This window comes from Rosistilla oblonga (genome assembly GCF_007751715.1).
GTDB lineage: Bacteria > Planctomycetota > Planctomycetia > Pirellulales > Pirellulaceae > Rosistilla > Rosistilla oblonga.
In genome coordinates, this window is record NZ_CP036292.1 from 980,413 (window position 1) to 1,038,083 (window position 57,671).

Sequence of the window (57,671 nt, forward strand, 5' to 3'; positions counted from 1 at the left end):
GACAAAACTGCAAGCGGGATGATCACTGCGATCGCTGTCGATTCTTTGGTTCTCGTCCAAATCGCCAACGTGCCGACGACCAATCCGATCATCATGCTTCCCGAGTCGCCGAGGAAAATCGACGCTGGAGGACGGTTAAATGCTAGGAATGCCAACAGTCCGCCGGCTAGCGCGATCGAGACAACGCCTTCGATAACCTCGCCTCGGGAAAATGCGATCACTGCAAGGCCCACGCAGATGATGGAACCAATTGTCGAAGCGACTCCATCGGCACCGTCGACCAAATTCAGTGCGTTGATCGCACCCAGCAGCCAAAGCATCGTTAGCGGGAGTGCAAAAATCCCCAATTCGATCGAAAGCCCCAGCAGGTCTGCGTGTCTGATGACAGTTCCTTCACCGACCAAACCGCCGCCGACAAGCAACGCTACGATCATGATCTGACCTAGCAGTTTCTGCCGCCCGCGAAGCGTTAACCAATCGTCGACCAATCCGAGGATTACGATCAACAAGGCACACAAGAGCAACGTCGCCCAGCCGGAACTGATATGCACGTCTGTGCCGAGCAGCGCCGGGACAAGTGTGTGTAGCGTGAAGATGATGGCACTTAGCGAAGCCGCAAAAACAGCCAGTCCGCCACCGAGAGCAATTGCTCCCGCGTGAAGTTTGCGTGTCGGATCGGGCCGATCCACAAGACCAACGCGGCGGGCCGAAGCTCTCACCACGGGAACCAACAACAGACCTGCAAAAAGGGCGATCGTTCCGCAAAGGGAAGCGAGAGTTAACATGAGTTGCTATTGTCCGTGTGATTTTGTGAATCGAACAGCATTCGATGCCCCGATGCCAGAATAGTCGAAAGCGGCCTAGAGTGTCACAAACTGGCCTTGGAACTTGCCCCGATGCGATCGAGCGAATTCGAAAATCCGTACTTTCGGAACAATCGTTCGCACTGGTAATCGCTGTCGTTTCGATCGAGTGATCGACATTCGATCCTATCGAATGCCGCCAGATGTGACAATGAATTATGAGCGATATTCCTCAAATCGTGACCTTTGGAGGACGCTGTGTAACTGCTTGGGCGGTGCGATGGAAATCTCTGTAATTTCATGGGTTTTTAACGTCTTTTTAGGTGCCCAGTACGATGAGATATCCATCCCGGGGGTACATGTTTGTCGAATTGTTGGTGGCCGTGGTGAGCGCCGAGATTCTCCTCGCTCCACTACTGCCAACTGTCCAGGCGGCGCGTGAAGCGTCGCACAGAATGAAGTGCCAAAACAATCTCAAGCAATTTGGCCTCGCACTTCACGGTTAGCATGGCACGTGCAACCGCTTTCCGTCGGCGGATCCACGCCATGCGTGGGGCAGGCAAACGTCTCTCCAGTAGCTGGACTTCAGTTCGTTGAACAGTTGGTTCGGTGCGGGGGATTCCGTCGCGCCTCGCAGGCATACTTCGATTTGTCTCAGTCCCCGACGTGCATGGTTCCGACCACTTCATTGTCGATCGCGTTCCTGCGAATTACTTGGCGTCAGCCTCCAGGCTTATAACGCGTGAAGCGGGCGCTGCCCCGCAAGAATTGATGTGCCACCTATAGATGCAGACGGTTACATCCTTGGCCAGAGTTGGTCGCGGGTCGGTCACATGAGGGGGGGCTCTGATGATCCAGGGCAGCGAAGCGGAAATGTGCTGTGTCGATTACTGGGAGGCTGAACTTCACGGTCGATTGCTGTCCTGCTGCTGCCTCCGCTTGCGGGGGGCTGCCCTGCCCTTGTTGGTTGTGCCTGGGGCGGCAGGAGTTCCAGCAGCGTATCGTTATATTGAACGACCGAACGGTCTATCGATGAACGCGAACTCTGCTTTTCCAGTCGTCATCGCGGCGGTGTCCAAGCGGTGTTGGTCGATGGACATGTGAAGTTCTTCGCCGAAACGATCGACCCGCAGGTCTGGTCGGCCTTGGGGACCCGCAATGATGGTGAAGTGGTCCCCGATTCGCTGTGATGCGTTGACTCAAAGAAGGTGGGCCAAGATCAGGCGTCTTCGCGACGCTGGCCTGTCACGCGATCATCTTTCGCTTCGGCCACCTGGACTTTGATTAGCTGCTTTTCCAGGTTCGCATCGGTGCTGTGGAATTCGACCGGTGCGTACCGGCACGATGTGCCGCGATGAACATAATGAGGCGTCCCCGCCGCTAGATCGACGATCGGTTGCGATCCCTCGACCAGCACGTCGAGCTCGCGCCCAACGAGGCTGCGGTAATAATCGGCTCGCAGTTCCGCCTCCAGAGCCAACAGCCGATCGACCCGCTCCTGTTTGACCTGTTTGTCGACTTGGTCGGCGTATTCAGCCGCGGGGGTTCCCCGTCGCGGGCTGTAGGGAAAGACGTGGATCTTCGAAAACCCTGCGTCGCGGCTGGTCTGGCACGTCTGCTGGAAATGCTCTTCGGTTTCGCCAGGGAAGCCGACGATCACATCGGTCGTCAGCGCGGGGTGGTCCAGTGCGTCGCGCAACATCTGACAGCGGTCCAAAAACATCCGCGTGCTCCAACGGCGTCGCATCGCTCGCAGGATCGTGTCGCTGCCACTCTGAAGGCACAGGTGCAGATGAGGTGCGATCCGCGTCGGATAGCTCTGCATGATCTCGATCAGCTCACGCGTCACCTCGGTCGCCTCGATGCTGCTCAAACGGATCCGGAACTCGCCCGGCAATTCGGCCAATCGCTGGACCAAGTGAGCCAGGCGAATCCATTTCTCTTTCGGTTGCTGGCGATTCCAGTCGACGCCGTAATGGCCCAAGTGGATTCCCGTCAGCACGACTTCGCGGAATCCGCCGGCGACAAGACGCTCCACTTCCTCGACGATATGCTCCATCGGGCGGCTCGTCAGTTCGGGCCGGACCTGGGGAATGATGCAATAACTGCATCGCAACAGGCAACCGTCTTGCACTTTGACATACGCTCGCTTGCGGCCGCTGTGGCCATCCAGTCCGTTCGGCAGATCGATCACGCCAAACCGCGTCAGCAGATCGGGCAGCTCTCGCTTGTCGGTAACGACTTCAGACACTCCCGGCAGCGCAAGGACCTCTTCGGGAGCCCGCGTGGCGTAACATCCCATCACGACGATCCGTGCATCGGGATTCTGCCGCGCCATCCGACGAATGATCTGCCGGCTCTTCGTGTCCCCTTCGGCGGTGACCGTGCAGGTGTTTACCACGCACACGTCGGCGGCTTCGTCTTTGTCCGCATCGCGATAGCCGGCGCGTTGCAGCCCCTGCCGCACGAGTTCGGTTTCGTATTGGTTGACTTTACAGCCGAGCGTATGGGTTTTGAGCTTTGCAGACATGGTGCCAGTGTGCCACGGTCGTCGCGGCTCGTAAAGATGCACCGCCGCGATCGGGAGTCTTTGAAAAGAGGGGATCGCCCAATCGCGAAACAAGAGAGCCTCCGAAGCAGTCCGGAGGACGAAGAGAGAGGCGATTATTCGCCGGGAACCGGTTCGATCGTCGCCGACATGCTCCCTTGGCAGCGAGCGATCAGCGAATCCTTGCCAAACGCGTGGATCTGATCGCGTTTCAGTTCGGCGTGTTCGCGGGTCGTCGTCAAACAGATCGCTCGCCCGCTGCGATCGACCTCTTTGGCGACTTGAAAGCCTTTTTCGATCGGATAGCGAAACAGCTCTTTCATCATCATCATTACGTATTCATACGAATGATCGTCGTCATTCCATAGGATGACGTTGTAACGCGGCTGCCGTTTTGGCTTGGGTCGCGTTCCCTGTTGTTCTACTTCAGGTATCGCCGCTGCGGCGCTTTTGCTTGTCATGGCTCGTCATTGCTCCTGCGTGAGCCTGTAAAACAAGACCCGGCGTTTCGGGTCTCGGAAACATCGATATATTGTAGCGATTGAGAAGTCGCCCAACACCATAATTTCGCCATCGTGTCGCTTTCGCCGCACGCTCGGCGAGCGCACAAAACGGACAGCCCCTGCAATGGCTAAAGACCTAGACACTATTTTGCACTCTCGCCAAGCTGATTTTCAATCCGATTTGATCGATTGGTTGAAAATTCCCAGTATCAGCTCCGATTCGCGGCATACCCAAGATGTCCACGCCGCAGCCGACTGGGTTGTCGAGAAGTTCCGCTCGCTGGATCTCGAGGTCGAGTTGATCCCGACCGAGGGGCATCCTTTGGTCTACGCCCAGACGCCGCCAGTGCCGGGCGCTCCCGTCGTCCTGGTCTACGGACATTATGATGTTCAGCCGGTGGAGCCGCTGGACAAGTGGGTGACCGGCCCGTTTGAACCCGATGTTCGCGACGGCAACATCTACGCTCGGGGGGCTACCGATGACAAGGGGCAAGTTCTAACGCATATCCAAAGTCTGGCCGCTTGGCGCGAAACCGGCCAGCCACTGCCGCTGCAGATCAAATATCTGATCGAAGGCGAAGAGGAAGTTGGCAGCGAGAACCTGCAACAGTTCCTCAAGACTGAATCGGAACGTTTGGCTTGCGACGTCGTTGTGATCAGCGATAACAGCCAGCTCGGCGACGGCAAGCCTGCGATCACCTACGGCCTTCGCGGGATCATCGCTTTCGAATTGCACGTCGATGGTCCTGTCAGAGACCTGCATTCGGGATCCTTCGGCGGCGCGTTAGCCAATCCGGCCAATGTTCTGTGCCGGATGATGTCCGAATTGATCGATGCCGAGGGAAAGATTCAGATCCCTGGCTTTTACGACGACGTCCGCGAACTGTCCGATGCGGAGCGAGCCCAATTGGCGAAGCTGCCGTTTGACGAATCCCGATTCGCCAAACAAGTCGGCGTCGACGCCCTGGTGGGCGAGCCCGGCTTCACGACGAACGAGCGGCGTTGGGCTCGGCCGACTCTCGACATCAACGGTTTGACCTCCGGGCATCAAGGCGAAGGTGGCAAGACGATCGTCCCTTCGACAGCGTCGGTCAAATTCACCTGCCGCTTGGTCCCCGACCAAAACCCCGACAAGATCGCAGAGGTTGTCAAAGAACGGATCGCTGCGATCTGTCCTCCCGGCGTGCGGCACCGCTTGGAAATCGGACACGGTGGCGGCGGCATGCTGGCCAGCATCGACAGTCCTTATATGGCGGCAGCCCAGCAGGCGATCCAGCGTTCCTTCGGCGTGACGCCGTTTTTGATTCGCGAAGGGGGCTCGATTCCGATCGTCGCCGAATTCCAGGAACAGTTGGGGGCTGAATGCCTATTGTTGGGCTGGGGATTGGACGATGACAACGCACATAGCCCGAACGAAAAGTTTTGTTTAGCCGATTTCCATCGCGGTATCCGCGCCAGCGCCTACCTCTGGGAAGAACTGGCTGCGAAGTCGTAGCCCAATAAATTACCGGCTGATAGCCGCGGATTTGCCGTCGCCAGCAGGCTTCAACTGAGAGCGGCCGCGATGCTGCGGCCCACTCTTCCACGATCACACTTCATTCCATCTACCCGAATACGACAGATGCTAGACCGCAAATTTATTGTCGAACACGCCGATCAGGTTCAAGCCAATTGCGAGCGCCGCGGCGTCAGTTGCGAGGTCCAGCGGATCGTATCGCTGGAAGCTCAACGCAAGACGTTGCTGACCGATTCGCAAGAGTTCAATCGCTTGGCGAATGAAGTAAGTAAGAAGATCAAATCGGCCAAGGACAATGACGAGCGTCAGCAGTTCATCGCCGAGGGGCGTGACTTGCGTCAGAAGAAGGACGCAGCGCAGAAGCAGCACGACGAGATCGATGCCGAAGTTCTCGCGCTGATCTCGGCGATTCCGAACATGACTCACCCCGATGTTCCCAGCGGTGGCGAAGACGATGCGAAGGAAGTCGGCTTTGGCAAGACCGCGGTCCGCACGTTCGACTTCGCAGTCAAGGATCACTTGGAACTCGCCCAACCGCTGGACCTTGTCGATTTCGAAGCGGGCGCTCGCGTGACCGGTTCGGGATTCTACTTCCTCAAAAACGATGCGGTCCTGTTGGATCTGGCGTTGCAACAATTTGCGATTCGCCATCTGATGTCCAAGGGCTTCATCCCCGTCACCACCCCTGATCTTGCGACCACTTCGGTTCTGCAGGGAATCGGCTTCACGCCGCGTGGTCCCGAGACGCAGATCTACAGCATCGAAAATTCGGATCTCCACCTGGTTGGCACCGCCGAGATCACGTTGGGCGGAATGTACGCCGACCAGACGGTCGATCTCGAAGAATTGCCGATCAAGCTGTGTGGGCTGAGCCACTGTTTCCGCACCGAAGCGGGAGCTGCGGGGCGTGCGTCGCGAGGTCTGTATCGCGTGCATCAGTTCACCAAGGTCGAGATGTTTGCGTTCACCAGCCCCGAGCAGAGCGATGCGATGCACGAGGAGTTGCGCCAGACCGAATGCGAGCTCTTCGACGCGTTGGAGGTTCCCTACCGCATTGTCGACACCGCCAGTGGCGATCTCGGCGGACCGGCTTACCGCAAATACGATCTCGAAGCCTGGATGCCCGGTCGCGGCGAAGCGGGTGAATGGGGCGAAGTCACAAGCACAAGTAACTGTACCGACTATCAAGCCCGCCGCTTGAACGTGCGTTACAAAACCAAAGGCGAAAAGGGAACGAACTTCGTCCACACGCTCAACGGCACAGCGTTTGCAACCGGCCGAGCGATGATTGCGATCATCGAAAATAACCAGCAGGCCGACGGATCGATCGCGGTTCCCAAAGCCCTGCAGCCTTGGGTCGGCAAAGAAAAGATCGGTTGATCGATCGGCCCACGCACGAAAGAGATCGTTTAACGGCAATGCCGTTCAACGAAGGAGCCTCGGACCGTCGAAAGAATTAGCGGCGGGATGTAGTGGACGAGGTTACGAGTCCCAGCGATTTGGTCTGATGCAAAAGGACTCGTAACCTCGTCCACTACGCATCATTGAACGGTATTGCGTTTAACGGCGTCGGCATCGCCTCGCGCCGCACTCGATATCCTTTAGCCGCGTGGGCATCGTCTTGCTCGCCGCCCTCGATTTCGTTTAACCGCGTGGGCGTCGTCTCGCTCGCCGCCCTCGATTTCGTTTAACCGCGTGGGCAACGCCCCGCGCGCGGCCCGTTGGGCACGCGGTTAAACCAGTGCCTGTGCCGGTGGATTGGTGCATGCATAACAACTGGAAGCACCTGCTACATTCCTCTTTTTTGCTCTGCTGACGCTCTTGAATACTCCCGTTTCCGTTCTGAAGAAATTTTTTGGTTATTCGGAGTTTCGCGCCAAGCAGGCTCAGATTGTCGACCACGTGCTGTCCGGTCAGCATGCGTTGGTGATCATGCCGACCGGGATGGGCAAATCGCTCTGCTTCCAGATCCCGGCGCTCATGCTGGCTGCGGAATCTCGGGCCGCAAAGACCAAGCGGCGGCCACTGACACTGGTGATGTCACCCTTGATCGCGCTGATGAAAGATCAAGTCGACACGTTGGTTCGACGCGATATATCGGCGACGTTTGTCAATTCGTCGTTGGATCGCAAGGAGCGGAACAAGCGTTACAAGGAGATCGGCGAGGGGAAATACGATCTGCTGTACGTGACGCCCGAGCGATTTCGCAAAACCGATTTTTTGGAGCAGTTGTCGCGTCGCGAGATCCCGTTGCTGGCCGTCGACGAAGCGCATTGCATCAGCCAGTGGGGACACGACTTCCGGCCCGACTACACGCGGTTGGAAGAGATCCGCCAGACGCTCGGTAATCCAATAACGATCGCTTTGACCGCCACGGCGACTCCGCAAGTGCAGGCCGATATCGTCGCCCAACTTGGGTTGCAACCACACGAAGCGCGGACGTTCCACGAGGGAATCGATCGCCCCAACCTTTCGCTGAAGGTGCTCGATGTCTGGGGCGAAGACGAGAAGCTGCAACAGATGCTGCGGATCCGCGAGGAAGCCGAGGGAAGCGGGATCGTCTACTTCACGTTGATCAAGACGCTGGAACAGTTCAGCGACCGCCTGTTGTCGCGCGGCGTTCCGCATCTTGTCTATCACGGTGATCTTCCGCGTCACGAGCGTCGCCGCGTGCAAGACGAATTCATGCTGCAGCCCGATTGGATGGTCTTGGCGACCAATGCCTTTGGGATGGGCATCGACAAAGAGGACATTCGTTACGTGGTCCACGCCGATGTGCCTGGTTCGATGGAGTCGTATTACCAAGAGATCGGGCGAGCTGGCCGTGATGGTCTGCCGTCGCAGTGTACGCTGCTGTACGAGGAAGCGGATCTGGCGACGCAGATGGAATTCATCGGCTGGAGCAATCCGTCGGCGGAGTACTATCGCCGCGTCTACGATTTCCTGAACCACGACGCCGAGCAGATCCAGGCTTACGGCATCGAATGGCTCCGCGATCAACTGACGCGGAAAGACAAGCACGACCATCGGCTCGATACCGCGCTATCGATGTTGCACCGGTGGGGAGCGATCGAGGGATCGCTGCGGCCGCTAAAAGCCCGCGTGACCGGACCGATGCCGCCGCAATTGTCCGACCAGGATCAACTGGACGAAAAATTGCGTCGCGACCAGCAAAAACTGTACGCGTTGGTCCAATACGTGAAGCACGAAGGGGACCGCAAAGATTTCTTGAACGAGTACTTTGGCGTCGCAGAATCTCAAACGGAAGCTTGATTTCCGATACAATCGCTGGCGACAGCGTACCTCGGCTGTTTTCCGATTATCATAAAGTCTCGGCAGCTTGCGGCATTCTCCGTTGCCCCGCTGCTGCAGAAATGCTCCCGCCTCCCACCTGACAGCTTCTTCCGATGCATCATTCTTTGACCTTTAAGGCTCGTCTTTTCCTTTGCGCGATCAGCTTCTTGGTTGCTCATCCCGCGATCGCTCAAGACGACGACCTGTTCGACGATTTCCCCAAGCCTGGACTGATCGGAACCTATCTCGATGCCGATGGGCACACCGCGGTTCGCGTCGATTCGGGCCTCACCTTCGATTGGGCCGATGCCGCTCCCGATCCGCGGATCGATGCCAACAAATTTTCAGTGGTCTGGCAGGGGCAGCTCTTGGTTCGCACCGCCGGCACCTATCGCTTCGCCTCCGATTCGATCGGCCAAGTAAAGTTCGAAGTCGACGACGAAGTGCTGTTGGACTGTCAGTCGCCGCAGCGCGATTGGATCGCTGGCGAAGCGTTCCCGTTGCGAGCCGGGATGCACGACTTGACGATCCGCTTCCAAAAAACATCCGATGCCGCGGCGATGCGTCTGTTTTGGTCGAGCGATTCGTTTTCGTGGGAGCCGATCAATCCGGCCAACACGCTGCACGAGATCGAAGACGAACCCGAAGACGGCTTTGCTCGTGGGCACGCGTTGGCTGAAGCGTTCCGCTGCGCCGCGTGCCATGAGATCGGTGGTGCTTCACCGCCGTTGGACGCTCCGTCGCTCGAACGCTTGACCGGCAATCTACACCCGTCGTGGGTCGTCGATCGGCTGATGCAGTCGACCTCCGACGCCGATGCGTCGACCAAGATGCCCCATTTCGCAATGACTGAAAAGCAGAGCCAAGCGGTCGCGGCTTATCTGTTTGGATTGTCCAAGGACCAGTCGCCGAAGAAGTTGGCGGCGGTGAAGCAGCCCAAGCCGAAGCGGGGCCAAAAGCTGAAGAAACCCGTCGAGCGTGGGCATGACCTTTTTGTCGGCATGGGCTGTCTGGCCTGCCACGAAAAGGGAGGCCTGGGGACACAGGATTTGCTGGGGGGCGGATCGCTTGAAAAAGTCGCCGCGAAGCGACCTCAAGACTACTTTGCCCGTTGGCTGCTCAACCCCGCGGCGGTCAACGCTCATCATCGCATGCCGCGATTTGAGCTGTCCGCATTGGAAGCTTCCGATCTGGCGACCTATCTACAGCAGGACGCCGCAAAAAGTGATGACGCTGCTCAGCCGAAGTGGCTTGGCGATCCGGCGCTGATCGAAATGGGACGTCAATTAGTAAAGCAAAATCGCTGTGCGTCGTGTCACGAGATCGAAGAATCGCTTCGTCCCGCTCCGTCATTGGCCAAGATCGCTTTGACTTCGCAAAGCGATTGGTCGCAGGCGTGCGTCGGTTCGACCGGAGCCGATCGCCCGCATTACGCATTGGGCGACGAGGACCAGCAAGCGATCAAAGCGGCTGTCGACGCGGTCCTGCCGGACGCGGAAATTCAATTTAGTGGAGCCGATGTGTTGCGACGCAGCAATTGTTTGGCTTGTCATCCTCGCAACCTGGCCACAGGAAATGCGAAGCTCGCCTTTGCGATCGCCTCTGAAAACTCGGACGCCTTCGAACATGCTGCCGTGCTGACGCCGCCGTCGCTGAACAGCATCGGCGACAAATTAAAAGACGCTTCGCTGCAGCAAGCCGTTCGTGGCGAAGCTCCCAAGCGACGCCCGTGGTTGCAGGTGCGGATGCCGAAGTTCCGGTTCAACGCGGACGAAGCCGATCGCTTGGCTGATTGGTTCATCGCTCAAGACCGAATCCCCGCTCATGGCCAAGCCGAGCAACCGGCGCAGCTGAGCGAATCGGCACTGCTCGCCGTCGGGCCGCGTCTGGTTACCAGCAACGGTTTCGGATGTGTCAGCTGTCACAGTATCGGCGACGTTTCCCCGGCCAAGGCGCCAGTCAATTCGCGTGGTCCGAATCTGGCGGGGCTGGGCAAAGATGTTCGCAAGGAGTGGTTCGACCGCTGGGTTGCCGATCCGTTACGCGTGGTTCCACGCGTCGAAATGCCGGCGATCAAGGTGCCGGTCGACGGCGTGCTGCACGACAACTTGGATCAACAGATCGGTGCCGTTTGGCAGGTCTTGAATCTCGAAGGCTTCCGCCCGCCGCGTCCCGACGCGGTCCGAGTGGTCCGCCATAGTGGAAACGATCTCAGCGACGACACCCACGTTTTGACCGACGTATTGCGAGTCGACGAGACACAATACATCAAACCGTTTCTGATTGGGTTACCCAATCGACATAACATCTTGTTCGACCTGGCCGAAGCTCGGCTGACCGGTTGGTGGATGGGCGATACTGCATCGCAATATACCGAAGGCAAAGCGTGGCACTGGGAAGCGGGGGGCGTGAACTTGATCGACGCTCCAACATCCGATGCCGATTTTGCTCTGGTCTCCAAGACCTCGGGCGAGGTGCTGATGCCGATTCGCGAGCGGCAATTTATCACCGAGCCCGACGCGTGGCGTCAGACCGCGGATGGATTGCAATTCGAGTACCGCTTGAAGTTTCAAGCTTCCGACGATGTCGAGATCGTGGTCCCCGTCGAAGAGTTGTATTCCGTAGTCGCTGGAGAAAACGGAGCCTCGGGCTGGAGCCGACGAGTGGTTTCCGGCGAGGTCCCCGCAGACTGGACGCTACGGTTCCGCGCCGCTGGCGACGAGTTTCAACTCGCTGGCGATGGGAATTTGCGAGCGAAAGACAAAACCAAGCTGTACGTTGCTGCGGGGAATGAAGCGACAAAATTTGATCCGACAGGCAAGTTGTTGCTGCAGTCGAACCAGCCGGTTCAATTGAACTACCTCGCAGAGTTGCCAGTCGATCGCTTGCCGAAGTTCGACGCGGCGGATGACGATCTGCAATCGATCGCGTTGGATGTGGTGCCAGGCTTCAAGTCGATCCAGTTGCCGCTGTCGCACGAGATCATGCCTGTGGCGATGGCCTGGCGCGATCCGCAAACGATGTTCATCGCCGATCTCAAGGGACGTGTCTTCCGCGGCGAGGATACCGATGGCGATCAGATTCCCGATCGCGTGACGCAGTACAGCGACGAACTGGCCGCGCCGTTTGGTATCAGCGCTGGCGAAGACTACGTCGATGTGATCACGAAATATGCGTTGCTGCGTCTGTTCGACGACGGCCGCGTGGAGAACCTGGTGAGCGGATGGGGGCATACCGCCGACTATCACGATTGGGCCACCGGGTTGCCTCAAGATGCCGACGGCAGCTATTACGTCGCTCTCGCATGTCAGCAGGATACGCGGACTCAGCCAGCTGCTTATCTGCGAGGGACTGTGTTGCGGTTGAATCCGCGGCGGCCGAGTGCCGCCAATCCGCAGCATTTCGATATCGAAGTGCTCAGCGGCGGGCATCGCTTCCCGATCGGAATCGCCCGGAACCGTGGAGGCGATCTGTTTGTGACCGACAACCAGGGCAACTACAACCCGTTCAATGAACTCAATCATGTGATGAAGGGGCATCGTTACGGATTTATCAACCGGCTGGAACGCAAGGACGGATTTAATCCGCCGCTGACCGCACCGGCGATCGATATCCCGCACCCTTGGACGCGTAGCGTTAACGGGATCTGCTTCCTTGAGTCGCCTGAGGAGTTGGGCAGCGATGCGTTTGGTCCCTTCGAAGGGCATCTGGTCGGATGCGAATACGATACGCGGCGGCTGGTTCGCATGAGTCTTGAAAAAGTGGGCGACACGATTCAGGGAGCGGCTTATCCGTTCAGCTACGATCAACCGCCGACTGGCCCGGCGATGTTGGGGCCGATTTCCGCAGCGGTCTCGCCCGACGGAGCGTTGGTGATCGGCAACATCCGCGACAGCGGTTGGGGAGCGGGGCAGAACACGGGAAGCGTCGTGCGGATGGAGCTCGTCGAATCGGAACTGCCCGCGGGGATTCGAGAAGTGCGAGCAACATCGACAGGGTTTATCGTCGAGTTTACCGGAGAGGTCGCTGCGAATGCGGCAGCCGATTCGGACAACTACGCGGTCCAATCCTACACGCGAGAATCGACGCCCGCGTACGGCGGCGACGACAAAAACAACCGCTCCGAAACCGTGGCCTCGGTCGCTTACGATCCGGACAAGCGAACCGCAGTCATCGAACTGGCCAATCCACTGCGTCCCGATTACGTCTACGAATTCAATCTGAAGTCGATGGCAAAGTCAGACTCAGCGGCCTTCTTCCCCGACCGCGCGTTCTACACGCTACGAACGGTTCCTAAGTAGGATCGGTGGCACGTTTTGACTCCGGAGGAGTTCCCGTCGGTAGCTCGGGGCGTCAGCCTCGAGACCGTTCGAGTCAGTTTGTTTGCCATTCGATTCGGCGGACCTTGCCGCCGAGGCTCTTCTTCACCAAGGCGTTGCGAGCGGTTTGGTCGAGCTTGGGAGCGCCGCGGAGGTAGGTGTCCAGAATTCGCGGGACAATGATTTGCAACGCATGGGTGACGTCGGTGTCGGTCCGCATCAGCTTGCGGGAGCCGCCGGTGGGATCGGAAAAGCTGAAGTGATTGGCATCGTAGAACCACAGCAGATGTTTGTCCTTTGAAGGCATCAGCTTAAAAAAGTCACGGTGCCCGTTCCCTTGAATGTCGCGTGTTCCGGAGATCCCGACAAACGGAACCTCGACTTCGGAAAAGCTGTTTCGGTCGAAGAAGTTTCCGTTGGAACTCTGCGGACTCATGGCGATCCCCAGTCCGATGCGAGGTTCGGAAAGGTCCTCGTCGATGCCAACCGGTTTGACTCCGCAGCTGACCATCGCGGTGTAGGCACCGTAAGAATGTCCTAGGATCGCGATCTTCGATAGGTCGATGCGATCTCGGATTCTGGCGTCCGAACTGTTGAGTCGCTCGGCGAGATCGATCGCGAACCGTACGTCGAGCGGTCGGTTCTTTCTCGCCGTCATGTCATCGCCGCATTCCAAAAGAGCTTCCTTGAAGCCAAGCTTTTGGATTCGCATACGACGGCGGATGTCGTCGGTGTTGCTGGCGACGTGCTCCAGGCAGATCACAACATAGTCTTGTTTCGCCATTTCGGCGGCCAAGGCGTACAAACCATGACGACTGCCCGCCCCGCCGTGGGAAACCAGTACCAGCGGCTGAGCCTCGCGGCTATTCGGCAGATGAATCGCCACCGGAACATTGCGTTGGCGGGTTTCATCAAAATTCCTCGGCAGGTCGATGACCGCTTCTTGAGCGACGGCAAATCCAGCGGTTGCAAACAAGGTGGCGAGTAAAGTGGTTCGAAAGACCGAGGGGATCATCGGTTTCATCGTGATTCGTTCCAATCGAGTAGAGTCGTCGTTCAAACGGTTGGTGGTACCCGGGCGTTGCAGGTTCTGAATTTCCTGTGCAGCCGATCCGATGTCGCTAGCTCAGGCTTGCCCGTATGCGAAGCTGTAAGCGATTGTTCCGTTGGGATTGGTTGGGGCGAAATAGCATTGCGTTCACTTGGTGGCGTTGGCTGAGAGCGGTTGATGGTATCCCTTGGCCGGATAGGTTCGGCTGTTGAACGCGGTTCCCAGACCATCCCAACCAGGGCTGGGCTGCATGTATGCCGCGTCAGCCTCTTCGGCCACCACCGTTGCATCGGTCTCTACTTTGCCGCGTGCCGTCTTGCGATGAGTCTGCGGGCATGACGTGATTAGGCAATCGCGGAGCGTGATCGGTTGCTTCGCCTTGTCGTCGGTCTGTACCGCGGCGGTTCGCATGGCATGGAAAGTCGACCGGTCGACGGTGATCGGCCCGCCGTTGCACCACAGGCCGCACGATGCCCAACCAGAAAAGCAATTTTTCAGCGTGGCGGACTTCCAGATCCGGATGTTGCGCGAGTTGCCAAGTGCGATGCAATCGACAAGCTGGACGCCGTCGACCTTCAGATCGAAGCCGCCGTCCTGGTTGCGGATGGCTCGGCAACCCGTGAAGCGGACGTCCGATGTATTCCCTTCGACGACAAAGCCGTCACCATTCTTGTAACGCTTCTTCTGCAGCGGCATCAGGTTGTTCTGCGCCAGGCAGTCTTCAAACACAAACTGTGAGTTGGGGACGCCGCCGTTGTTGACGATAAAGCCAAACGGAAACAACTCCGTCTTCGTCTCCCAATAGGCGTCCCCTTCGGAGCAATCGGCCGTGCACTGCCGTAGGGTCACGCGGTTGCAACCTTGTTCAAATCGGAACCCATGTTTGGTGTAGCGGCGAAGATCGCAGCCATGCAACTGCAAGTCGTCGCAACCGGAGAGGTAGAACCCGTGCCGAAACCGCCGCATGTCGACGTCGTTGAAGACCAGGTGCGGACAGTTCGCTCCCTCCTTCCCGGCAGAGACCAGGACGCAGTTTTTGTAGTCCTCGATCCGCAGCCCTTCGAGAACCAGATACCCAGCTCCCGGTTTGATCTGCACTGCCGTGGCACCTTTGTCGGGTTTATCCTCCGACCATGTCGATATGAAGACCGGCAGGCCCTCTCCGCGGTCGACGCCCGCGATCGTCTTGGGGGATCCGTCGGCGCCTCCTTGAGTGATCGTCAGTCGAGCGTCCTTGTAGACGCCGCCTCCCAAAAGCAACCGATCGCCCGGCATCATCGTTTTGTTGACGACGTCCGAGAGTGCCTGCTGGTCCAGGGCGTGTTCCCAGGTGGAGCCATCCTTGCGTCCGGCCCCTTGCACAGTCAGATGGAAATCGGCGGCATCGACAAGGCACGGCAGGCAATGGCTTGCGATCAGGATCCAGGTCGCGTAGAGGGGCATCGAGAAGTTGGTGGTCCGCTTCATTTCAATTTCCGTTGGGGCCGCGGACGCCAGCAACCGTCACTGCGGAGCATGGCGTGGTGCGTCGAAGAGTCGGTAGATCGTTGCGTGCGAGTTTATTCGCTTCGCAGGATCTTTTCCATCTTCCGGCCTTTGGCGAGTTCGTCGACCAATTTGTCCATGTAACGGACTTTCTGTGTCAGTGGGGTCTCGATCTCTTCGATGCGATACCCGCAGATGACTCCCGTGATCAGGTGCGCATTAGGGTTCAGCTTCGCCCGCTTGAAGAATTGTTCGAATGTCGTGTTGTCGTCGATCTGTTTCTGCAACGCCTTGTCATCGAATCCGGTCAGCCAGCGGATTACTTGATGTAATTCCTCGCGACTGCGTCCCTTCTTCTCCACCTTCGCAAGATAGTGCGGGTAGACCGACGCAAAGGTCAGGTTCGCCATCCGATTGTCGTGGTCGCTGGTGGTGCCCATTCTGGGATACTCTTCCAAATCGCGGCGGTGCTGGATTGCCTCAACCGATTTTAACCATCGAAGGCCCTGAAAGTTCTTTGGTTTACGCGAAGAAATAGAAACAGGTGGGGACGGGAGCTGTTGGGAGCATCCGGTAACTGCTGGGCATCGATTGCGAGTTGGGCTGTGCCCGTTGGGAGCCCTGCCCTGGACCTGCTGTGCAAAACGAAATGTTTCCAAGTTTGTTGAGGCTGCGACGAATACTTCGTAGAAAAGTATCTTCCCTCAAGCCGGAGTGCCACCGATGTTTGGAATTGGCGTCTTGGAAATCATCATTATTGCGGCCGTTGGTTTGGCGGGAATCGCCATACCGTTCTGCATCGTTTACGCGGCAGTGCGTTTGGGGAACCGCGATTCCAAAAAGCGTGAGTAATCAAATGGTAAGGAGAGAAGGAGACATCCACGAAATGCTTGGCTAGCGTTTTCGATTCCTCTCCCAAGTTATGCTGTCTCTGCTTGCCGCCACCAATCTTATCATCGCTGCTGCGATCGATCTGCCAATAAACCCCGTCCTGAAGATCGGATCGAGATCAACCGGATCGACTGCGTGGCTCAACAGCAACAGTTCGGTCACGCCGCTTAGATGATTGCCGGGATGAGGTTGGCAGAATAGTTGACTCTTCCAGAGTCAATTTATGCAACCTCGCACCGGAGTGTCCGCCCTTCTGTCGCGCGACGTGGATCAATATCGGAAGATCATGTCCACTGTCACTCGGTCTTCCAAAACGTCTTTGAACGCAGTCAGGGGGAACTCGTAAGCGATACCAGCTTCGATATTTCCGCTTGGTTTAAACTTCATGCCAACATTGTGTGTGACCAAATCGTTGCCTTCGACATCGGTCGCCGCCAAGTTGAGCAGGTCTTGTCCCGAGACACCCAGTGCCAAACCGTTCTCCGCTTCATCGACCCAGTGCCACCAAGAGTTTTCGGTGAACAGGTAAACGCGGTCGGTCACCTTCATGTCAATGTGATTGTTCCAGTGGACCGTGGTGCTTTGAACCGATTGATCCACCGGCAATTGCCAGCCAATCGAGCTAAGAATGTGAGCGTTGCCACCCAATAAACGCTGACCACCGGTCGCGAAAAAGTGGAACTGGCCATCGCCGATAGCCTGAGACGATTGTTTGCTACCGAGTGGAATCTCGTAGGTGAAACCGCCGGACAGCAACGTTCCCGATTGTGTGTCGCGGATGAAGTTGTACTTCAGGCCCGCCGTCACATCCGCCCATCCGGAATCCAACAACAGCGTGTCCAACGCTCCTTCGCTATTGTCCAAGATGTATCCATCTTTGACCGCGATAAAGCTGAGTCGTTCGGTCAAAGCCATGCGGAACTGCAACGCAAAAAGTTGTACCGAACCGCCCGCAGGAATGTTCCCCGGGCCAAGCGTCGCGGGGAATTGATGCGTCATAAAGATGGGACGCAGTTCCGTCAAGTTGCGAGGATCTTCAAAGTGAACAAAGTCGATCATTGGGCTGATGAAGTCATCAAAGCAGTGATCGCTTGGACGCAGATGTTGTTTCAGCGAAGACAGCCATCCATCGGCGTCGTAACTCGCTGGCTCGTACCCGACCAGCCCCACTGGATTGGACTCACTGGTTTGCTCGGCTGAAACAAATGACGTCAAACAAAACACCATGACGACGGCAAGAGCCGAGACCTTCCAAACACAATTCATAATCCATCCCCTGTGCCGATGACATTGTCGATGACCGATCCACGGGGCCGATCAACTCGAACAACGCGCAGTTTTCATAGGGAAGCGAATCGACCGGCAGAGCCTCGCTGCTGCGTTTTGATATCAGCGAACAACACAGATTGCCAAGCTGCTATCAATCGCAGATCCGTCGTCACCCGAAGCCAAACCCGCTCTGCCTTCAGGCAAAATTGTGCGTTCCTGTCACATGAGCCGCACGCACCGCATCACCGAGGTACCAATTCGACTCCGCCGATAGCCAATTCCCTCAAGTGAACGCTCAACTTGAAACAACTCAACCATTCAAAAAAAAGACCCAGCGTCCACACAGCCCCTCTGGCTGCGACAACCCTTCCAGAAGAGTCGCCCTTCGGTGCAGGCAACATTTTCGCAGACGTCACACCCTACCATGCTCGCCCCGGCAAGCGATTTTGATGTGACCTGAAACGATACTTCGTCCCGGTCTGCGTTTGATTCCCGGTTGGGAACGCCCAGAAAGCAATCGCTGTGACTCTCAAGGCGTGGAAGGTGCCTGTGGCCACGTGGTTGCTCGTGACCGTACGGGTACCGAAAGAAAAAGGAATCGTCACCTCGGCCCCAAACCGAGAGCCGGATTAGACCGCGACGGTGCTTTGGATTCCGCGGCAGGCTTTTTTGATCGCGTCGGCGTCCAGCGAGAGATCGTGCAGCAGTTCCTCCCGTTCGCCGTGCTCGACGAACATGTCGGGGATTCCCAGTCGCGTGATGCCTCGGGTGTCCAGGTGCATGTCGTTAGCCGCTTCCAGGAAGGCCGAACCGAAGCCGCCTTGCAACGCACCCTCTTCGAGCGTGATCACATGTCCGCAGCTCTCAATCACCTCGGCGACCATCTCGCGATCGATCGGCTTGGCGAATCGGGCGTTGACCACGGTCACACTCATTTCCGATTCCAATTGCTTGGCAGCTTCTAAGGCTTGATCCAACAACGCTCCGAAGGAGACGATCGCCACGTCGGTGCCGCGTTGGATATATTCCGCTTTGCCGGTTTCGATCGGATCGGGTTTGCGCTGCATGTGCAGTGCCGAGCACTTGGGATAGCGGAGCGATGTGGCGACATCCGATTGGAGCGCGTAGTCGAGCATTGGGGCGAGTTCTTCCGAGTAGCCGGGCGCCATGACTGTCAGGTTCGGGAAGACACGCATGTATCCGATATCGAACAGGCCGTGGTGCGTTGGGCCGTCGGGACCGGTCAGCCCCGCGCGGTCCAGCATGAAGACGACCGGCAGCTTTTGCAGGCATGCTTCCTGGAAGATCTGGTCGTAGCTGCGTTGTAGGAAGGTGCTGTAGATGTCGACGATCGGTCGCATGCCCGCTTTGCATTGTCCAGCGGCGAAGGCGACCGCATGCGATTCGCAGATTCCGACATCGAAGAACCGATCGGGGAACTGCTCGCGAACCGGCTCCAATTTGTTGCCCTGGCACATCGCCGCAGTCATCACCGTCACTCGCTCGTCGCGTTGCATCGCGTCGCGGATCGCATCGCGAGCAAAATTGGTGTAGGCCGGTTGGCTGGAACCGCTGGCCGGGACCGGCTTGCCCCCTTCATCGACAAACTTCGGAGGGGTGTGGAAGTAGACGGGATCCTGTTCGGCGGGGACATAACCGCGTCCCTTTTCGGTCACGACGTGCAACAGCACGGGGCCGCTGAGATCCTTGACCATCGCCAGGTACTTTTTCAGCAGGCCGATGTCGTGGCCATCGATTGGACCGACGTAGCGGAAGCCGAGCTCCTCGAACATCATGCCGCCGAGCACGCCCGCTTTGACACCTTCCTTCATCTGAGCCAGCAGGCGTTCGGTCGGATCACCGAAGACGGGAACGTGGTTCAGTACCCGCGCCACCTCTTGCTTGAGGCCGGTGTAGAAGGGATTGCCGCGGAGCCGATCGAGGTAGCGGGCGACGCCGCCGACGCGCGGGCAGATCGACATCTCATTGTCGTTGAGGATCATCAACAGATCTTTGTTCAGTTCGCCCGCGTTGTTCATCGCTTCGAAAACGATGCCGCTGGGGAACGCGCCGTCGCCGATCACGGCAACGCTCTTGCGATGCGATTGCCCCGCCAGGTCGTCGCCGCTGGCCAAGCCAAGGGCTGTGCTGACGCTGCACCCGGCGTGCCCGGTCATGAACAGATCGTAGGGGCTCTCGTGCGGGTTGGGGTAACCCATCAGGCCACCTTTGGTGCGAATCGTCTTGAATTCGCTGTACCGTCCGGTGATCAATTTGTGCGGGTAGATTTGATGGCCGGTATCCCAGATCAAGCGATCGCTGCGGAAATCAAACACGCTGTGCAGAGCGATGCAGAGTTCGACGACGCCCAGGTTCGATGCGAAGTGAGCGGTGCGAGTGGCCAGCAGATTGCACAAGACATCGCGGATCTCATCGGCCAATTGGTCGAGTTGTTTGACCGAGTAGTCTTTGAGCGGTTCGGCGGAATCAAGCTGTGCGAGTAGTTCGTGCATCGTTAGCGGCTCCTTTGCAGTACATAGTCAGCTAACTGGGATAACCGTTGGCCGGTGCCGCGGAATAACTCCGCGTGCTGTTTGGCCGCAGTGACCAGTTCGCTGGCTTTGCTTCGGCTGGCGTCAACGCCGATAAATCCTGGGAATGTCAATTTGCCACGAGCGGCATCTTTGCCGCTCTGTTTGCCCATTTCGTCGCCGTCGCCTTCCCAGTCGAGGAGGTCGTCAACAATCTGGAACGCCAAGCCCAAGTCTCTAGCATAGTCCGTCAACGACGCGATTTGCGATTCTTGAGCCCCTACACTAATTGCACCCAATTGTAGTGAACATGTGAAGAGGGCTCCCGTCTTTCTGCGGTGAATCGCTTCGAGCCAGGCGAGGTTATGCCGCTCGTTTCGGTTTTCCGCAAGCAGGTCGTCCGTTTGGCCGCCGACCATCCCCGACCGGCCCGCTGATTTTGCGAGCACTTCGCAGGCGCGGACGGCTCGTTCGGGCTGGGAGATCCCAGTCGCTAGCGTCTCAAAGGCTGCCGTTAGCAGCGCGTCGCCGGCCAGGATCGCGGTCGCTTCGTCGAATTGCTTATGGCAGGTAGGCCGCCCGCGACGCAGATCGTCGTCGTCCATCGCCGGCAGGTCGTCGTGGATCAAGGAGTAAGCGTGGACCATCTCGATCGCTACCGCAGCGGCGATCGCTTCGCTGCGCTCGCCGCCACACGCCTCAGCCGCCATCAGGACCAGCGCTGGTCGCAACCGCTTACCGGGGCTCATCAGGCTGTAACGCATCGCTTCGTTCAGCTCGGGAGGGCAGCCCTCCTGGGGAGCTAGCGCCGCGTTGAGCGCCGCATCGATTTCGGGGACCAAGTCGGCTAGCGGGTTTTTTACGGGCGATGCGGGATTCGACATGTTGGGATCAAAACAATGGTTGGTTCGGCGATGCGACTTCGGCTTGCTGGTATCTCAATCAGCAGGCTCGAATGTTTGACGATGGGCTTTGAACAATGGTCGCCTTTCGCTCCGCGAAAGTGGGGTTGCTGATCGCACTTTCGCGGAGCGAAAGGCGACAAACCTAATCGTTCAAAAACTCGGTGCTAAAAAAGGTTGGCATTGTCGTCGGTTGATTTTTTGGATGCAGCGGCGCCGCGTCGGCGGCCGCGCCCTTGTTGCTTCTCTTCGAGCGTCATCTCCGATTCATCGAACGGTTCGGTGATCGGGTTGCCTTCTTTGTCGAAGCCGGTCAATCGTTCGATCCGCCGTTCGAAGCTGTTCAGCAGTTCTTGGCAATGTCGGATCGTGCGGACGCCCACTTCGTAGGCTTGCAGCGATTCTTCGAGCGTCAGGTCTCCACTCTCCAAATCGCGGACGATCTGCTGGGTCTTCGACAGCCCCTCTTCGAATTGCAGCGGCGGTGTGTCGTCGTTGCTGTTATCGGAGGCGGTTTCGCTGGTCTTGGTTCGAGCCGACTTTTTCTTCATGACGCTGCGTTGGGTAGTCTTCGCTTCAAGGTCCGGCGGGCAAGGCTGTGGTTGCCAGTTGCCGTCGGGACTATTGGGGAGAGTCGTTTCGTTTTACACCGACCGATTATTTGAAGTCGGCGAGGTCGCGATCGTACAGACGATAGGTCTTGGTGATCTGAGCTCCGCCCCGTTCGATCGAGGCACGCGACAGTTGATTGCTCTCGAGCACCCAAGAGAGTTCGCCTTCGGTCAGCCCGAACTTTAGGGCGTCGGGCAAGATCCGATAGATCGTCACAACGCCCAGTCCCCAGCGTTGGTATTCGGGCAGGACGTTGGTGCTGAGCAGGCGGGCGCGTTTTAAGTGGCGGCGTCCCAATAGTAGGCGCAGCCAGCCGAAGGGGAACAGTTTGCCATCGATCTTTTTAATCAGCGGGTTGTAATCGAGCAGCCCAAAGCAGGCGCCGATCGGTTTGCCTTTGATCGATGCGATGCTGGTCATCTCGGGCGTCACCAGCATCCGCAGCTGCTTGCTCTGGTGGTCGATCTCCGCTTCGGACAACGGGACGTAGCCCCAAGTGTTGACGAGCGATTTGTTGTAGATATCCAAGAACAAGCGGACGTCGCTCATGAAGTTCTTGCGGCTCAGTGGACGCGTTTCAACTTCAAATCGGCGAGCGACCTCTTCGACGACAAATTTAAGTTTGGGGTCGAGGTTGTCGAGCATCGATAGCTCGACATCGTACGCATAGAGATCCTCTACTTTGGCGAGCCCAAACGATTCGACCAGCGCCGGATAGTAGGGCCGGTTGTAGGTCATCATAAAAGTAGGAGGTCGATCGAAGCCATCGATCAGCAGACCACACTCGTAGTTTAACGAGGGGTTCACCGGGCCGCGCATCGCGTCCATTCCCTTATCGGCCAACCATTTCGCAGCGGCTTCGAACAGGCCGGTCGCCGCCTCTTGATCGTCTTCGCATTCGAAGAAACCGAAGAAGCCACGCTGCTCGTCGAATTGACGATTGTGAGCGTGGTTCACCAACGCTGCGATACGGCCGACGACCTTGTTACCGCGAGCTGCCAAGAAGGTTTGAATCTCGGCGTCTTGGTAGAATGGATGTGGCTTGAAATTCACCATCTCGCGTTGGTGCGAGCGGATCGGCGGAATCCAATTCTCGTCACCTCTATAGATTTGCCAGGGGAGAGATAGGAATTGCTTTTGATCTTTGCTCGATTGAACCGGCCAGATTTTCAATGTTTCAGTCATTAATTTGCGATGTATGTTTACAGGCACACGTTAGGGGGTTGCCACGTGGAAAGTGGCAGGTTGTTCCCTATCGATCAGCGGCAACATAGTGGTTGTTGAAGGGCATGAACGAATCTGTATTGGTGACTGGGGCGGCAGGTTTTATCGGATCACATCTCGTCGCAGATCTGGTGAAGCAGGGCCGACCCGTTCGGTGTCTCGTCCGAAAGACGTCGAATCGAAAGTGGTTGGATGGCTTGGACGTCGAAATGGTCGAAGCCGATTTGTCTGACGAAGCCCAGGTTTCAAAAGCTTTGGAAAACGTGGGTGCCGTCTATCATCTAGCCGGGGCAGTCGCGGGCACTCGCCAGCAACTCCAGCACGCTAATGTAACGTGTACCCGAGGTTTGTTGCAGGGCTGTGCAAAAATGCCAAATCCAGTGCGGGTGGTTCATGTCAGCTCGCTGGCTGCCGCCGGCCCTTCGACGCGGCAGCGTCCACGCCGCGCTACCGACCCGTGCCAGCCGGTCTCTCAGTACGGCCAGAGCAAGCTGGCTGGCGAGCAGGTGGCGTTGGAGTTCGCCGATCGATTGCCGATCACGATCGTTCGCCCTGGAGCTGTCTTTGGCCCTCGCGATAGTGAGTTTGCTCGACTGTTTCGGTTGATTCGCTCGCTCCGGTGCAATGTTTTGCTAGGCCTGCACGATCCACCTGTCGGGATGGTGCACGTCGCCGACCTGGTGAAGCTGTTGGTCGAAGCGGAGATGCAGGGAACCTGTTTGCAGTCCCTAGCCGGACCGATGCATTCGTATTCGGTCGAGGACGGCGTTTATTTTGGATCGGATCCAAACCCACTGTCATTTCGTGAGCTCGGTTTGAGGGTCCGCGGCATGCTGCAGCGGCCTCATGCTTGGACGATTCCGTTGCCCGTCACCGCGGTTCGACCGATTGCGTTGATGAGCCAGGTGGTCGCTCAGGTGAAGCAGCAGCGAATCACATTCAATCTCGACAAGTTACGCGAGGGGGCTCAGGACGCTTGGACCTGCGAGGTCAAGCGCGAGTTTGCCGAACTGAATTGGCGGCCGCGGCGTTCGATCGACGAACGATTCCGCGAAACGATCCAATGGTACTTCGACAACCATTGGCTATGATGTGCGGATCTCCACGTTGCCCTCTCGATTGCGTCTAAAATGCCACTGACCATCACCAGCCGTTCGAATCCCCGCTACCGCGGATGGGTCCAATTGCGATCGCGGCGGGCGCGGAAGCGGAGCGGTGAGTTTTTGATCGACGGAGCGCGCGATACGCTTCGCGCGATCCAGTCGGGGATTTTGCCGCGCGAGATATTATGTTCGGCGGACTGCGATCTGGAGGCTGTCGCTGCCGAATCGGAACTTGGGCAAGTACTCGCTTGGGCCGAAGCTAACGATGCGCTGATTCGAGTTGCCTCCGCCCTGTTCCCCGCAGTCTGCTACGGTCAACGCGATTCGCACGTCGTCGCGGTCGCATCGGCTGCCAGTTCAGCGTCACTGGACGGGCTGTCGGTTCCGCAGGCTCCTTTGATTGTGATTCTCGATGGGATCGAAAAGCCGGGGAACGTGGGAGCGATCTACCGGACTGCTGATGCGGTTGGAGCTGACGCGGTGCTGCTGACCGGCACCACGACCGATCGGTTTAATCCCAACGCGATCCGATCGAGCGCGGGGACCGTGTTTGCGATGCCGACTGCGATCGGCGATCACGATGCGGTTGCGAAGTGGTTGGCGGATCGGAAGATCGAAGTCGCGTTGGCTCGCGTCGATGGCGAGTGTTCCTATTGGGATCTTCCGCTGACCGAAGCGATAGCTATCGTCTTTGGCAACGAAGCCGAGGGTTTGGGAACACAGTGGGAGCGGGCGCCGCACGAGGCGTTTCGGATCCCGATGGCGGGGATCGCTGACAGTCTAAACGTGTCGGTGAGTGCTGCGGTCGTCCTGTTTGAAGCGAAGCGGCAGAGGTTGAGCAACGTTTGATCCCCGTTTCGGGGGCTCGAATTGAGAAGCGTGCGTTCTAGGTAACCCTGTCAAAGTTTACCGGCAACGCCGCGTTGCTAGCACTCTAATAATCCGCAAAACAAGCGATACATTCGTTACAGCTTGCAAGATTATTGAATTCGGGCCAATGCATCTCCCGATACCATTCGTGACGATCATTGCAGCCCGCTTGTAATGGTCGATTTCGAGGCGACTGCCAGGGGGGCGGTCGATGTCGAACTCACGACCTCATTGGACAGTCAATCATGCGTTGGCCACAACGACGATGCCTTGCCAGGCATCTGCGGCGTGCTGCCCTTGTGTCGCTCATCACAGCGACCAGCAATGGCTTCAGCACCGCCGATCAGCCGCAAGCCAAACTTGCTCCTGTGCAACAGAATCAGTACGCGACGCCAGCGCTGAGCGAAGAGGTCCGAGGGCCGATTTCCAAGCCGCGTATCATCGCTTACACCGCGGCCGAGCAGGTAGGGGAAGACGCATCGAATCGCCGCAGCGTGCGATTGATCGATAGCCAAGTTCAGCACAATCCGCTGGCGGTCATTCAAACAGCCGCTCCCGATTCGACGTCGACACTGGAATTCCGCACACCAGCCGCCACTGTGGTTCCTAAATCGAGTGGCGATATGCCCTCGATCTCGAGGCTGAATCTGCGTTCGAAGGCGTTGAAAGAACTTCCAACAGCCGAAACTCGCAGTCTGTTGACGATCGTTCCGCCGCCGAGCCATGCGCCGGTTGAAGAGGAGGCGGGGATTTCGTTCAGCATCTCGGATGAATCGCTTTCGATCCCCGAACTCGCACCAGAAACCGCTCCCGTCGAATTGGTTCGACCGGGCCGAGCGGCGATCGTCGAAGTCGTCGATTCTCCGATAAGTCCCCCGGCAGTTGTGTCGGTTGTTGAATCCGAAGAATCGGCAGAGCAAGAGCCCATTGCCAAGAAGCCCGAGCCAGCGGTGGAAACCGAAGTCTCTCCGAGTGGTCAGACTTGGAAGATGCCTAAAATCAGTCCACTGGTTTCCGCCGATCGGGGCAATCCGCTGGCAGAACGCAAGCTGAGCTCGAGCGGGGCGGCCGAAACTGCGTCGCGGCATGCAGCACCACAAGGTGTCGTGAGCACCGCTCCTGCTGGGCTCGCTCCCAAACCGCTAGCTCAACACAGTGGGCATCGTCGCATCGCAGAGTTGCCCGAAGCTGGCTCGGCCGAAGAGGTTGCTACGCCTGCGGATAAATCGGTTGCGATGTCGCTGGAATCAATTCCGGCTCCAGCGCTCGTCAAAGAATCCAAGGTTGTCGTCGATGTGCCGCAGCCTATTGCCAAGCCCAAGTCGAAGCCGGTGGTGGATCCCGCAGTCGTCGCGATTAAGTCGACGATGGATCCTGCTGCCAGCCTTGTCGCGCGTTCGCAGTTTGTTGTCAGCGTCGCCGAGAGCCGCGTGTTGTTTGCCGGGGACCGGATCGTCCGGGTGTCGGTCGAGCATCCCGATGTGTGTAACGCTGTGACGACGGGCAAAGAGAGCGTGATGGTCGTGGGCCGCAAATTGGGCCGCACGCGAGTCGCGATTTGGACCGAGAGCACGCCCAACTTAGAACCCGATTTGTACGTGATCCAAGTGGATGGCGAACAAGGTGAATCCGAGGACCAGCAACTGGCGGGGAAGATGAGCGCGACGGTGACGTCGATGTTCTCCGATGCCCAGGTCACGGTCCAAGTTGTCGAAGACGGGTTTGTGGTATCGGGAACTGCGGAAACGGAAACGCAAGCAAGAAAGATCATGCAGGTCGTACGCTCAGCGTGTTTACGCCGTGTGCGAGATGAGATCGTTGTACGTTAGTCCTGGGTTTGAAATTTAAGGTTTCGAGAGACCTTGATCTCTCACGGAAGTAAACCTTCGAGGCAGAGAAATGAAGAAGTGTGATATGACACAACCGCGAACTCTCCGGTTGCCCCCAAGGGCAGCGTGCAACGCAACCTTTGTAGTGGCGATCCTGCTAGCAGGAACCGCATCTGCGCAGGGGTGGCCATTCAACGACGCCCCCGAACCGGTTGGATTTGGAATCCTGCAGACTGCAAATCAAGCTGCAGTTGGTCAACCCGATCACGGCGGCAGCGGCGTGATCATGTCGGCCGAAGCATTGGAACTGGGCCCCGGCGAAGAGGTTATCGGTGGCGATCCGATCCTACGACAATCGGGGATCATTCGCCAACCTGCTGGCGGCGGCGTCTCGGGCGGATCCCATCTACCGCTGAATCAATCGGGGCACGGCGCCCATCGCCGCCCACGTGGCCGAACACACTTCGGACCCAACGACTGCTATGACTGTGCTTGGGGCTGTCCCGACGGTTGTGCTCCAGCATTTTACGGCAGCTTCGACGGACTTTATTTCACTCAAGGTGATATGGATTCCGCGAACTACAGCAGCAACCCTTTCGGATTTGTCGGCGACGACTACCAGCCCGGCGTGCGTTTCACCGTTGGCCGAATGTTTAATTGCTCCGATGGGTTTGAAACGACTTTCACTGGTCTGCTGGAATGGGAATATGGTGGCAACGATTTAGTGACCACCGCCAATGAACGCCAAGACTTCAAAACTCGATTCAACAGTATTGAGTTTAACCATCGACAATGGGGCTGGGATGTGATCTCGACCGTCGCAGGTGTTCGCGTCATTCGTTACGAAGAGCGATTTGATATGACATCCGATGATCCCCTTAACAGAACTCTTGGACGGGCATACCAGCATGACATCGATAACACGATGGTCGGTGCTCAGTTGGGGCTCGATCTGATGTATCCGGTGATGAAACGGCTGATGGTTGGAAGCCGTATTCGCGGCGGACTCTATGCTAACTTTACCGATACTGACATCGGCCTAATCAACTTTTCGGATGTTCGCTTTGCAAGTTCTGCAGATCACACCGACATTTCAGGCTTGATCGAATACGGCATCTCGGCCGACTACCACTTCACCAACTTCCTCTCCGCCAAGATTGGCTACGAGTTCTGGTACTTGATGAACGTCAGTACGGTTGCTGCGAATCAGTCGGCAGCATTTGTTTCCGGCGAAACCGACGAGGTCGGATTCCACGGTGCGACAGCTTCGGTCGAAGTTCTGTTCTAAGCGAAGCCGCGGTCTCGACCGCAGCATCGAATCGAAACGACGCGCACGCTTGCAAGCTCTCTGCCCTTGCAAGCGTGTTTGCGTTTGTACCCATCGCTTAAGGCGGATCTCGCCCCGAGCCAGCCGAACAGCCAGCCCAAATCACTAGGCAAACTCTCGCGTCACAGAAATCGGCAACCCGATGCGTGAGCGAGTGATTCGCATGGTTTCTCTTTCACGCGTCGGGTTGCCAGCAATCCTCCGACACAAACCGTGATTTCCCGTAGTGCTAAACCGGGGCAAATCACTGTTTCAATTTGAGCTATCAGCCGCCATGCGCAAGCGTAAGGTTGTCCAAGGGAACCGGACGCTAACGCGTGGCGGCTAATCTGGCTAGGCTCAAACAGTTAACAGCACTGGGTGGCAAATTCTCAGTGCAAGACATGTTTGTGATTTCAGCCTACAATGGAGCATCGGAACGACCTGCGTTCCCGTTGTTCAATACTGCTGGCTTAGCGAAACATGTCTATTATTGGGTTATTGCTGATTGCTGCGGGGCTCGGTCAAGTGACCGTCGACCGCGTCGATGGGCAAAGGGTCTCGGGCGAATGGGTGGCGATCGACGAAAACGCGATCTCGATCCAGACCGCCGGTAAAACCGAACAGTTCCCGCTCGAATCGGTCGTCAAACTGCAACGCGACGCCGATTCATCGACTTCCCCCACCGCGGTCCGCGTCGGGCTGGCCGACGGCAGCCAATTGCTCACCCGCGACGTGAAGATGCAGGGCAAGTCGGTGGAGATCGATCTGCTGGGGGCCGCGGCCGACGACGCTCTGTTGAGTGTCCCCGTCTCGCAAGTCGCGTCGATCCGCTTCCGCCCTCCAGTCGCCAAAGCGATCAACGATCAATGGGAGCAGAAGCTGGGGGCCGACAAGCCGTCGGACACCTTGGTCGTGCGAGCGGGCAACGATCAATTGGACGAAGTCGCCGGGACCGTGCTGGCGATCAACCGCGATGCGGTCTCGTTCGATCTTGGGGGCCAACAGGTCGAAGCTCCGCTGGATCGCTTGGAAGGGATCGTCTTCCGCAGCAGCGACGGCGACGCGGCACGCATTCAAGCTCAGATCACCGACGCCGGCGGATCGACTTGGTCCGCTAGCAAAATCACCGGCCAGGGGAAGACGCTGCAGCTGGAGACTCCCGCCGGCATCTCTCGCTCGATCCCCTTGGATCGGATTCACCAAATCGAATTCCGCGGCAACGTGCGAATGCTGCGAGCCGCCGACGCGGCAAACGTCTCTTTCACCGCTGCGATCGGCGGGCTTTTGGATCCCGAATTTTCCAAGTCGATGTTTGGCCCGCGCGATGTCGCTGCGGGGATAGCGTTGTCGGCTGGTTCGGAACTGACGATCCGGTTGGGCGACGACGACCGCTTGTTCGAAACGATCGTCGAAACTCCCAACCGCTCCTTCGACGGCGGCGTCGTCCGTTTGGTGATCCAGTTGGACGATGATGCGGCGTTGGACAAGAAGCTGACGGCGGCGGAATTGCCCGAAGCGATCCAATTGGATGTCGCGGGGAAACGACGGATGCAGATCCGCGTCGAATCGGGGCAGGATAGTTCGACCGGAGATGCTCTTCTGCTCAGGAAACCGAGGTTGCGAAAATGATCGACCGGAAATCGTTTTTAGCCGCGTGTCTGCTTGTCGCCCTGCCGGCAACCAGTGGGGCTGCGGATGTCGATGCAAGTGTTTTGAAAGCCGAAGCGGATCGGATTGCGGCGATCGCCGAGGCGACCAAGTCGGCTGTTAGCGTGTTTGTTCCTAGCGGAGCGGGGGGCGGCAGCGGAGTGGTCATCGATCCCGAAGGTTTCGCGCTGACCAATTTCCACGTCAGCAGCCCCGCGGGTGCCTACATGGTCTGCGGGATGGCCGACGGGAATCTATACGACACCGTGATCGTGGGAATCGATCCGGTCGGCGACCTGGCTCTGGTCAAGCTGCTGGGACGCAGCGACTTCTCCGCCGCAGAGCTAGGTAACAGCGACCGCGTCCAACAGGGCGATTGGTGCATGGTGATCGGCAACCCGTTCCTGCTGGCCAACGACCTGCAACCGACCGTCACCTGGGGATTGATCAGCGGCGTCCATCGCTATCAATATCCGTCGGGAACGCTTTTGGAATATGCCGATTGCTTGCAAACCGACGCGTCGATCAACCCAGGAAATTCGGGCGGTCCGCTGTACGCCGCCGATTCGAAATTGATCGGCATCGTCGGCCGTGCCTCCTTCGAAAAACGGGGCCGCGTAAACGTTGGCGTCGGCTATGCGATCTCGATCAACCAAGCCAAGAATTTCCTCGGCTATCTGCACAGCGGCCGGATCGTCGACCACGCCACGCTAGGTGCGACCGTTGCCACCGACGAAGGGAAGGTGATCGTCAGCAACATCCTCGAGAACTCCGACGCCTACCGCCGCGGGCTGCGTTACGGTGCCGAAATCCTGGCGGTCAACGGCCGCGACGTCGCGTCGGCTAACGATCTGCAAAACGTGCTCGGCACGCTTCCCAAGGGCTGGCGAGTGCCGATCAGCTTCCGCCACGAAGGCCGCAACGTCGACACGATCGTCCGCTTGGCGGGCGTCCACGGCCGCGATGAACTGCTGGAGAAGATGGCCGCGTCGATGCCGCCACCTCCACCCCGACCGAAGCAAAAGGAAGGGGACGCCGAGAAGGATCAGATCGCCGCTGCAAATGCGCACGACGCCGAACTGCCCGCGTCGGTCGAAGCGGTTTACGAAGCCAAACATGGATACGCCAATTACTACTTCAATCGACTGCATCAGCAGCGGTTGTGGGAGTCCTTAAAAAAGCACAGCCCCGATGCGTCGGGATCTTGGACGATCGAAGGCCCGACCGACAACGATGGCCCCGTGCTGGAGTTGACTCTGGGCAAGCAGGTCTCGATCGCAACCGATGGTGGCCAACCGACTCTCCTCGACCCGACCGCTCTTTACGACGGGATCGATAGCCAGCAATTGCCCGCTTTCGCCGCTTGTCTGGACGCGTGGCATCGGATGGTTGAATTGGGGCCGGATCGATTCGGTGAGGTCTATTATCTGGGGACGATGCCACTGCGTGGCGAATATCCGCTCCGCGACGTCTTGGTCGGCACCTCCGGAGAACTCGAGTCATGGTTCTACTTCGATCCGGAATCGGGGCGGCTGGAAGCTGTCGAATGCTGGGCCGATCGCTTTCGCGACCCGGCGGAGTTGTTGATCGAAGCGGGGGACAATAATCAACCCGTGGGACTGTCGCTCTACTTCGGCGAGCGACGGGCTTGGCGGATGCAGGTCGAACAATGGAAGGCGTCGGCAAATGAACAATAGAATTCGATGCGTGATCGTGGCGTTGCTGGCGACGCTGGTCCTGAACACCGCCACGCTGCGGGCTCAGTATCCCGTCAAAAAGACGATCCAAGACGCGCGGCGTAAAGTCGTGAAGGTCTACGGTGCCGGTGGGCTGGGAGGTTTGGAAGCCTATCAAAGCGGTTTCCTCGTCTCTCCCGAAGGGCACATCGCGACGGCCTGGAGCTATGTCCTGGACGTTGATCCCGTGGTGATCCTCGACGACGGGCGACGCTTCGAAGCCGAAGTTGTCGGATTTGAACCCCAGTTAGAACTGGCGGTCTTGAAAATCGAAGCGGGCGATTTGCCCTACTTTGCGATTCGCGAGGTCCCACCGACGCAAGCCGGCCAGCCGGTGCTAGCGATCAGCAACCTGTTTAACATCGCCACCGGACGCGAGCCCGCGAGCGTGATGCAGGGCTACGTCGCGGGCGTTGCCGAATTGGACGCTCGCAGCGGCGTCTTCAAATCGGCTTATCAAGGCGAGGTCCTGATCTTGGACTTGGTCGCCAATAACCCCGGCGCGGCGGGAGGTGCTTTGGTCACGCGAGCTGGCGAATTGGTCGGCATGCTGGGGAAGGAACTTCGCGACGCGCGTAGCGGTGCTTGGTTGAACTACGCCCTTCCCGCAACGACGCTGCGGCCGCGGCTGCTAGCGATCGTCTCGGGCGAAGCGATCGTTGAGCCGCCAAAAACGGAGCTGTTGGCTCGCGACAAATCGCATAATTTCCAAACGCTGGGGTTGTTGATGGTCCCCAATGTCTTGGACCAGACGCCCGCTTACGTCGACGCCGTCGTGCCGAAATCGCCCGCCGCCGCGGCGGGGCTGAGGCCCGACGATTTGATTCTGTTGGTCGGGAAGGTCCGGATCGAAAACCAGGACCGCCTGTTGGAGCAGCTGCGTAGCATCGATCGCCGCGATCCGGTATCGGTCGTCCTGCAGCGGGGCTCGGAAATCTTGTCGCTGAGACTGGTTCGATAGTCAGTTAGGATGAAACACATGAGACAAAACAACCAGTCGCCGCGGCCAGGCCGCCGGTTTATCACGCCGTTTGTTGCGGGCCTTGGGCTGGCCGTCGCGGTTGCCGCGTCGCTGTCGCCGAGCATCGCAAACGCTCAAGACGCCGAATACGCAGCGATCCAACAAGCGATCCAACAGACGGCTGGTGCCGTCGTGCAGATCGAAACGATCGGAGCTTCGGCATCGCAGGGAGAACTGACCCTGGGAGCGCCGATCTCGGGAACGCGGATCGATGACCAAGGGCATATTCTGACCAGCCTGTGGGGCTTGGAAGAGACGCCGGCGAGCATCTTGATCGTCGAAGCGGATGGTTCGCGGCAGCCAGCCGAACTTGTCGCGCGGGACTTCAGCCGCGAACTGGTGCTGCTGAAAACAAAGCCTAGCGGTTCGGGGAACCATGTCGCGTTGCAACGCAAGGAAAAGGTGCGAGTTGGCCAGTGGGCGATCGCAGTCGGCCGCGGGATCGCGCCGGAAACTCCTTCGGTTTCGATCGGCATCGTCAGTGCCACCGGGCGGATGTACGGCCGAGCCGTTCAGATCGATGCTCGAATTTCACCGTCGTTTTACGGCGGTCCAGTCGTCGATATCGAAGGCGAAATGATCGGAATCTCGGTCCCGATGAAACCCGAAGCCGGTTCGGCGGGAGAGAAGTCGGACTGGTACGATTCGGGGATCGCCTTTGTCGTTTCAGCCGAAGCAATCGCCAGCCGGATCGACCAAATGAAGGCGGGGAAAGACATTCGCGCGGGCAAGCTGGGGATCGTACCGGCCAGCAAGATGCCATTTTCCGATGACCGCACGCTGTCGGCGGTCCTGGCCCTCTCGCCAGCGAAACGAGCCGGCATTCAAGCCGACGACGAACTGTTAGCGATCGATGGAGAAGCGGTCCGCTGGAACGCTGATATCAAACAACTGCTGGGGCCACGCGATGCGGGAGAGGTCTTGAAAATCAAGGTCCTCCGCGACGAGAAGGAACTGGAATTCGAGGTCGAATTGGCCGCTGATATCCCCGCTTTCCGGCCTCGCGTCCTCGGCGTGCTGGCCGATCCGCAGGGCGAATCGCTGGAAATCACTTACATTTTTGACGACTCAGCCGCCGCCAAGGCGAAGCTGCAGATCGGCGACACGATCCAAGCGATCGATGGCAACAAGATCGACGACGTCGATCGAGCCCGGTTGTTGGTGATGACACATCCTCCCGGCGAGGACTTGGATTTGACAGTCCTGCGCGACGGCAAACCGTTGGACGTTCGTTGCGACCTGCAATCGACTCCCGCAACCGTCGTTGCCGAACTGCCCGAACTGAAGGATCCGATCGGCGAAGAGGCTTGGGAGATCGTCCCCCGTTCGCTGCCCGACGTCTCGAACAAGAGTTGTCTACTGAAGCCGAAGGGAGACAAAGGACCGCAGCTGGGCCTGTTGGTCTTGTTGGCTCGCCCGGGTACCGAGAAATTGGAACCGTTGGTCGAAGCATGGCGCAGCGTCGCGGCGAAGCATCAATTGGCGATCCTGGCGATCGGGCCGGCCGAAGGCGATCGCTGGAAGCCCGCCGAATCGGACGTGATCGTGCGGTTGATTCAACAGACGCAACAGGCGATCAACGTCGCGCCGCAACAGATCGTCGTCGGCGGTTTCGGAGCGGGAGCGGAGATGAGCATGTTGGTCGCGCTGCGTGACCGCGAACTGGTCCGAGGTGGCATCGCCGCTTCGGGCAGCCGCCCCGGCGGGTTTGCGTTGAGCGAAAACGATCCCGCCTCGCCGGTCCAATTTCTTGTCGTCGGCGGAACCGAGATGCCTGTCTGGGGACGCGTGATCGCCAACGTTGGTTTCCCCGTATTGCAGCAGCCATCGACGGAGAAGGAACCGTTGGCGGATGACCCTAAAGTTCGCGATGCGGTCGGACGTTGGATCCGATCGTTGGAACGGATCTGATCGCCGATGAGCAGTGAAAACAAAATCGACATCCAACGCGTGCTGATCTTGATCGTCGCGGTCGTTCTGCTGGCGTGGGGCGGGATCGGCGAATTGATGAGCGATCGACTGGGCCAATCGGTCTCCAACGCCGCCTTGCTGCGGGTTGGATTTGTGCTGTTCGCATGTTGGGTCGCCTACCCTGTCGTCCGTCGCCCCACGGCGTGGCTGGCTCCTGGGGCGACAGCGATCGGAGTGATCTTGATCGGTGCGGCGTTCTTCAATCCCAAATTGCTGATCGTCTTGATCCCGCTGTTCGGTTCGCTGCTAGCGTTTGGAGCGTTCATACGCTACTTCCGCTCTTCATAGCTGGCGTTTGCGCCGCCATCGGTCTGGATCGCGAAGCGTTTTTCACCTCTTCCGATCCACTTCACCTCTCGCCGGCGGCCTTCTGGGGACGCGGTTTCACCAGGGGGCGGAACGTTCGCTTTCGGTTCGCCGCGGCTCTGCGAAAACGACTTTGGCCAGCCGCCGAGTTGTCCGTTGGCACACGCGTTCGACTCGCTGCTGGCTGCGCAACGCGCCACCGTAAGCTACGCAGAATCGTGAAGACCAACAAAATCGGAAAAAACCGTATCGGCTGCATATTCGTTTGGCCGAAAACTAGACAGGAAACAGGTTTGCGCTAGGCATCGCTGCTCGGCTGAAACCCGTTACCGTCAAAACGCATTTGCCGATCAGGCAGATCGATCCAGAAGGTTTTTGTTAGGTGGCAGCGACACTGGTCTCAGACCGCTTTCACCGGTAGAGAATCGCAGCAAGAGATCCAACGGGATCCACAAATTGAACTTAGGGAGGGGGGATACCATGCGACGACTATTTGTCGGTATGGCAATGATGGCAACGATGTCGATGCCGCTGAGTGCGTGGTCGGGAGATCGCGAGATCGCCGAACAGATTATTGCAAAGCTGAAGACGCATCGCGACTCGGGCGCGTTGAAAGATTTTAAGGTCGACCTGAAGGTCAACGATGGCGTGGTTGCCTTCAATGGCAGCGTCGCTTCGGCGACTCAACGCAAGTTGGTGCTCGACGCAACCAAGAGCGTCGATGGCATCAAAGACATCGTCGACGGGATGCAACTGCCTGCTGCAAATGCAAGCAAAGCTGCACCATCGTCGGCACCTACTTTGGTAAAGACGAAGCCTGCTGTTAAAGCTGTACCAAGCAGCAAGGGTGTTTCTTCGATCAAGATGCCGCAACCGGTAATGATCGTCGACGCCAACGCGACTGGCGTTGTCAAACCCGCTGCCGATATCAAGGCTCTGGGGCTCGTAAAGCCGACCGGTCAGGTGATCGCTCCCGAAGCGATGGTTCAACCTGTCGCCGGTCCTGTGACTCAATTGGCTTCGTCGGTCGAACCGATCGAAGCTGGCGACCGCGACCGCGAACTCAACGCACGGATCACCAAGGCTTTGACGCAAGCAAAGCAAGATGGTCGTCTGCGTGGATTTGCAATGGACATCACCACCAACGGTGGCGAAGTTTGGTTGCAAGGCCGCACCGTGACCGCGGAACAACGTCAAACGATGTTGGAAATCGTTCGCAACGTGCCAGGTGTCAACAACGTTTTGGATGACATCAAGGTGATGATGCAAGGCAACGGAGCTAAGGTTCGCCAAGCATCCGATTCGGTTCCCGTCTTCGCTGCGGCACCGGTTCCAATGCCATCGCCAGGACTTGCTCCTGCGTCGGTTCGTCCCGTTCCACGCCCCGCGGTTGCTCAAGCAGCACCACACGCTGGAATGGCTCGTTCGCCAGCACGCATGATGCCGGTTCCTTATCGTCCTAGCACCATGCCACAACCGTATGCCAACGCATCTCACGGAATGGCAGTTAACCGCGCGTCGATGATGGGTGGTCAACCGATGCCGATGCAACCTGCATCCGCTGGAATGGCTTATGGTTCGCCACGAACCGATCAGCCCAACTTGCCTAACTACGCATGGCCCGGCTACTCGGCTTACCCAAACTACGCCGCGTTGTCGTACCCCAAGCAGTACAGCCCATCGGCTTGGCCTTACATCGGCCCGTTCTATCCTTATCCCCAAGTGCCATTGAACTGGCGTAAGGTGACACTGGAATGGGACGACGGATGGTGGCAGCTGGACTACTCTTCGAAGTCTCGCTAACCGTCATTCAGAGAACCCCTTCTGAACCGCTTGCGATGAAAGGCCCTCGATATCATGTCGAGGGCCTTTTTCGGTTTCTAGCGGACCTTCTTTGCGAGCAAACGCAAGCTCTATCCGCGGCGGCACATCGAACTGCGATCCCTCTGGCTCGCTTTCGATCACTCTCCGGCGCGAGATCGCCCGCTGACAAAAGACGCCCGCTGACAAAAGACGCCCGCTGACAAAAAACGCCCGCTGACAAAAAGACGACCGCTTCGAAACGGTTCTTTTGCTTTTGGGCGGCCAGTCGACGCGTCCAGTCGCTCAGTCCTCTCGGCCTGCCGGGCGGGTTCTGCCCTCCCACTGCTGCGGTCAGGATCTGGCTGGATGCTCGTTCAGAGAAGCCCCCGGATAGGCGATCAACGCAGCTCTAACAAGCGTTACGCTGCGTTTCCCGCCCTCTGGGTAGCGGGCCGAAGAGAGTCGAATGGGAGCCGCCCGCGGCGTTTCGAATTGCTAGCGGCAAGGAATTTGACGGATTACCTGAAAAACCCGCAAGATCGTTACAAGTTTACACGATAGATAATATTGGAAACAGGATTTCCATAAGCAGCTTGCGTGCATCAGGAAGAGCACTGCATCGGCTGCTGGCGACGATGGATAGTCAACCGCGAAGGACTGATTGGATGAATCGCAAAGGATCACAGACCCTCCTCACCCTGCTTGCCGCATTGGCGGCTGTCAGTTCAGCGGGTTGCTTTGGTGTTAACTCAGGGGCAACGTTGGGAATTTTCGGATTCCCGATCCCTGTCAGCCCTTATTACCAACATCGGCAAGAAGAAAAGTTTTGGGAGCACGAGCGCTATGCTCGCGTGCCAATCCTGGGGCCGATCACCTCCGGTGGTCCTCCCATCGCTTTGGATCCTCCCAGCGACGACGAGATCATGATGGCTCTCGAAAAGGCGCGGCCGATCCAAGGCGGGATTCCGTTGTTGTTTGAGCGTCAACGCAACAACGTCCGGATCATCAAAGAGAAGATCGCCGACTATGTCGATCCGCCTCGCGTGATGCCTCTGGTGGGCCCGGTTCAATTGCACCACGCTCACTACAAGTGCACCGTCTACTTCTCCGAACGAACGATCGTCGGATACCCAGTACCGCACACGCTTGAAGATCAAGACTCCGTCGAAGTCATCTACGTCGATCACAACCACTTGCACATGGTGGGCGACGTCGACCCAGCAACGGTTCCCGAACTGTAAGCCGATTCGACTTCCGACGTAACAAAAAAAAAAGCCTGGCCGCGAGCGATCGCAGCCAGGCTTTTTTCGTTGAAAGCGACGGTTCAGAAAACCGCTTGCTTTATCGTTTCAGATCAAACGCGAAGACCAGGTCTTGGTCGCGTAGGAACAAGGTGTTGCCAGCGATCACCGGGTGAGCCCAGATCGCTCCCTTGCCGCGGTCGATGTCCGTTTGTTCGGGCAGCACAAGCTTCCCTTTCACGACAAGACCATTGCGACTTGGTTCAGCCAACACGACCGAACCGTCTTGGTCGCCGTAGCAATACAGTCGGCCATCGGCATACGCGATCGAACCGCTGCGCGTCTTGCCGACCGATTCCATCCACAGCGTGTCGCCGGTTTGGAAGTCTTGAGCCATCCAGTTGCCACGATTTGTCTTGGTGAATCCATAGATCACGCCATCGACCAACACGACGCCGCCGTGGTGGTTCTCCATGCTTTTGGATTCCTTCGAAAGCGAATAGACAGGTTCAACAGCCAGGGTTCCCGAATCTCCCTTGGCCAATTTGACCAACGTGTTGCCGGCATCGTAGGCCGACGTGTGGTAGACGAAGTCGCCCGTTGCGATCGGCGTTGGGATCACCGCGACGCCGTTGGCAGTGCCCGTGTCGGCAAACACCTGCTTGCCGCTGGTTGCATCGACGGCGATCAGTCCCGGGTTGCTGGCGGTGACGTAAAACGTGATCCCATCGACTGTGTGTTTGATTACCGACGCATACTGCGCCTTCGCTTCGATCCCTTCGCTGCCCCAAATCTGTTTTCCGGTTCGTTTATCCAAACCGATCATAAAGTTCTTACCGCCGGGAGTGACGATCACGCGGTCGCCGTCGATCAACGCCGATTCGCTGTAACCCCATTTGGGAATCGAGCCGCCGAAGTCGTCGACCAGGCTGACTTTCCAAACCAGTTCACCGTCGGCGGTTTTCAAGCAGGCCAACACGCCGGCATCGCTGAGCGCATATAAATGATCGCCATCGACGGTGGGAGTGCTCCGCGGCCCGCCACCCCAGCCCATTAGATAGGCGTCTTCTTTTGCAGCCGGTCCGATCGGCGTGCGCCAGAGTTCGCTTCCGTCGCTCGGCTTCAAAGCGATCACATAACACTGGCCCTCTTCCAGCCCCATCGTGAATAATTGGTCACCCACGATCGAGAACCCCGAATATCCGACGCCGCAATCGCGGAAGGTCCACTTCAGCTTGGGGCCACCCTCGGGCCACTGCTGCAACAGCGCCTGTTCGGCTGCTTTGCCGTCGCGATGCGGACCGCGCCACTGCGGCCAATCGGTCGACTGTCCGAAGAGCGACGTGGCGGGGAGGAATAAACACAAAATCTTAACCATTATCGGCAATCGATCGTTGGTCTTCATTGCAAAGAATCCTTGGAAGGCGGGAGAGCAAATGGCGAGTCCAATGCTGCGTTGCGATCCGGGGAACACCCGGTTGTCGGATAGGGAACGACTGCGGAAACCGCGTTCAGCAGCCTGCGACGCTCCTTGGCAATCGGTATGAAACTGTCTGCGGAACGCTGCGTCAACCGGCGGCTCGGCAACGGATGCAGCCAAATCGGTGGGAGCGCCAGCATTGCAAGGATGTTGCGGCGTCGCGATTGAAGTATAACATCAGGCCTTCGGTGAGACGTTCACTTGATAACCCACCGCGTGCGGCAGCACCCTGCGCCAGCGGCAACCCTCGATAACGAAGGTCGATCGGTCGTCCCTTCCACGTGGACCAGAACAGGCAACATTTGGCAACGCGATGAAACAATCCACCCTTCCCGGATCCGACGTCACCGTTTCGCAACTGGCTTTGGGCTGCTGGGGTTTGACCAGCGATTTCCATTGGGGCCAACGCGATGCCGCAGCGGCACAAGCGACAGTCGCTGCCGCGTTGGATGCCGGGATCACGCTGTTCGACACCGCCACAATGTATGCCGACGGCGCCAACGAAACGCTGTTGGGTGAATTGCTGGCGGGGAAGCGCAACGAAGTCCAAATCGCGACCAAGTGCACGCCGGCGCAAACCACTGCCGACGAGGTCGCCGCGGGGCTCGATGCATCGCTGACTCGGCTGAAAACCGACTACGTCGACCTCTACCAAATTCACTGGGCCGGCACCGATGAGGAGCTAGCCGAAGTCTGGGGCGCGTTGATCCAACTGAAGCAGCTTGGCAAAGCGCGTGCTGTCGGCGTCTGCAACCTCGGCCCAAAACAACTCGACGTGGTGGCTTCGTTGGAGAAACCGTCGACCGATCAATTGCCCTACAACCTGTTGTTTCGCGCGATCGAAAACGAGATCCTACCCCGCTGCAAAACGCAGAAGATGGGTGTTCTCGCCTACAGTCCGCTGATGCACGGGATGTTGCGAGGCGAATGGAAAACGGCCGACGAGGTGCCAGCGACGCGGGCTCGCAGCCGACACTTCTCGTCGCAGCGCGAACACGTCCGCCACGACGAAGACGGACACGAGACGCTGACGTTTGATACCATCGAGTGCTTGCAGCAGTTCGCCGACGTCTCGCACAATACAATGGTCGAACTGGCGCTGCGTTGGTTGGCGTCGAATCCGCAGATCACGTCGATCTTGGTCGGTGCCAGTTCGCCAGAACAAATCGCAGCCAACGCCGAAGCGATCGCGCGACCGTTGGACAAAGAATTGCTGAAACAAGTCAACCAAGTGACCGATCCGCTGAAACAGGCGATGGGAACGAATGCCGACCTTTGGCAATCGGCCGCCGGATCGCGGATTCACTAAACCGAAGGCCAGACCGTTGCCAGAATCCACCCGCCGCGAAGAACCGCTGTCCGATCTGTTCATCGAGGGAAACTGGATCGCTGGCGAGGGGCCGCCGCTGAATCGAACCAGCCCAGCCGACGAATCGATTGTCTGGTCGGGACGTCAAGCGAGTGGCGACCAAGCTCGAACTGCCGTTCAATCGGCCGCCGGCGCCGCGGCCGATTGGGCCGCTTGCTCTTTGGCGGATCGGATCGCCGTCGTCCGCCGCTTTGGCGAACAACTTGCCAGTCGCCGCGACGAATTTGCCCGCTGCATCTCACAACAGGTGGGTAAACCTGTCTGGGAAGCAGCGACCGAAGTCGCGACATCGATCGCGAAAGTCGAAGTTTCGATCGCCGCAATCGACGACCGCACTCCTGTGACTCAGCAAGACCTCGATGGTTTCCGAGCCGTCGGTCGCTATCGTCCGATCGGCGTAGTGTTAGTTCTCGGGCCGTTCAACTTCCCCCTGCACCTTCCCGGCGGCCAGATCATCCCCGCGCTGTTGGCTGGCAATACGGTCGTCTTCAAACCGAGCGAACTAGCGCCGGCGGTTGGTCAGATGTTGGTGCAGGCTTGGCAAGCGGCGGGGTTGCCAGCGGGAGTGATCAACCTTTTGCAGGGGGACGCCAAGGTTGCCGCCGCGGCGATCGATCATCCGAAAACCGGCGGCGTCCTGTTCACGGGCAGCCGAACCGCGGGGGCGGCGATCCATCGCCAATTGGCGGGGCGTCCCGAAGTCCAATTGGCTCTGGAAATGGGAGGCAACAATCCGTTGGTCGTCGCCGACGCGCAACCGATGGCTGCGGCGATCGATCTGGTGATCCAGTCGGCTTTCCTTTCCGCCGGCCAACGCTGCACCTGCGCCCGCCGATTGATCGTTGTCGAATCTCCGGAGAACCGCGAGTTTGTTAAGCGTTTGGCGGCGGCGATCCCTCGCATCCGCTGCGGTCTGCCCGACGCCGACCCGCCCCCGTTCTGCGGTCCGTTGATCTCTCCCGCCGCCGCTGAGAAGGTGTTGGCGATTCAAGCGGCCTTGTGTCAGCAGGGAGGTCTGCCGCTGGTGGCTGCGTCGCGCGATTCGGTCTGCCGTGCGTTGGTGTCGCCTGGACTGATCGATGTGACCGCAGCAGGCGTCGACGACGAGGAGTGTTTTGGCCCGCTGTTGCAGTTGCAATGGGTCGACGATTTCGACGCAGCGATCGCGGCGGCTAACGCGACTCGGTTCGGACTGGCGGCTGGATTGGTCGGCGGTTCGGCCGACGACTTCGCTCGTTTTCGCCACGAGGTTCGCGCCGGAGTGATCAATTGGAATCGGCAGACGACCGGCGCCAGCGGCCGTTTGGCCTTTGGCGGTATCGGCGAGAGTGGCAATCATCGCCCGGCCGGTTATTTTGCCGCTGATTTCTGCAGCGATCCGGTCGCTTCGCTGGAGAGCGATCGGCTGACGCCACCCGCTTCGCTTCTACCTGGATTAGAAGATACCCAACCGTGACAATTTCCGAGATCAATTTCGATGGTATCGTAGGCCCCACGCATCACTTTGGCGGATTGGGGATCGGCAACTTGGCATCGCATCGGCACGCCGGGGAGGTTGCCAATCCGCGAGCTGCCGCGCTGCAGGGGCTCGACAAAATGGCGACTCTCGCACGACTCGGCTGCCGACAAGCCGTGCTGCCGCCGCAACCGCGCCCCGACATGGGACTGCTGCGCGTGTGTGGGTTCGAGGGGACGCCGGCGGAGATTATCGGTCGGGCGAGCCAGGCGGCGCCGAGCCTGTTGTCGGCGGCTTATAGCGCGTCGAGCATGTGGGCGGCGAACGCCGCGACGGTCACGCGCAGCAACCGCGGCGGCGATCGGCGGACTCATTTTTCGCCCGCCAATCTGGTCAGTAGCTTGCACCGCTCGATCGAGCCGCACTGGACGACGGCTGTGTTGCGCGAGATCTTTGCCGACGACAGCTTTTGCGTCCACGATCCGCTTCCGCCAGCGACGCCGCTGCGAGATGAAGGGGCTGCGAACCACATGCGGTTAAGCGATCCGAGCGGCGACGATTCCTGGGATCTCTTTGTCTACGGTGAAGCTCAAGGGACGCGGTTTCCGCCACGCCAAGCGGAAGCCGCTTGCCAAGCGATCGCCCGGCGGCATCACCTGCCGCCACAGCGGACTCTGTTTCTGCAGCAACATCCCGCAGCGATCGAGGCTGGCGCATTTCACAACGACGTCGTCGCCACCAGCTGCGAAAACGTGCTGCTGTATCACCAACTGGCGTTCGAGGATGCGGAGTCGGCGTTGGACCAACTGGCCGCTGACTTTCAAAAATCGACTGGCGGGCCGCTGTACCGGATCGAAATCGCTGCCAACGATTTTTCGCTTGCCGATGCGATCGATACCTATCTGTTCAACAGCCAGATCGTTCGCGCTGGCGACGACCGCGATGGATCGCTGCGGTTGATCTGCCCGTTGGCGTGCCAGGGACATCCGCGGGCTCGCGCCGCGATCGACAAAATCCTTGCCGATCCCAATCCGATCACCGCCGTGGAATTTGTCGATCTGCGGGAGAGTATGAACAACGGCGGCGGGCCGGCATGTTTACGGTTGCGCGTGCCGATCGACGACGGTCAATTGGAAAAGATCCCCGCGAGTCTGATCTGGTCGCCGCAGTTGGACGACAATCTGCGGGCCTGGGTCATTTCGCACTATCCGACTAAGCTAACGCTGGACGATCTGGGAGATTTCGATCGGATCGAACAGACGCAACAAGCGATGCGGGAACTGAGTTCGATCTTAGACCTGCAATCGATCCGACCCGACGTTTCCTTTTAATGCCAGCCAACCGAGTGCTTCCGCGTGCGTGACAACAGAAAAAAAGAGGTCATCATTATCGGAGGCGGTCTGGCCGGCTTGGCCTGCGGCGTTCAATTGGCCAAGCGCGGCGTCGACTTTGAAATTCTGGAAGCGACCGACCGCGTCGGCGGACGCGTTCGCACCGACATCGTCGACGGTTACCGGCTGGATCATGGCTTTCAAGTTTTCCTGACAGCCTACCCCGCAGCCCAGCAGCTGCTGGATTACGACCGGTTGCAGTTGCGGCCGTTAGAACCGGGAGCGTTGGTTCGCTGCGGCGATCAATTTTCAGCACTGCTTGATCCCCGCCGCCGCCCCGCATCGATACTCGCCAGCGCGCTGAGCCCCGTCGGATCGCTATCCGACAAGCTTCGCATGGCTCGTCTGATTCGAGACGTCTGCCGTGGCGAATTGGAAGAACTCTGGGAGCACGTCGCCCAGCCGACTCGCTACCGCTTGCCGGGTCTGAACTTCAGCGATCGCTTTATCGAGCAATTCCTGCAGCCGCTGTTGGGAGGCATCTTTCTCGATCCCGAGCTGCAGACGAGCAGCCGGATGATGGAGTTTGTGCTTCGGATGTTCGCTCAAGGAGATGCCGCCGTCCCAGCTCAGGGAATGCAAGCGATCCCGCAACAGCTGGCCGAACGGATCCCGACCGACAGGCTTCAGCTGGAATCGACGGTCTCGGAAATCGAAGGGACGACGATTCGCATGACCGATGGTTCGCAGCGATCGGCGGCTCAGATCGTGATCGCGACCGAAGGCCCCGCCGCCGCGCGGCTGTTGAATATCGACGAAAGCATCCCCTGGCAACAGGTCAGCTGCCTCTATTTCACCGCCGACGAAGCTCCGCTGCAGACGAAGCAAATGATTCTGTCGGGGGAGACGTCGGGGCCGATCAACAACCTTTGCGAACTCAGCACGGTCGCTCCCGAATATTCTCCGGCCGGCAAAACGCTGATCAGCGTCAGCGTTTTGAAATCTGACGTGCCGGCGATGGAGCTGCACGAACCGGTGGTAAAACAACTCCGCAGTTGGTTTGGCGAACAGGTCGACACGTGGTCGTTGCTGCGGACGTTTCACATCCCCTTTGCCCTGCCCGAACAATCGATCGATCGCATGCAAACCGTGATCAAACCGGTCCAACGGGCGGGAATGCCGATTGTCTGTGGCGACCACCGCGAGACGGCGTCGATACAGGGGGCACTCAGTAGCGGGATCCGCGCGGCCGAAGCGGCGTTGGGCGGACTCGGGGATGCTGGCTAGCTCCATCGCCTGCCGCGCGAAGCGATCTGCCGCTGGCACGCCCGACGATGGGCACAATCGGATGAATCGTTTCAACTAATTGGCAGCGAGCATTCAAAAGTGTTGTCGCCTGGTGAGATTCAGACTAATCTGAGGATGTTCGTGACCGTTCGTTTACTCTTCTCTACGCTTTCACAGCGATGAAGGTGGCTTTCCCGTGATGATGATTTCAAATTCGCACTTATCGCTCCGCACACGACTCTTGAGTGCGTTGATGACGGTAGTTTTTGCTGGCCTGCCGCTTACCGAGGCCTACTCTGGCGACGATGGTGGTGGTGACGACAACAACCAGAATTTCAATCAGGTTGCGGGAATCGAGATCGACGCCGCGGGAGTCCTGCGGGTTCGCGAGTTCTCGCCCGAACTGACGCGGCAGCGAATCGCGGCCGCTCGGCAGCAATTGCCCCCCGATTTGGCGCGACGCAGCCCGTTGCGAAAGATCTCGCTGCAGCGGCTCGAACAAGCTGTTGCCGCCAAGGTGGAAGCGGGCGAAAAGATCCCCGAAGATATGCTTGCCCTCGCCGGTCTGACCGGTGTTGAATACGTCTTCTTCTACCCCGAAGAAGGGGAAATCGTTCTGGCGGGACCTGCCGAAGGCTTCGTCGAAGACGCCAGCGGACGTGTCCGCGGCATCGACACCGGCCGACCTGTCGTCCTGTTGGAAGATCTGGTCGTCGCGTTGCGAGCCTTTCCGCCACACGAGAAATCAAACGCAGTGATCAGCGTCTCGATCGATCCCACTGAAGAGGGGCTGCAGCGGATGCAACAGTTCCTGGCTAGCGTTCGCGGCCGAGTTCGCCCCAGCGACGCGGCTCGCTTGGCGGCCGGACTGAAGGGGACGATGGGAATGCAAAACGTCAGCTTCAAGGGCGTTTCGACATCGACACACTTCGCTCAAGTGCTGGTCGAAGCCGATTACCGCATGAAATTGGTAGGTATCGGACTGGAGAAACTGCCGGTCGGTCTGCTCAGCTACGTCGATCGGGTCCATCCGCGGCAAGTCGCTGCCAACGCGATGGAACGCTGGTACTTTGTTCCTAATTACGATTGCGTTCGCGTCAGCGAAGACGAAAACGCGATGCAATTGCTCGGCAAAGGGGTCAAGTTGATCGCTGCGGGTGAACGCGTTGGGAAGGGAGGCGAACGCGAAGCAACGCGTGGCGTCAATAAAGCGAGCCAAGCCTTCTGCCAGGACTTCACCAACAAATTCGAAGAGATCTCGCGGACCGTTGTCGTTTACGCACAACTGCGTAACCTGATCGACGTTTCGATCGCCGCGGCCTACATCCAAAAACAGGACTTCTACGGCCAAGCGGGCTGGGAAATGCCAGTCTTTGGTTCCGAACAAGCTTTTGCTGTCGAAACCCGCACCGCACCGGTTCAAGTCGAAACGGCTGTCAATGCGATCTGGCGTGGCAGCACGCTGATGACTCCCCTTGGTGGCGGTATCAAGCTGCAACCGCGAGTTGCACTCAACAGCAGCCGGATCCAACCCGACAGCGAAGGACGGGCGGCTCAAGCCTACAAATCGCAGCGGACCGATTCGCTGAAGCCCGGCCAATGGTGGTGGGACTGATCCATCTGGTAAGAAGCGTTTGGCGCTGGCTAATAGCTGGTGCCGGTTGCTTTGACCACTCGCGTATTCCGATTGCTTTGACCACTCGCTTGCGCTTCGTGCTGGTATTTTCAGGCGGGGCGAGCATCAATCAAACGAAAAAAAGCTAGCTTCCAATCGGAGCTAGCTTTTTTTGTTATCCGCTTTGGCGTCCCATCGGCAGCACCGCTGCGATGCGTCTCCGCATTGTGCGGGGCTGGAATGTGGGGACCGATCGCTTGCCGCAGGGCGACAGTTGGGAATCGGTCAAAGAGGCGGAGTTGGCCAGCTTGGATGATCGAAGCTGGCGGCAACCGCTGGGGCCCTGACTGGACCACTTGTCGTATCGATTCAAGTGATCCGTGGGGCGGAGAATTTCAGCCGTTGCGGGCTGGGCTTACGCCAAGCCCATCTTGACGGCGCGGACAGCTGCGTCGGTTCGGTCGGCAGCGTTGAGCTTGCGCAAGATGTTTTGCACGTGCTCTTTGACGGTTTCGACGCTGATGTTCAGCGAGCAACCGATCTCTTTGTTGCTCAAACCCAATGCAACGTGTCGCAGGACTTGGACCTCACGGGCTGTCAGTGGCACATCCATAGGAGGTGCTTCCTTGCCCGATCGCGACATCGATTCGCCGATTTTACGCAGCAGGCTGTCGGAGGAAGGTTCCTCGCCGCTTGCTGCGCGGGTCAGGGCATCCAAGAAGACCGAGCGAGAATCGCCTTTGAGAACGTAATCGTTAGCACCCAAAGCGACCGAACGCGCGACGTAGGTCGGGTTGTCATAGGTGCTGACCATTACGATCGGCAGGTCGGGGTGGCTTGCTCGCAGCGTTTGCAGAGTCGACAGCCCGTCGTTGTCGGGCATCCGAATATCCAGCAGCACCGCGTCGGGCAATTGCTTGCTCATCAGTTCCAGCCCCTCCTGTCCAGAAGCAGCGCTACCGATGACCGTAACTTCAGGCCCCGACAGTAAGCTCGTAATGCCACTGCGGACCACCTCGTGATCATCGATAATTACGACGTCCAAACTTTTCATGGGTATTTTTGCCTTCAAGAGGGTCTAGTTTTTCGGAAATATAACAGAATAGCGACTCCCTCAACTAGCGATCTGAAATGCAAATTGCAGTGGAACGCGAGTGGGAGTGGTTTTCGGCCAATAGATAGTAGAGGAGAGTCAAGTTCAGCGAATGCGGGCGAAAACGCACACCCTAGCTTAAACATAGCTGGTTTTCGTCAGGAACGTCCGGCAATTGCTAGGGTTTTTCAGGAAGCCGGGGGAATTGTTGCTTCCAAGCGACATCGACGTTGACTTTTTGACGCACCCCAATTTGCAACCTAAATACTGGAAAGGAAGTTTTTCTAAGTGCTGATCGTATCGTGGACGGTTGTTCACATGATCGCTGCACCAATTTCGAATATAGGTTCGCCGATGACCTTGAATCCCAAGTTGCTGTTAGTCGACGACGATCGACGTCTTGCCGAATCGATGGCCGACTGGCTGCGGTTCCAACAATTCAACGTCGACCAAGCCCATTCGTTGGCCGGCGGTCGCCGTGCGATTCAGGAACAGACCTACGATCTGATGCTCTTGGATCTACGTCTGGAAGACGGGGATGGTTTTGCATTAATTGCCGAAACCAAACGCCGCCAGCCCGATTGCGCGATTCTCGTCCTGACGGGGTACGCGACCCCCAATACAGCGATCGAAGCGGTGCAAGCCGGCGCGTTCGATCTGTTGACCAAACCGCTCGTCGACGAGGAGCTGTCGCACGCGTTGGAACGAGCGCTTGCTCAGCAGAACATTCAGGCGGAAAACGAAAAGCTGCGAGCTCAGCTGGACAGCCGCTTCGGCTTGGAACATATCCTGAGCCACGATTACCGGATGCTGAAGATCTTCGACGTGATCGATAGCGTCGCCGACGCCCGAGCTTCGGTTTTGATCACCGGGGAAAACGGAACCGGTAAATCGATGATTGCCCGAGCCGTGCACAAACGCAGCAATCGCCGAAACAATCCCTTTGTCGAGGTCGCCTGTGGTGCCCTCCCCGACAATCTGCTCGAAAGCGAACTCTTCGGACACGTGATCGGTTCGTTTACCGGGGCGACGACCAATAAGGTCGGCAAGTTCAAACAGGCCGACGGGGGGACGATCTTCCTCGACGAGATCGGGACCGCGTCGCAGGCTTTTCAGGTGAAGTTGCTGCGTGTTTTGCAGGAACTGCAGTTCGAACCGCTCGGCGGGACCGAGACCGAAACCGTCGACACGCGGGTGATCTTGGCGACTAACGAAAACCTTGCCCAAGCTGTCTCCAGCGGCCAGTTCCGCCAGGATCTCTTTTATCGCGTCAACGTGATCAATATCGAACTGCCCGCTCTGCGAGAGCGATCGGGCGATGTGCCGCTGCTGGTCGACCACTTCCTTCGCGAAGTCTGTGAGACGACGGGCCGCGATGTGCAGGGTTTCGACCGCGATGCACTGGCGATTCTGCAGTCGTACGCCTGGCCGGGGAATGTTCGCGAGCTGGAAAATGTCGTCGAGCGGGCGGTGTTGCTAGCACGCGATTCGGTCCTGACGCGAAACGATCTGCCACCGCATCTGTTGTCCAGTTCTTCGAACCCGCGGACGGCAAGCGATAGCTTCGATTCTCCAAGCACCCTTTCGAGCGATTCCGGCAGCGGGCAGACGTTGCGCGAAGCGTTGGAAGAACCCGAGCGACGGATCATCCTGGAATCGCTCCGTTTGCATAACTGGAATCGGGCCGCAACGGCCGACACGTTGGGCGTGAATCGGACGACTTTGTACAAAAAAATGAAAAGACTTGGGCTCGACGATCCCCGCTTGCAATTTATGGGTGCCGAAGCCCGCTGAGCAAGTGTTTTACAGATCCAGACCGATCAGCGATTCCGTTGGCCAAACCACCTCGCTCGCACCGGTCTGGGGTTTTCTTCGACTTGGTTCCCGATCCGCGTTGACACGCCTGATTCGATCTTGGTAATTGCCTTGTCTATCGGACTAACCACCCGCGTGGAGGTCGTCCGACGATCGAGACAAAAGCCATTTGAAGCTGTGCCGTCACAGTTGTTGGATTGCGGGAACTGACAACTGCATCTCTCTCGAGGGATGGAGCAAGAACCAACTGGGACCCTATCTGGGTCGAGGGTCCCACGCGGTGCTTCGCGGTAGAGCTTTACTGTGCACCGAGGTGTCGCAGCCGCGACACCTCGGTGCCAGAGAACAGCAGAGGGCGGTTGGTTGTGAATTTTCACACTCAACCGCCCTCTTTTCGTTTACTCTCCCCGCCCCTTCGCTGTCGGCTAAAATGGTGCGTGGTGGCGGTCGTAACGCCGCGACGATTCCAATCTGCTGCCGCTTCAGGCGGGAACAGCTCGCTGCAGTCTCAAAGTACCCAAATTTAATGCTCCAATCGAAACGTTCCTTGCTGCGCTTCCCCCTTCCCCTCCCCCGGCGGTTGCTGTCGCAGTCGATCGCCGTGGCGTTCTTAATCGTCGCCGCGGGATGTGGTTCCCAGCAAACGCCCGATGCGGTGGTTGGCGAGTCCGACCCGCCCAGCGCAAATACTGTCGCCGATCCGAACGAGCAATCGTTGGCACAACAGATCGCCGATGTCGAAGCGTCGCAAAGCGAGCGGATCTTTCTCAACGCTCCCGTTGTCGATTCCGATCTGACTCAGCTAGCCCAGCTGGAGAGTTTGTCCGACTTGCTGCTCGATGGCGGTGCGGTGACCGATACCGGCATCGCTGCGATCGTCACTTGCCCCAACCTGAAGCATCTGCGGCTGCGGTTTTCACCGATCGGGGACGATGGGCTACGGCAGATCGCCCAGCTGAAGGATCTCGAAATTCTCAACCTGCCACATTCGGCATGCACTGCGGCGGGGATTGGCGAATTGGCGAGTCTGCCCAAGCTGCGGCAACTGCGGCTCGGCTCGGATCGCGCCACGGCAGAGATCTGCCAGGCGATCAGTCGGCTCGAATCGCTCCGCTCTCTTCATCTGATCGATATCCCCGTTGACGATGAAAATCTGCTTCGGCTAGCGGATCTAAAGAATCTGCGATCGCTATATATCGACGGCGGTCGAGTGAGCGACGCGGGCTGGCAGGCGCTGTTCGCCAAACGCTCCGATTTACATGTCCATATCGATCAAACCCACCATGACCTCGATCCCGGTAAACACGATCCGGACCATTAATAGCGGAGCTCAAACCGTTGCCAGCCCAGGCGACGCAGGGAACCGCGTTAGTCGCCAGGTGCAAAATCGTTTACAATGCATCGAATCGGCTCGACAAAAGTCCCGCTGTTTTTCTCTCCTTCCCCATCGCCTCCCAGCACTCTCCCACCTTAAAATCACTGCGATGAAAACAAACAAATTTCTTGGGATCGTCTTTTGCTTGGCGTTCCTCTCCAGCTCAGCCGCGATTGCCGCGGGCCCTTTAAATGCTGACGGCCAAGTCATCGACTTCCAGCGCGACGTCGCGCCGATCTTGCGAACCAAGTGCCTCTCCTGCCACGGCCCCGACGACGCCAAAAACGATTTCCGCGTCGACGATCCGGAGATCATGGCCGACTACATCGAAGCCGGCGATCACGAATCGAGTTCGCTGTACATCGACTACATCGTCGCCGAAGATCCCGATATGCTGATGCCGCCGGAATCCGAAGGGCCGATGTCTCCTGCGGAGATCGCGATCCTTCGGTTGTGGATCGAAGAGGGAGCGAATTGGCCCGAAGACGCACAGGTCGTTCTCAGCGATCCAGCCGCCGTCGACGTCGTCATCGTCGAACCGGTCCCGGTTCCCGACAGCCTGGCCAGCCGCGTTTGGGCGTTCCAAGGCTATCTGCATCCGGCCACGGTCCACTTCCCCGTCGCGCTGCTCACCTTTGGCGCGGCCTTTGTCGTATTGGGATACAAGTGGCCGCAACTCGCCCATCCGATTCCCTTCGCCTGCCTGTTGTGCGGTGCACTCTCGGCGATCGCCGCTTCGGCGATGGGCTGGTCCTTTGCGGACCAAGAGGGATACGGCAGTTGGTCCAAAGGGCTGGAAGCTTCGATCTCGCGGCACCGTTGGACGGGCGTCGGTGTGACGATCACCTCCGTCGCGTTTGCCTTGATCGCGATCAAAGCTGAAATGAACGAGAACCTCCGTTTGCGTAAGGTCTGGCAAATCGGTCTGTTGATCAGTGCCGGGATGGTTGGCCTGGTCGGCCACATCGGCGGCGAACTGACCTACGGCGAAGAGTTTTATCACAAAGCTTTCGAGATCCTGTCCGGTACGGATTCGGAACTGCCGGTGATCGAAATCGAAACGGTTTCGACCGACGGCGAATCTTAAAATTTCACGGTGCCTGGACTACCTCGCGACGGGTAAAGCGTCGCGAGATCCGAAGGGCCCCGATGGTGACATGAAAAGCACGATGGCTGAACCCAACCAAGGCCCGCACTACGGACGCGTCCTGCTGACGTTTGCCCGCAACAGCTTGGTCCGCGACATGACGTTTCGGGCCAACTTTTTGTTCCAGTGCATCAGCAGCGTCTCCTGGACGTTGATGAACGTCGGCTTCTACTTGATCATCTTCCAGTACACCAATTCGATTGGTGAAGGGACCGGTTGGCACAAGCACCAGTTTTTCCTGTTCCTGGCGACGACCTGGTTTATCAACAGCCTGGTCCAAGCTTTTTTCATGCCCAACGCCGAAGAGTTCAGCGAATTAATCCGCACCGGCGGGCTCGATTTCGCCCTGCTCAAACCGATCGACACGCAGTTTCTGGTCTCGTTCCATAAAGTCGATTGGTCCAGCCTGTCGAACTTTGCCGTCGGTCTGGTTCTGGCAGCGATTTCGCTCAGCTACCTGATCACCGATCCCGTCGCTCCGCTGCAGATCACCGCCACGATGGTCATCTTGTACCCGCTGTTCATCCTCTGCGGCGTCGCGATCATGTACAGCTTGATGATCTCGTTATCGGCGACAAGCATCTGGCTGGGCCGCAACCAAACGCTCTACAATTTTTGGTTCTACATCACCAACTTCAGCCGCTATCCGATGGAGATCTATCAGAACGGTTGGGGCTGGAGCCTGTGGGGGCTGTTCACGTTTGTGATCCCCGTGCTGGTCGTCGTGAACGTCCCGGCGCGGATCATCGCCAAGCCGCTGGATCCGCGGGCGGCTTGGGAATGGCCGCTGGCTGGATTCATGCTGTTTGCGACCGTCGTCTGCCTGGTCGCCAGCCGTTGGGTGTTCCGCAAAGCCTTGCTCAGCTACCGCAGCGCCAGCAGCTGAGCCTTCGTTTAACCGCGTGCCCAGCGGGCCGCGCGTCGCTCGCCCTGGCAGTGTCTCGATGAAAACTCGCGGGGCGTTGCCGCCGCGGTTAAACGAAGTTGGCCACCACTATCGTCGAAGCGAGTCGTTTAACCGCGTGCCCAGCGGGCCGCGCGTCTTGATCGGCTGAAGCCTCGACTCCAGCGTTTCGCGCGTCTTCTATTTGACTGCGTTGATTGCGGCCAGCATCTCGCGGACGTAGCGATCGATCTCGCCACGGACCTCGCCGCGATTCTCCGCGTTGGCTTGAGCGATCCGTCGCACGATCGCCGATCCGACGATCAAGCCATCCGCTACCGGGCCCAGCTTGGCGACGTGTTCGGGCTGGCTGATTCCAAACCCGATGCAGACGGGGACGTCGGTCTGTTCACGCAACCACCCGACGTTGTCGATAAGTTGCGGCGGCAGTTCGTTCCGCTCGCCGGTGATCCCGGTTACCGAGACGAAATACAAGAAGCCCGACGACGATTCAGCGATCCGCACCTGGCGTTCCCGTGGCGTGGTGGGAGTGACCAATTGGATCAGGTTGAAGTCGCGGTCGGCGCAAAGTTTGGAAAACTCCGCCGCCTCTTCGACCAACAGATCGGGGACGATCACGCCGCAGAATCCAGCCTCTTGCGATTGCTCGATGTAGCGTTCCAGCCCCACGCGGTAGATGATCGCGTAACTGGCCATCGTCAGCGTTGGGATCGTGACTTCCGCCGCAACGCGCTTTCGCATCTCGAACAGCTGTTGCAATCGAAAGCCCGATTCGAGGGCCCGTTGATAGGAGGCTTGGATCACCGGCCCGTCGGCGACCGGATCGCTGTAGGGGACGCCGACTTCACACGCCGCAACGCCCGCCTTGCCGAAGTCTTTCAGCAGGTCGCCGGTGAAGTCGAGATCGGGATCGCCGGCCGTGATGAAGGGAAGCAGGGCCTTGCGCCCCTCGGATCGTAATTTGGCAAAGGTTTCGTCGAGCAACGACATGAACAACTTTCAGCAGATGGAAAACGGCACACGATAGGTCTTGGAAGCCGAGCGACGCCGCGGGGACTCCGCAGCGCAAAACCCTCCGGCAATGGGGCGGCAGTATAAATCAAAACGGGCGGCGGCGGAATCCACAGCCAGCGGCGGCCGCTACCACTCTTCGCCGCGCAACCGCGCCAACTCCATCGCATCCTTGTCGCCGCGACCCGACAGACAGATGACCAAGTTCTGGTCGGGGCTCATCTTCCCCGCGACTTCCATCCCCTTAGCAATCGCGTGACTGCTCTCCAGCGCCGGCAGAATCCCTTCGCTCTTGGCCAACATGTCGAACGCCTTCATCGCTTCGTCGTCGCGGCACTGGATGTATTCCGCTCGGCCGGTATCCTTCCAATAGCTGTGCTCGGGGCCGACGCCGGGATAATCGAGGCCAGCCGACATCGAATGGACATCGCAGGTCTGGCCGTCGTCGTCCTGCATCACATAGCTGTAGCTGCCGTGCAAAACGCCGGGACGCCCAAAGGTCAGGGGCGAGGCGTGTTGGCCCGGTTCGCTGCTGCGTCCCCCGGCTTCGACGCCGACCAAGCGGACGCCGTCGTCGGCGACAAAAGGAGCGAAGATGCCAGCGGCGTTGCTGCCACCGCCGACGCACGCGACGACGCAATCGGGCAGCTTACCGTCGAAAGCTTCCAGGCTTTGGACGCGGGCTTCGCGGCCGATCACCGATTGAAAATCGCGGACCATCATCGGGAACGGATGCGGGCCGATCACCGATCCGATGATGTAGTGCGTGTCCTCGACGCTACTCATCCAGTCGCGCATCGCTTCGTTGACGGCGTCGCGGAGTGTTCGCGAACCGCTTTCGACAGCTCGGATCTCCGCCCCAAGCAACTTCATCGCAAACACGTTTGGCTTCTGGCGGCGAATGTCTTCGGCCCCCATATAGACCACGCAAGGCAGTCCAAAGTGAGCGCACGCGGTCGCGGTGGCGACGCCGTGCTGGCCGGCACCGGTCTCGGCGATCACGCGAGTCTTCCCCATCCGCAGCGTCAGCAGTGCTTGGCCCAGGGTGTTGTTGATTTTATGCGCCCCGGTGTGGTTCAGATCTTCGCGTTTGAGCCAGATCTGAGCGCCGCCGCAGGCTTCGGTCAGCCGCCGAGCAAAGTAGAGTGGCGAGGGGCGGCCGACAAACGTCTTCCACAGCCCATCGAGCTCCTCTTGGAACGACGGATCGGCTTTCGCTTTGTCGTATTCCGCGACCAGTTCGTCCAACGCTCGGGTGAGTGTTTCGGGAACAAAACGACCGCCAAACGAACCAAAACGGCCCGCCGAATCGGGAACAGATTGAGGGCTGAGTGCCTTGGGCAGGGTGCCTGACATATCGACTATCCAGTGCATAAAATTGTTTCGAGAGCTTTCATCTATCCTACCCGTCAGCCCAAATGATCGACAACCGGAGGCGGGCGTTTGGCCGGGGCAAAGTGGCCGACGAACCTAATGAGTGCTCCGGGCACGCCTAAGGTTCGGGCTACAAAATGAGCCGTTGGGCGAACGCCAAAGCCACAGCTCGCCAAACATTCGCGAATTCCCTACCACGAGACCCCTGCGATGCCTGAATTGCCTGAAGTCGAAACGATGCGCCGCGGTATCCTGCCGATCGTGGGAGCCACGATTTCCAGCGTCCAGCGGCCGCCGTGCCATTGCCGGCCGATCTCGATCAAGCCGCGGATCGATCATTTGGACCGGCGAGCCAGCGGCCGAAAGATCACCGATATCGATCGACTGGGAAAACGAGTCGTGATCCATTTGGACGACGGCCAAGCGATCGTGATCGAACCGCGGATGAGCGGTTTGGTGCTGCTAGCCGATCCGCCGGGGATCGAGCATCTGCGGCTGAGGATCGAATTGACTGGCGTCACGCATCGCGAGCTGCTGTTCTGGGACCGCCGCGGACTGGGGACCGTTCGGCTGCTGTCGACCGAGGAATTGCGGGCGTTGGTCACCGAGCGACTGGGGCCCGACGCGCTGCAGATTTCGGCCGACCAGTTGCGCGGGGCGCTGCGAGCCAGCCGACGAGCGATCAAGGTGGCGCTGTTGGACCAAAGCGTGGTCGCCGGAATCGGTAACCTCTACGCCGCGGAGATCTTGCATTTGGCTGGCGTCGACCCGCGCACGCGGTGCGATCAGTTGAGCGGCCCGCAGTGGCAGCGGATCCAAGCGGCGATCGGCCAAATCCTGGAGACCGCGATCCGGCACGAGGGATCAACTCTTTCGGATGGCACCTACCGCAACGCGCTCAACGATCCGGGGAATTACCAGAGCCAGCACCAGGTTTACGATCGGGCCGATCAAATGTGTTACCGCTGCGATCGAGGGCCGATCACCCGCATCGTGCAAGCTCAACGCAGCACGTTTTATTGCCCCACGTGCCAGCAGAAACGCGGCCTGCACGAATCGTTGGCCGATTATCGATCCTAGGTGATGCGCGAGATACGAGCACGATTACTAGCACGAAGCGCGAGCGAGTGGCTCACGAATCTCGCCGGTACCGTGAATGATCACTCGCTTGCGCTTCGTGCTAGTATGCGCGGCTTTCGCGGAGCGAAAGGCGACTAACTTGCGGGGTGGGAGATCACTCGCTGGCGCTTCGTGCTGGTATGCGCGGGTTTCGCGGAGCGAATGGCGACTAACTTGTGGAGTGAATAATCACTCGCTGGCGCTTCGTGCTGGTATGCGATCACGGCCAGGACTACTGCGCGTCGGGGGTGGTTGCCCATTGGATGCCTTTGGCTGTCAGGTTCAACCAGACATCGTCTTGCATCGTTTCGTTGTGGTGTCCCAGCGTGGTCCCGAAGACGCGAACGCCTTTGTAGGTATTGGTCCAGACGACCGGTTGATCCGCTTTCTCCTCGTCGCTGTACGCCGACGCCAGAACTTGAGTGTTCGGCCACGAACGTTCGATGATGTACAGCTCGCCATTGGGAGTCGACCAGGGGCTGGGGAAGCCTTCGAGAATCGGATGCTCCGCTTCGCGAGCGACCACCTTCAGACTGCGCTTTGCCTTTTCGTGCCGCTTCGATGTCACACCGATCAATCCACGCCAAGCGTCTGCGGTGGGAGCGTTGCGATACGAGTGCATCGAGCAGTGGATGACGACGGCGGGGACACCGGACCGGACGTGTTCGGCGACGATGCTCTCGACAAATTCGCCATCGGTCACGCCACCGAAGCATTCGTTGTGGATGATCACGTCGAACGATTCCGCCCACTTCGGCTTGGTGTAAACGTTAGCCTTCCGGTCGCGTTTCTCATCGTATTGTTCGACGGTCCAATCGATCTTCAGATGCTTGCCCAATCCAGCTTGCAAGATTTTGATTTGGTTTTCGTAATCGTGGCAACAACCGCCGGTGACTAGCAACGCACGCAGCGGTTCGGCGGCAGTGGCGCGACCACTCACGAAAAGCAAGCACAAGAAAAGAACAGAAGCGATCGAGGACAGACGCATGGGACGCGCTCCGGGGAGGGGATATGATGAACCAACGCAGCGGGTTCGCGCGGACCGACCGGGCGACCTTCACTGTGAATCTCAGGCATCGTAGAGTAATCGAAACCGCCGCGGCATGTTGGCCCCGGCGACCTAAAAATTCGGGGAGGATCCGTTCCGTTGTTTCTCAAATTGCTGCTCGCTTTTACGATCATCCCGCTCGTCGAATTGGCGATGCTGATTCAACTGTCCAAGGCGACCAGTCTGCTGGTGACCGTCGGGATCGTGATATTCACCGGGATCGTCGGATCGATGCTCGCCCGTTGGCAGGGGGCGCTCGCCTGGCAACGCTTTCGCCAGGCGCTGGCTGAAGGACGTATGCCCGCTCCTGAAGTCCAGGACGGACTGCTGATCTTCTTTGCCGCCGGGATGCTGCTGACTCCCGGGCTGCTGACCGATGCGATGGGCTTTCTGTTGTTGATCCCGCAGACGCGGTTATTGGCTCGGCACTTCCTGGCCGTTCGGATCGGCAGTCGCTTTCAAA

Annotated in this window: 46 protein-coding genes (2 of these 46 only partly in view); 29 read left to right on the forward strand and 17 right to left on the reverse strand. The window is 58.6% G+C overall.

The features are described from left to right. Positions 1 to 785, reverse strand: partial view of an MraY family glycosyltransferase gene (locus CA51_RS03430; protein ID WP_145117819.1) — the 5' portion only. 793 nt of this gene lie to the left of the window's left edge; 785 of the gene's 1,578 nt are visible here — the first part of the coding sequence; its start codon is at positions 783 to 785; the stop codon falls past the left edge of the window. A gap of 377 nt (positions 786 to 1,162) precedes the next feature. Between CA51_RS03430 and CA51_RS03435 the strand changes: the two genes are divergently transcribed. After that, positions 1,163 to 1,309, forward strand: a complete 147-nt coding sequence (locus CA51_RS03435) for a DUF1559 family PulG-like putative transporter (RefSeq protein WP_338052332.1) — start codon at positions 1,163 to 1,165, stop codon at positions 1,307 to 1,309. A 522-nt stretch (positions 1,310 to 1,831) separates the two neighbouring features. After that, positions 1,832 to 1,993 carry an H-X9-DG-CTERM domain-containing protein gene (locus CA51_RS03440; protein WP_145117824.1) on the forward strand — a complete coding sequence of 54 codons (162 nt, stop codon included), beginning with the start codon at positions 1,832 to 1,834 and terminating at the stop codon, positions 1,991 to 1,993. Positions 1,994 to 2,022: 29 nt separating this feature from the next. Here the strand turns inward: CA51_RS03440 and mtaB are convergent, their stop codons facing one another. Both mtaB and CA51_RS03450 read right to left on the reverse strand, forming a co-directional pair. Further along, the gene (gene mtaB, locus CA51_RS03445; protein WP_145117826.1) at positions 2,023 to 3,333 is read right to left on the reverse strand and encodes a tRNA (N(6)-L-threonylcarbamoyladenosine(37)-C(2))-methylthiotransferase MtaB; all 1,311 of its coding nucleotides are present in this window, start codon (positions 3,331 to 3,333) and stop codon (positions 2,023 to 2,025) included. Positions 3,334 to 3,467: 134 nt separating this feature from the next. Continuing rightward, positions 3,468 to 3,812 (reverse strand): ATP-dependent Clp protease adaptor ClpS, encoded by a 345-nt coding sequence (locus tag CA51_RS03450; RefSeq protein WP_145091509.1) that lies wholly within the window; start codon positions 3,810 to 3,812, stop codon positions 3,468 to 3,470. A gap of 166 nt (positions 3,813 to 3,978) precedes the next feature. Between CA51_RS03450 and CA51_RS03455 the strand changes: the two genes are divergently transcribed. From CA51_RS03455 to CA51_RS03470, 4 genes are all read left to right on the forward strand, one after another. Next, positions 3,979 to 5,349 (forward strand): dipeptidase, encoded by a 1,371-nt coding sequence (locus CA51_RS03455; RefSeq protein ID WP_145117828.1) that lies wholly within the window; start codon positions 3,979 to 3,981, stop codon positions 5,347 to 5,349. Between the two features lie 126 nt (positions 5,350 to 5,475). Beyond that, the gene (gene serS, locus CA51_RS03460) at positions 5,476 to 6,750 is read left to right on the forward strand and encodes a serine--tRNA ligase (RefSeq protein WP_145117830.1); all 1,275 of its coding nucleotides are present in this window, start codon (positions 5,476 to 5,478) and stop codon (positions 6,748 to 6,750) included. A gap of 441 nt (positions 6,751 to 7,191) precedes the next feature. Continuing rightward, entirely contained in the window at positions 7,192 to 8,643 is a 1,452-nt protein-coding gene (locus tag CA51_RS03465) for a RecQ family ATP-dependent DNA helicase (protein WP_145117832.1), read from the forward strand. Between the two features lie 134 nt (positions 8,644 to 8,777). Beyond that, positions 8,778 to 12,965 (forward strand): c-type cytochrome, encoded by a 4,188-nt coding sequence (locus tag CA51_RS03470; RefSeq protein WP_145117834.1) that lies wholly within the window; start codon positions 8,778 to 8,780, stop codon positions 12,963 to 12,965. 73 nt (positions 12,966 to 13,038) lie between these two features. Here CA51_RS03470 and CA51_RS03475 read toward each other — a convergent pair whose 3' ends face one another. The 8 genes from CA51_RS03475 to CA51_RS03510 all read right to left on the reverse strand — a co-directional run bounded on the left by CA51_RS03475 (position 13,039) and on the right by CA51_RS03510 (position 22,909). Next, positions 13,039 to 14,007 carry an alpha/beta hydrolase family protein gene (locus tag CA51_RS03475; RefSeq protein WP_197451564.1) on the reverse strand — a complete coding sequence of 323 codons (969 nt, stop codon included), beginning with the start codon at positions 14,005 to 14,007 and terminating at the stop codon, positions 13,039 to 13,041. Positions 14,008 to 14,181: 174 nt separating this feature from the next. Further along, positions 14,182 to 15,501 carry a right-handed parallel beta-helix repeat-containing protein gene (locus tag CA51_RS03480; RefSeq protein ID WP_197451565.1) on the reverse strand — a complete coding sequence of 440 codons (1,320 nt, stop codon included), beginning with the start codon at positions 15,499 to 15,501 and terminating at the stop codon, positions 14,182 to 14,184. Between the two features lie 92 nt (positions 15,502 to 15,593). Continuing rightward, on the reverse strand, positions 15,594 to 15,959 hold the full coding sequence (locus tag CA51_RS03485) for a DUF2200 domain-containing protein (protein ID WP_145117836.1): 366 nt from the start codon (positions 15,957 to 15,959) through the stop codon (positions 15,594 to 15,596). 721 nt (positions 15,960 to 16,680) lie between these two features. Then, positions 16,681 to 17,676 (reverse strand): hypothetical protein, encoded by a 996-nt coding sequence (locus CA51_RS03490; protein WP_231745976.1) that lies wholly within the window; start codon positions 17,674 to 17,676, stop codon positions 16,681 to 16,683. Between the two features lie 632 nt (positions 17,677 to 18,308). Beyond that, entirely contained in the window at positions 18,309 to 20,192 is a 1,884-nt protein-coding gene (dxs, locus tag CA51_RS03495) for a 1-deoxy-D-xylulose-5-phosphate synthase (RefSeq protein ID WP_145117838.1), read from the reverse strand. Positions 20,193 to 20,194: 2 nt separating this feature from the next. After that, the gene (locus CA51_RS03500; RefSeq protein ID WP_231745977.1) at positions 20,195 to 21,094 is read right to left on the reverse strand and encodes a polyprenyl synthetase family protein; all 900 of its coding nucleotides are present in this window, start codon (positions 21,092 to 21,094) and stop codon (positions 20,195 to 20,197) included. Positions 21,095 to 21,279: 185 nt separating this feature from the next. Continuing rightward, complete coding sequence (gene xseB / locus CA51_RS03505) at positions 21,280 to 21,663, reverse strand: exodeoxyribonuclease VII small subunit (protein WP_145117840.1); 384 nt, start codon at positions 21,661 to 21,663, stop codon at positions 21,280 to 21,282. Between the two features lie 106 nt (positions 21,664 to 21,769). Continuing rightward, complete coding sequence (locus tag CA51_RS03510; protein WP_145117842.1) at positions 21,770 to 22,909, reverse strand: N-acetyltransferase; 1,140 nt, start codon at positions 22,907 to 22,909, stop codon at positions 21,770 to 21,772. Between the two features lie 104 nt (positions 22,910 to 23,013). Here CA51_RS03510 and CA51_RS03515 point away from each other — a divergent pair, with 104 nt between their 5' ends. The 9 genes from CA51_RS03515 to CA51_RS03555 all read left to right on the forward strand — a co-directional run bounded on the left by CA51_RS03515 (position 23,014) and on the right by CA51_RS03555 (position 34,722). Then, on the forward strand, positions 23,014 to 24,039 hold the full coding sequence (locus CA51_RS03515; protein ID WP_145117844.1) for an NAD-dependent epimerase/dehydratase family protein: 1,026 nt from the start codon (positions 23,014 to 23,016) through the stop codon (positions 24,037 to 24,039). 39 nt (positions 24,040 to 24,078) lie between these two features. After that, a complete protein-coding gene (locus tag CA51_RS03520; RefSeq protein ID WP_145117846.1) occupies positions 24,079 to 24,900 on the forward strand; it encodes a TrmH family RNA methyltransferase in 822 nt (273 codons plus the stop codon). Between the two features lie 320 nt (positions 24,901 to 25,220). Next, positions 25,221 to 26,750, forward strand: coding sequence for a pilus assembly protein N-terminal domain-containing protein (locus CA51_RS03525; protein WP_197451566.1), 1,530 nt, complete (start codon positions 25,221 to 25,223; stop codon positions 26,748 to 26,750). A gap of 145 nt (positions 26,751 to 26,895) precedes the next feature. Next, positions 26,896 to 28,038 carry a hypothetical protein gene (locus CA51_RS03530; protein WP_145117851.1) on the forward strand — a complete coding sequence of 381 codons (1,143 nt, stop codon included), beginning with the start codon at positions 26,896 to 26,898 and terminating at the stop codon, positions 28,036 to 28,038. 501 nt (positions 28,039 to 28,539) lie between these two features. Next, the gene (locus CA51_RS03535; protein ID WP_145117853.1) at positions 28,540 to 29,688 is read left to right on the forward strand and encodes an NPCBM/NEW2 domain-containing protein; all 1,149 of its coding nucleotides are present in this window, start codon (positions 28,540 to 28,542) and stop codon (positions 29,686 to 29,688) included. Next, positions 29,685 to 31,403: a S1C family serine protease gene (locus tag CA51_RS03540; RefSeq protein ID WP_145117855.1), complete on the forward strand. Its 1,719-nt coding sequence runs from the start codon at positions 29,685 to 29,687 to the stop codon at positions 31,401 to 31,403. Before CA51_RS03535 ends, CA51_RS03540 begins: the two co-directional genes overlap by 4 nt. Next, entirely contained in the window at positions 31,393 to 32,403 is a 1,011-nt protein-coding gene (locus CA51_RS03545; protein WP_145117857.1) for a S1C family serine protease, read from the forward strand. Before CA51_RS03540 ends, CA51_RS03545 begins: the two co-directional genes overlap by 11 nt. Before the next feature lie 18 nt (positions 32,404 to 32,421). Further along, positions 32,422 to 34,374, forward strand: a complete 1,953-nt coding sequence (locus tag CA51_RS03550) for a PDZ domain-containing protein (protein WP_197451567.1) — start codon at positions 32,422 to 32,424, stop codon at positions 34,372 to 34,374. A 6-nt stretch (positions 34,375 to 34,380) separates the two neighbouring features. Then, entirely contained in the window at positions 34,381 to 34,722 is a 342-nt protein-coding gene (locus CA51_RS03555) for a hypothetical protein (RefSeq protein WP_145117861.1), read from the forward strand. Here the strand turns inward: CA51_RS03555 and CA51_RS03560 are convergent. After that, a complete protein-coding gene (locus tag CA51_RS03560) occupies positions 34,704 to 34,940 on the reverse strand; it encodes a hypothetical protein (protein WP_145117862.1) in 237 nt (78 codons plus the stop codon). The two genes, CA51_RS03555 and CA51_RS03560, sit on opposite strands and share 19 nt — an antisense overlap. 280 nt (positions 34,941 to 35,220) lie before the next feature. Here CA51_RS03560 and CA51_RS03565 point away from each other — a divergent pair, with 280 nt between their 5' ends. After that, entirely contained in the window at positions 35,221 to 36,543 is a 1,323-nt protein-coding gene (locus tag CA51_RS03565) for a BON domain-containing protein (protein ID WP_145117864.1), read from the forward strand. Positions 36,544 to 37,208: 665 nt separating this feature from the next. Further along, positions 37,209 to 37,784 (forward strand): hypothetical protein, encoded by a 576-nt coding sequence (locus tag CA51_RS03570; protein WP_231745978.1) that lies wholly within the window; start codon positions 37,209 to 37,211, stop codon positions 37,782 to 37,784. Positions 37,785 to 37,884: 100 nt separating this feature from the next. Here the strand turns inward: CA51_RS03570 and CA51_RS03575 are convergent, their stop codons facing one another. Further along, the gene (locus CA51_RS03575) at positions 37,885 to 39,162 is read right to left on the reverse strand and encodes a PQQ-binding-like beta-propeller repeat protein (protein WP_231745979.1); all 1,278 of its coding nucleotides are present in this window, start codon (positions 39,160 to 39,162) and stop codon (positions 37,885 to 37,887) included. A 415-nt stretch (positions 39,163 to 39,577) separates the two neighbouring features. Between CA51_RS03575 and CA51_RS03580 the strand changes: the two genes are divergently transcribed. The 6 genes from CA51_RS03580 (at position 39,578) to CA51_RS26325 (ending at position 46,669) form a co-directional block, all read left to right on the forward strand. Further along, complete coding sequence (locus CA51_RS03580; RefSeq protein ID WP_145117866.1) at positions 39,578 to 40,573, forward strand: aldo/keto reductase; 996 nt, start codon at positions 39,578 to 39,580, stop codon at positions 40,571 to 40,573. Positions 40,574 to 40,589: 16 nt separating this feature from the next. Beyond that, positions 40,590 to 42,089: a succinylglutamate-semialdehyde dehydrogenase gene (gene astD / locus CA51_RS03585; protein ID WP_231745980.1), complete on the forward strand. Its 1,500-nt coding sequence runs from the start codon at positions 40,590 to 40,592 to the stop codon at positions 42,087 to 42,089. After that, positions 42,086 to 43,420, forward strand: coding sequence for an N-succinylarginine dihydrolase (locus tag CA51_RS03590; RefSeq protein ID WP_197451569.1), 1,335 nt, complete (start codon positions 42,086 to 42,088; stop codon positions 43,418 to 43,420). The genes astD and CA51_RS03590 overlap by 4 nt, the downstream gene beginning before the upstream one ends. A 24-nt stretch (positions 43,421 to 43,444) precedes the next feature. Continuing rightward, positions 43,445 to 44,707, forward strand: coding sequence for an NAD(P)/FAD-dependent oxidoreductase (locus CA51_RS03595; RefSeq protein WP_145117870.1), 1,263 nt, complete (start codon positions 43,445 to 43,447; stop codon positions 44,705 to 44,707). A 253-nt stretch (positions 44,708 to 44,960) separates the two neighbouring features. Continuing rightward, complete coding sequence (locus CA51_RS03600; RefSeq protein ID WP_145117872.1) at positions 44,961 to 46,322, forward strand: DUF1598 domain-containing protein; 1,362 nt, start codon at positions 44,961 to 44,963, stop codon at positions 46,320 to 46,322. 212 nt (positions 46,323 to 46,534) lie between these two features. Beyond that, positions 46,535 to 46,669, forward strand: a complete 135-nt coding sequence (locus CA51_RS26325) for a hypothetical protein (protein ID WP_261343004.1) — start codon at positions 46,535 to 46,537, stop codon at positions 46,667 to 46,669. Between the two features lie 68 nt (positions 46,670 to 46,737). Here the strand turns inward: CA51_RS26325 and CA51_RS03605 are convergent, their stop codons facing one another. Beyond that, the gene (locus CA51_RS03605; protein WP_145117874.1) at positions 46,738 to 47,376 is read right to left on the reverse strand and encodes a response regulator; all 639 of its coding nucleotides are present in this window, start codon (positions 47,374 to 47,376) and stop codon (positions 46,738 to 46,740) included. Positions 47,377 to 47,769: 393 nt separating this feature from the next. Between CA51_RS03605 and CA51_RS03610 the strand changes: the two genes are divergently transcribed. From CA51_RS03610 to CA51_RS03625, 4 genes are all read left to right on the forward strand, one after another. Further along, a complete protein-coding gene (locus CA51_RS03610) occupies positions 47,770 to 49,209 on the forward strand; it encodes a sigma-54-dependent transcriptional regulator (protein ID WP_145117876.1) in 1,440 nt (479 codons plus the stop codon). A gap of 568 nt (positions 49,210 to 49,777) precedes the next feature. Beyond that, entirely contained in the window at positions 49,778 to 50,551 is a 774-nt protein-coding gene (locus CA51_RS03615; RefSeq protein WP_231745981.1) for a leucine-rich repeat domain-containing protein, read from the forward strand. A 163-nt stretch (positions 50,552 to 50,714) separates the two neighbouring features. Next, on the forward strand, positions 50,715 to 51,692 hold the full coding sequence (locus tag CA51_RS03620; RefSeq protein WP_197451570.1) for a c-type cytochrome domain-containing protein: 978 nt from the start codon (positions 50,715 to 50,717) through the stop codon (positions 51,690 to 51,692). An 82-nt stretch (positions 51,693 to 51,774) separates the two neighbouring features. Continuing rightward, positions 51,775 to 52,638, forward strand: coding sequence for an ABC transporter permease (locus tag CA51_RS03625; RefSeq protein WP_231745982.1), 864 nt, complete (start codon positions 51,775 to 51,777; stop codon positions 52,636 to 52,638). 198 nt (positions 52,639 to 52,836) lie between these two features. On the opposite strand, the gene trpA is transcribed toward CA51_RS03625, so the two are convergent. Both trpA and trpB read right to left on the reverse strand, forming a co-directional pair. After that, the gene (gene trpA, locus CA51_RS03630; RefSeq protein ID WP_145117884.1) at positions 52,837 to 53,646 is read right to left on the reverse strand and encodes a tryptophan synthase subunit alpha; all 810 of its coding nucleotides are present in this window, start codon (positions 53,644 to 53,646) and stop codon (positions 52,837 to 52,839) included. A gap of 150 nt (positions 53,647 to 53,796) precedes the next feature. Then, a complete protein-coding gene (trpB, locus tag CA51_RS03635; RefSeq protein ID WP_145117886.1) occupies positions 53,797 to 55,023 on the reverse strand; it encodes a tryptophan synthase subunit beta in 1,227 nt (408 codons plus the stop codon). A 228-nt stretch (positions 55,024 to 55,251) separates the two neighbouring features. On the opposite strand from trpB, the gene mutM reads away from it, so the two are divergent. Continuing rightward, the gene (gene mutM / locus CA51_RS03640; protein ID WP_145117888.1) at positions 55,252 to 56,121 is read left to right on the forward strand and encodes a bifunctional DNA-formamidopyrimidine glycosylase/DNA-(apurinic or apyrimidinic site) lyase; all 870 of its coding nucleotides are present in this window, start codon (positions 55,252 to 55,254) and stop codon (positions 56,119 to 56,121) included. Positions 56,122 to 56,392: 271 nt separating this feature from the next. Here the strand turns inward: mutM and CA51_RS03645 are convergent, their stop codons facing one another. Then, positions 56,393 to 57,100: a ThuA domain-containing protein gene (locus tag CA51_RS03645; protein WP_197451571.1), complete on the reverse strand. Its 708-nt coding sequence runs from the start codon at positions 57,098 to 57,100 to the stop codon at positions 56,393 to 56,395. Between the two features lie 207 nt (positions 57,101 to 57,307). On the opposite strand from CA51_RS03645, the gene CA51_RS03650 reads away from it, so the two are divergent. Then, positions 57,308 to 57,671, forward strand: the 5' portion of a protein-coding gene (locus tag CA51_RS03650) for an FxsA family protein (RefSeq protein ID WP_145117892.1). It continues 107 nt past the right edge of the window; 364 of the gene's 471 nt are visible here — the first part of the coding sequence; it begins with the start codon at positions 57,308 to 57,310; its stop codon lies off the right edge, out of view.

What these genes read in the sequence shown, in the direction of transcription:
- CA51_RS03435 (WP_338052332.1), top strand. Translation starts at nt 1,163, where the DNA reads ATGTTTGTCGAATTGTTGGTGGCCGTGGTGAGCGCCGAGATTCTCCTC.
- CA51_RS03520 (WP_145117846.1), top strand. Translation starts at nt 24,079, where the DNA reads ATGCCACTGACCATCACCAGCCGTTCGAATCCCCGCTACCGCGGATGG.
- dxs (WP_145117838.1), bottom strand. Translation starts at nt 20,192, where the DNA reads ATGCACGAACTACTCGCACAGCTTGATTCCGCCGAACCGCTCAAAGAC.
- CA51_RS03565 (WP_145117864.1), top strand. Translation starts at nt 35,221, where the DNA reads ATGCGACGACTATTTGTCGGTATGGCAATGATGGCAACGATGTCGATG.
- CA51_RS03570 (WP_231745978.1), top strand. Translation starts at nt 37,209, where the DNA reads ATGAATCGCAAAGGATCACAGACCCTCCTCACCCTGCTTGCCGCATTG.
- CA51_RS03510 (WP_145117842.1), bottom strand. Translation starts at nt 22,909, where the DNA reads ATGACTGAAACATTGAAAATCTGGCCGGTTCAATCGAGCAAAGATCAA.
- mutM (WP_145117888.1), top strand. Translation starts at nt 55,252, where the DNA reads ATGCCTGAATTGCCTGAAGTCGAAACGATGCGCCGCGGTATCCTGCCG.
- CA51_RS03600 (WP_145117872.1), top strand. Translation starts at nt 44,961, where the DNA reads ATGACGGTAGTTTTTGCTGGCCTGCCGCTTACCGAGGCCTACTCTGGC.
- CA51_RS03450 (WP_145091509.1), bottom strand. Translation starts at nt 3,812, where the DNA reads ATGACAAGCAAAAGCGCCGCAGCGGCGATACCTGAAGTAGAACAACAG.
- CA51_RS03550 (WP_197451567.1), top strand. Translation starts at nt 32,422, where the DNA reads ATGAGACAAAACAACCAGTCGCCGCGGCCAGGCCGCCGGTTTATCACG.
- CA51_RS03475 (WP_197451564.1), bottom strand. Translation starts at nt 14,007, where the DNA reads ATGAAACCGATGATCCCCTCGGTCTTTCGAACCACTTTACTCGCCACC.
- CA51_RS03620 (WP_197451570.1), top strand. Translation starts at nt 50,715, where the DNA reads ATGAAAACAAACAAATTTCTTGGGATCGTCTTTTGCTTGGCGTTCCTC.
- xseB (WP_145117840.1), bottom strand. Translation starts at nt 21,663, where the DNA reads ATGAAGAAAAAGTCGGCTCGAACCAAGACCAGCGAAACCGCCTCCGAT.
- serS (WP_145117830.1), top strand. Translation starts at nt 5,476, where the DNA reads ATGCTAGACCGCAAATTTATTGTCGAACACGCCGATCAGGTTCAAGCC.
- CA51_RS03545 (WP_145117857.1), top strand. Translation starts at nt 31,393, where the DNA reads ATGAACAATAGAATTCGATGCGTGATCGTGGCGTTGCTGGCGACGCTG.
- CA51_RS03540 (WP_145117855.1), top strand. Translation starts at nt 29,685, where the DNA reads ATGATCGACCGGAAATCGTTTTTAGCCGCGTGTCTGCTTGTCGCCCTG.
- CA51_RS03480 (WP_197451565.1), bottom strand. Translation starts at nt 15,501, where the DNA reads ATGAAGCGGACCACCAACTTCTCGATGCCCCTCTACGCGACCTGGATC.
- CA51_RS26325 (WP_261343004.1), top strand. Translation starts at nt 46,535, where the DNA reads ATGCGTCTCCGCATTGTGCGGGGCTGGAATGTGGGGACCGATCGCTTG.
- CA51_RS03535 (WP_145117853.1), top strand. Translation starts at nt 28,540, where the DNA reads ATGTCTATTATTGGGTTATTGCTGATTGCTGCGGGGCTCGGTCAAGTG.
- CA51_RS03490 (WP_231745976.1), bottom strand. Translation starts at nt 17,676, where the DNA reads ATGAATTGTGTTTGGAAGGTCTCGGCTCTTGCCGTCGTCATGGTGTTT.
- mtaB (WP_145117826.1), bottom strand. Translation starts at nt 3,333, where the DNA reads ATGTCTGCAAAGCTCAAAACCCATACGCTCGGCTGTAAAGTCAACCAA.
- CA51_RS03555 (WP_145117861.1), top strand. Translation starts at nt 34,381, where the DNA reads ATGAGCAGTGAAAACAAAATCGACATCCAACGCGTGCTGATCTTGATC.
- CA51_RS03485 (WP_145117836.1), bottom strand. Translation starts at nt 15,959, where the DNA reads ATGGGCACCACCAGCGACCACGACAATCGGATGGCGAACCTGACCTTT.
- CA51_RS03610 (WP_145117876.1), top strand. Translation starts at nt 47,770, where the DNA reads ATGACCTTGAATCCCAAGTTGCTGTTAGTCGACGACGATCGACGTCTT.
- CA51_RS03500 (WP_231745977.1), bottom strand. Translation starts at nt 21,094, where the DNA reads ATGTCGAATCCCGCATCGCCCGTAAAAAACCCGCTAGCCGACTTGGTC.
- trpB (WP_145117886.1), bottom strand. Translation starts at nt 55,023, where the DNA reads ATGTCAGGCACCCTGCCCAAGGCACTCAGCCCTCAATCTGTTCCCGAT.
- CA51_RS03470 (WP_145117834.1), top strand. Translation starts at nt 8,778, where the DNA reads ATGCATCATTCTTTGACCTTTAAGGCTCGTCTTTTCCTTTGCGCGATC.
- trpA (WP_145117884.1), bottom strand. Translation starts at nt 53,646, where the DNA reads ATGTCGTTGCTCGACGAAACCTTTGCCAAATTACGATCCGAGGGGCGC.
- CA51_RS03575 (WP_231745979.1), bottom strand. Translation starts at nt 39,162, where the DNA reads ATGGTTAAGATTTTGTGTTTATTCCTCCCCGCCACGTCGCTCTTCGGA.
- CA51_RS03515 (WP_145117844.1), top strand. Translation starts at nt 23,014, where the DNA reads ATGAACGAATCTGTATTGGTGACTGGGGCGGCAGGTTTTATCGGATCA.
- CA51_RS03580 (WP_145117866.1), top strand. Translation starts at nt 39,578, where the DNA reads ATGAAACAATCCACCCTTCCCGGATCCGACGTCACCGTTTCGCAACTG.
- CA51_RS03625 (WP_231745982.1), top strand. Translation starts at nt 51,775, where the DNA reads ATGGCTGAACCCAACCAAGGCCCGCACTACGGACGCGTCCTGCTGACG.
- CA51_RS03455 (WP_145117828.1), top strand. Translation starts at nt 3,979, where the DNA reads ATGGCTAAAGACCTAGACACTATTTTGCACTCTCGCCAAGCTGATTTT.
- CA51_RS03605 (WP_145117874.1), bottom strand. Translation starts at nt 47,376, where the DNA reads ATGAAAAGTTTGGACGTCGTAATTATCGATGATCACGAGGTGGTCCGC.